The sequence below is a fragment of the Nocardioides sp. YIM 152315 genome, assembly GCF_029210375.1.
Lineage (GTDB): Bacteria > Actinomycetota > Actinomycetes > Propionibacteriales > Nocardioidaceae > Nocardioides.
On sequence record NZ_JARGER010000037.1, the window covers coordinates 515,038 to 571,893 of the forward strand.

Below are 56,856 nucleotides of genomic sequence, written 5' to 3' on the forward strand. Positions count from 1 at the left end.
CCTACCGAGAGGACATGGAGTGAGACTCGTCCCCACCGAGGAGGAGCGGGACCTGGCGGCGATGCTGCGCCAGCTGTTCGCCGACCACTGCCCGGTCGCCGTGGTGCGCGGCCTGCGCGAGCCCGGGGCGGACCGGTTCCCCAAGCGACTGTGGGACGAGCTGACCCGGGCCGGCGTGCTCGAGCTGCCGTTCGCGGAGCGGCACGACGGCGCCGGCGGCGGGCTGGTCGAGGTCGGTGTGCTGGCTCGCGAGGCCGGACGGGCGCTGTGTCCGTCGATCGTCCTCGGCACGCTCGGCCTCGGGCTCGCCGTCGACGCGCTCGGTGACGACGCGCTGCGCGACAGGCTGCTGCCGGGCGTCGGCCGTGGTGAGACCCGGGGCGTCGCGGCCGTCGCGAGCCCCTGGGACGCCGGAGACCTCGCCCCGACGCTGTCCGCGACGACGGAGGGCGCGGGCTGGCGGGTGAGCGGCGTGGTGAGGTACGTCGTCGACGCGGACCTCGCCGACCTCGTGCTCGCGACCGCGCTCACGCCCGAGGGTCGCACGGTCGGCGTGCTGCTGCGCCCCGGCGACACCGGGCGGGTCGAGCAGCTGCGCACCTCGGCCGGTGACCGTTACGCGCGGCTCCACGTCGACGCGACGATCCCGGCGGCCGACGTGCTGCCCGATCTCGACCCGGAGGCCGTGCGCCGCGTCGCGCTCACGCTCCGGGCGCTGGCCTGTGTCGAGCTGGTCGGCGTGACCGAGGCGATCCTCGACCGCACCGTGGAGTACGTCCGCGGACGCGAGCAGTTCGGCCGGCCGATCGCCTCCTTCCAGGCCGCCCAGCACCTCGTGGCGGACATCCACATCGGGTTGCAGGCGGCGCGGCTGACCGCGCTGAGCGCGGCGTACCGGCTCGGACGCGGCGAGGTCGCGACCCGCGAGACCGCGATCGCCGTGCTGCACACCGCGGAGGCGGCCCGGCGGGCCAGCCTCGACGCCCACCAGCTGCACGGCGGGATGGGCTACGTGCTCGAGACCGACCTGCACCTGTGGTCGGAGCGGGCCCGCGAGCTCGGCGTGCTCGGCGGCGGTCCGGACCAGGCGACCCGGTGGCTCGAACGGGAGGTCGTCGATGCCCCAGCATGAGCAGGGTCAGGTCCTCGCGGGGGTCCGCGTGCTCGACCTCTCCCGCTGGGTCGCGGGGGAGTTCGCGACCAAGCTCCTCGCCGACTTCGGCGCCGACGTCGTCAAGGTGGAGAAGCCGGGCGAGGGCAGCCTGACCCGCGCCTGGGGCCCCTTCCCCGACGATCGCCCCGACCCCGAGCGCAGTGCCCTCTTCCTCCACCTGAACACCAACAAGCGCTCGGTCGCGCTCGACCTCCACGACGAGGCCGACCGGGCGGTGCTGCTCGGGCTGGTGCGCAGCGCGGACGCGGTCGTGGAGTCCTTCCGTCCCGGGCACCTCGAGCGGCTCGGCCTCGGCCCCGAGGTGCTGCGCGAGGCGAACCCCCGCCTGGTCGTCACCCGGATCAGCGCCTTCGGGCAGACCGGCCCCTACCGCGACCGGGAGGCGACCGGCCTGGTGCTCCAGGCGGCCGGCGGCCCGATGAACGCCACCGGGCAGGCCGACCGCGAGCCGCTGCGCAAGCCGGGGCTGCTCGAGCACTACACGGTCGGGCGCAGCGCCGGCCAGGCCACGCTGGCCGCGGTGCACCGCGCGCGGCGTACCGGCCGGGGCGCCACGATCGACGTCTCCGGGCAGGAGGTGCTGCTGGCCGGGGCCGACCGGCGCGCGTCGTACCTGCTCTCGGCGGCCTACTCCGGCATGACCGCCCCCCGCGGCGCGCGCAGCCCGCACCGGCACGGCGCCACCTTCACCGGCCCCTTCCGCGCGGCCGACGGGTTCGTGATGGTCTACGTCACCAACCAGGCCTTCTGGAACCGCTTCGTCGACCTGGTCGCGGCCGACGACCCCGCCTTCCGGGAGCGGTTCCGCGACCGGCAGACCGTCAAGGACCAGGACCGCGAGGACTTCCTGGCGTACGTCGCGGGCTGGTTCGCGGCGCGCCCGAAGGTCGAGGCGATGGAGCTCGCCGAGGCGGCCCGGATCCCCGTCACCGCGTTCCTCTCGGTCTCCGAGGTGCTCGCCCACCCGCACTTCCGCGAGCGCGGGCTCTTCGTCGAGGCCGACCACCCGGCGGCCGGGCGCCTGGAGTACGTCGGCGCACCGTGGCGGATGGACCGCGGCTTCGCGCTGCGGAGCACGGCGCCGCTGCTCGACCAGCACGGCGCGGAGGTGCGTGTCGAGGCCGAGGCCTCGAGGCTCGGGCCCCGCGGCCCTCACACCTCGACCACCGCGGACGACCTCCCGCTCGCCGGCGTCCGGGTGATCGACCTGACCGTGGTCTGGTCCGGGCCGGGCGCGACCGCGCTGCTCGGTGACCTGGGCGCCGAGGTGATCCGGGTCGAGGGCAACGACCGACTCAGTCGTCAGGTGTCGTCGAAGGTCACCAAGGAGTCGATCGCCGCGACCGGCTACCACGGTGGCACCTACCCCGACAAGGATCCGGGGGCACGGCCCTACGACCGGTCGGCCGTCTTCAACTGGCACGCCCGCAACAAGCTGTCGGCCTGCATGAACCTCGACACCGCCGAGGGACACGCGGCACTCCTCGAGCTCGTGAAGGTCAGCGACGTGCTCGTGGAGAACAACTCCAACGGGGTGCTGGAGAAGCTCGGCATCGACCACGAGCGGTTGCTGGAGCTCAACCCCCGCCTGGTAGTCGCGCGGATGCCACCGCTCGGCATGGCCGGGCCGATCAGCGACTACCTGGGCTACGGTCCCAACTTCAACTCGCTGGTCGGCATCGCCGCGATGGACGGCTACGAGGGCGAGGAGCCCGACTCGGCCGGCGAGAACTACCACATGGACGAGGCGGCGCCCGCCGGCCTCGTCTTCGCCGTGCTGGCCGCGCTGTGGGACCGCGAGGCGACCGGGCGGGGTGGGCTCATCGAGTTCCCCCAGGCCGAGAACGTGATCGCCGAGATCGGCGAGTACGTCCTCGACCACCAGGTCAACGGCCGCGACCCGGCGGTCCTCGGCAACGCCGACCCCCACGTCGAGCAGGCCGTCCTCCCGGTGGGCGGCGACGACCGGTGGGTGGCGGTCTCGCTGCGCGACGACCGCGACCGCAAGGCGCTCGCCGGCGTCGTCGGGGAGCCGACCCTCGACGCGCTGCGTGCCTGGTGCGCCGACCGTGAGGCGGTCGCCGTCGTGGAGGCACTGCAGGACGTCGGCGTACCCGTCGGCGAGGTGATGTCGGAGCCGCGGTTGCTCGAGGACCCGCACCTGGTCGAGCGCGGGTGGTTCCGCGAGCGCCACCACCCAGCGATCGGCACGCACCTCTACCCGGGACACCCCTGGCGCACCGACGACTTCGAGCTGCGGCACGGCCGCCCCGTCCCCGGCTTCGGCGAGGACAACGAGCACGTCTACCTGAACGTGCTCGGCTACGACCGCGCCACCTACGACGACCTGGTCGAGCGCGGCCTGGTCACCGACCACCAGATCGCCTGAGGAGTGCTCGTGACCGCGACAACCCTGATCCCTCCCGAGGTGGCCGAGCGCGTCGGCACCGTCGCCGCGACCGCGTCCGGCGAGGTCAACCGGCGCGAGTGGCAGCGCTGGGCGGTCGCCGTGAAGGACCACAATCCGCTGTGGTTCGACGCCGACGCCGCCCGCGCCGCCGGCTACGACGACGTCGTCGCGCCGCCGCTCTACGTGCAGTACGCCGTGCTCGGCGTGACGCCGCTCGACGGGCTGCGCCCCGACGGCTCCTCGGGCGCCGTCTCGGGCAACCTCACCTTCCCCGACGCCCCGCGCCGGATGGCCGGCGGGGAGAGCACGACCTTCCACCTGCCCTGCTACCACCGCGACGAGATCACGATGGTCCGCACGATCGAGTCGATCGTCGACAAGCAGGGCCGCTCCGGCCCGTTCGTGCTCGTCACCTGGCGCACGACGTACACCAACCAGCGCGACGAGCTCGTGGCCGAGGCCAGCACGTCGATGATCGCCCGCCCGTGAGGAGCGCACCGGTGTCCCAGCAGCTCTACCTCGAGGACGTCTCGGTCGGCGACGCACTGCCGCCGCTGCCCGTGACCGTCGACGAGACGCAGATGTTCTTCTTCAGCGCCGCGACCTACAACGGTCACCGCATCCACTACGACAAGGACTGGGCGCGCGGGACCGAGGGGTACGACGACGTGCTGGTCCAGGGCCCGCTGCAGGCCGCGCTGCTGGCGCGCGCCGTCACCGACTGGATCGGGCCCGCCGGGCGGCTGGTCACCTACTCCGCGCAGAACCGGGCCGTCGCCTTCCCCGGGCAGGAGCTGGTCTTCGGCGGCACGGTCACCGGCGTGCGCGAGGACGGCGACCGGACCCTGGTCGACCTCGAGCTGGCCGCGACGCGCGGCGACGACACGCTGATGCCCGGCAGCGCCGTCGTCTCGCTCCCGAGCCGCAGCGGGGGTGCGTGATGGGGCTGCGGGGCGAGGCCGCGATCGTCGGCATCGCCGAGCTGCCGGCCGAGCGCAAGCAGACCCGCCCGGAGCTCTTCACGATCGACCAGTACGCCCAGCTGGCCCGGCAGGTGATCGACGACGCCGGCCTGCCGCCCGAGGTCGTCAACGGGCTGGTGACCCACGGCGTCGCCGAGTCCGAGATGTTCGCGCCGGCGACGCTGTCGGAGTACCTCGGCCTGCCCCTCGACTTCGCCGAGCGGGTCGACCTCGGCGGCGCCACGTCGGCGGGCATGGTGTGGCGGGCCGCCGTCGCGGTGGAGCTGGGGATCTGCGACGCGGTGCTGTGCGTCGTACCCGGGTCCCTGATGGTGCCCCGGTCGCAGCGGCAGCAGCCGGCGGCGACGCCGCCCTGGTACGGCGCCTCGAGCGGCCGGTACGGCTCTCCCCAGGCCGAGTTCGAGATCCCCTACGGCAACGTCGGCCAGAACGGGCCCTACGCCCAGATCGCGCAGCGGTACGCCGCCGAGTACGGCTACGACCCCCGCTCGACGGCGAAGATCGCCGTCGACCAGCGCACCAACGCCTGCGCCCACCCGGGTGCGGTCTTCCACGGCAAGCCGATCACCGTCGACGACGTGCTCGCGAGCCCGATGATCGCCGACCCGATCCGGATGCTCGACGTCGTGATGCGGGTGCAGGGCGGCGCGGCCGTGCTGGTCGCCAATGCCGACCTCGCGCGCCGCGGCCGGCACCGGCCGGTGTGGGTCAAGGGCTTCGGCGAGCACGTCGCGTTCAAGACCCCGACGTACGCCGCGGACCTGCTGCAGACGCCGATCGCGCGGGCCGCCGACCGGGCGTTCGACATGGCCGGCCTGCGTCGCGACGACGTGGACGTCGCGTCGATCTACGACTGCTACACGATCACCGTGCTGATGAGCCTCGAGGACGCCGGGTTCTGCCCGAAGGGCACCGGCATGCGGTGGGTCACCGAGCACGATCTGACCTTCCGCGGCGACTTCCCGGTCAACACCGCCGGGGGTCAGCTGTCCTTCGGCCAGGCCGGGACGGCCGGCGGCATGCACCACGTGGTCGACGGCGCGCGGCAGGTCATGGGTCGCTCCAGTGAGGCCCAGGTGCCCGACTGTCACACCGCCTTCGTCACCGGCAACGGCGGCATCATGAGCGAGCAGGTCGCGCTCCTGCTGCAGGGAGCGTGAGATGACCCCGACCAGCGGAGCCCGACCCCTTCCCGAGCCGACGCCCGTCTCGCAGCCCTTCTGGGCCGCCCTGCGCGAGCACCGGATCCGGATCCAGTACTCGCCGTCGTCCGACACGTGGGTCTTCTACCCGCGCACGCTGGCGCCCGGCACCCTGGCCGACGACCTCGAGTGGCGTGACATCTCGGGTGCCGGGACGCTCTACACCTTCACGGTGGCCGAGCGGCCGACCGCGCCGCCCTGGGCCGACTCCGTGCCCCAGCTGCTCGCGGTCGTCGAGTGGGACGAGGGCCCGCGCCTCAGCACCGAGCTCGTCGACGTCGACCCGGCCGACATCCGCATCGGCATGCGGCTCGCGCCCGTCTTCTGCGACGACCCCGACACCGGCACCACCCTGCTCCGCTACCGACCGGAGGACCGAGATGGCAGCGCCTGACCTCGTCGTACGCGGCGGAACGCTGGTCGACGGGTCGGGCGAGCCCGCCCGCACCGCCGACGTCGCGATCACCGACGGTCGCGTGACGGAGGTCGGCCGGGTCTCGGGACGCGGCAGGCAGGAGGTCGACGCCGACGGCGCCGTGGTGACGCCGGGCTTCGTCGACCTGCACACGCACTACGACGGCCAGGCCACGTGGGACAGCTACCTCCAGCCCTCGTCGTGGCACGGTGTCACGACGGTGGTGATGGGCAACTGCGGCGTCGGCTTCGCGCCCGCGATCCCGCGCGACCACGAGCGCCTGATCGCGCTGATGGAGGGCGTCGAGGACATCCCCGGCGTCGCGCTGACCGAGGGGCTCGCCTGGGACTGGGAGTCCTTCCCCGACTACCTCGACGCGCTCGAGCGCCGCTCACACGACCTCGACTTCGCCGCCCAGGTCCCGCACGCCGCGCTCCGGGTCCGGGCGATGGGCGAGCGGGCGGCCGCCCACGCCCAGGCGACCGACGAGGAGGTCGCGACGATGGGCCGCCTCGCCGCCGAGGCGGTGCGCGCCGGCGCGCTCGGGTTCACGACCTCCCGCACGCTCAACCACAAGACGCGGGCCGGCGAGCTGACGCCGTCGTACGCCGCCGGCATCGCGGAGCTGGCCGCGATCTCACGCGCCGTCGGCGAGACCGGCACCGGGGTGCTGCAGCTGGTCACCGACTGGGACGACGAGACGATCGACACCGACTTCGACCTGATCGCGACGATGGCGCGCGAGTCCGGGCGGCCGATGTCGTTCTCGCTGGCACAGAGCCCGGCGTACCCGGACCGCTTCCGCAAGGCCCTCGACTTCCTGGTGCGCGCCAACGACGACGGCCTGCGGCTGCGGGCGCAGGTCGCCGCGCGCGGTATCGGAATCCTGCTGGGACTCGACTGCACGCTCAACCCGTTCTCCGGCAACCCGGTCTGGCAGGAGCTGGCCGACCTCCCGATCGACGAGCAGGCGCGCGCCATGCGCGACCCGGAGACCCGCCGCCGGATCCTCGGGATCGGCGTCGTCAAGGCCGCGAACATCATCGGTGGGGCCTTCCTCGACGCCTTCGACCTGATGTTCGAGCTCGGCGACCCGCCGGACTACGAGCCCGACCCCGACCACACCATCGCCCGGCGCGCCGAGCGAGCGGGCGTCACACCCGTGGAGCTGGTCTACGACCTGATGACCGCCGGCGACGGCCGCGGCATGCTCTACCTGCCCTTCACCAACTACGTGAACGGTCGGCTCGACGGCGCGCGCGACATGCTCGCGCACGACTTCACGGTGCCCGGGCTCTCCGACGGCGGCGCCCACGTCGGCACCATCTGCGACGGCAGCTTCCCCACCACGCTGCTGCAGTTCTGGGCGCGCGACCGGGCCGAGGGCAGGCTGCCGCTCGAGTTCGTCGTCTCCCGGCAGGCGCGGGCGACGGCGGAGGCCGTCGGTCTGCACGACCGCGGGCTCCTGCGGCCCGGCTACAAGGGCGACCTCAACGTCATCGACCTCGAGCGGCTGCACCTGCACAAGCCCGAGATGCACCACGACCTGCCGGCGGGCGGGCGTCGCCTGCTGCAGCGGGCCGACGGCTACCTGCGCACCGTGGTGAGCGGGGTGGTCACCTACGTCGACGGGGTCGCCACCGGTGAGCTGCCCGGCAGGCTGGTCCGCGGGGCGCAACCGGAGCCAGCCGGGATCGTGTGACGTCGGTGACGCCGTCATCGACGCGGCGATCGGCAGGTCCCGCTGGACGGTAGCGCCATCGGGCCCGTCGACGTGCGCGGGCTACGTTCCGCGCGGATAGCAGTCAAGCCGGGGAGAGACATGAAGAGAAGCAGGACCAGCCGACTGGGCGCGCTGGCGACCGCCGTCGCCGTCGTGGCACTGAGCGCCGGTTGCGGGTCGGACGACCCCGCCGAGAAGACGACACCGGGAGCCAAGGAGCGCGACTACTCCGAGGGCATCCTCGGTGCCGCCGACGCCGGCGATCCGGTCGACGGGGGCACGCTGAGCTTCGGCGCCTACGCCGAGCCCAGCTCGCTCGACCCGGCCGTGACGATCACGGCCGGCTCGACCGGCGGCACGGAGATGGCCGCCATCTACGACCTGCTGATGCGATACGACGCCGGTGCCAAGAAGTACGTCCCGCAGCTGGCGGAGTCCCTGAAGCCGAACGACGACTTCTCCGAGTGGACCCTCAGGCTCCGCGACGGCGTGACCTTCAGCGACGGCACCGAGCTCGACTCGGCGGCGGTGAAGTGGAGCCAGGAGCGCTACGTCGCCAAGCCCGGCCCGGAGGCCGCGGTCTGGACCGCCACCGTCAAGGACATCGCCACACCCGATCCGCTGACGGTCGTCTACCGGCTGACCAGCCCGTGGTCGACGTTCCCGAGCGTGCTGAGCACCGGTCCGGGGCTGATCGTGGCGAAGTCCTCCGACGCGGGTGCGTCGTTCAAGCCGGTCGGCGCGGGAGCGTTCGTGCTCGACAAGTGGGCGCCGCAGGAGGAGCTGGTCCTCGAGGCGAGGGACGACTATTGGGACGGCCGTCCGCACCTCGACAAGATCCGCTCGGTGTTCCTCTCCGACCAGCAGACCAACCTGGACTCGCTGGAGAGCGGCTCGATCGACATGGTGTTCCTCCGCGACCCGGACAAGGTCGACGCGATGCTGGACGCCGGCACCGGCGGCTACCTGAACGTCCCCTCGGCCAGCAATGTGGCGCTGATCAACGCCACCGAGGGCGCCGCCGGCGCCGACCCGCGGGTGCGCCAGGCGATGGCCTACGCCGTCAACCCCGACCTGATCCGCGAGCGCGCCTTCGACGGGCACGGGCTTGCCGGATCGACGATCTTCCTCGACTACTCGCAGTGGCACGGTGAGGCCGAGGGGCTGCCGTACGACCCGGAGCAGGCCAAGAAGCTGGTCGAGGAGGCGAAGGCCGACGGCTTCGACGGCAAGGTCCACTACGTCGACGGCTCCGACCCTGCCTCGCGCGCGACCTCGCTGGCGGTCAAGGCCAGCCTCGAGGCGGTGGGCCTCAGCGTCGAGATCGACCTGAAGCGCTCGATCGCCGACCAGATCACCGCGATCGCCGTCAACCGCGATTACGACCTGGCCGCCTGGGGTCTGGGCTATCGCGAGGGTGACCCGTACTCACGGATGTTCTCCACGCTGAGCACGGAGGGCACCTCCACCTACGGCATGGCGACCAGCGCGGAGATGGACGACCTGCTCACCCAGTTGCGCGGCAGCTCCGAGCACGACGACCAGGTCGCGATCACCGACGACATCCAGGGCCTGTTCAACGAGCAGGTGCCGTTCCTCAACTGGGGCCCGATCGCCGAGCTCACCGCGTGGAACGACGACGTCCACGGGGTCTTGGGAGCGATGAACACGATGGTGCTCCTCGACGACGCCTGGGTGGACTGAGATCGTCCGTCCGATCCGTCGTGCTCGTCCGCCCGGGCGCCTCTTCAGGGGCCCGGGCGGACGCATGCCCGGCGGCTCGAGTGTGCGGCGACCGCCCCGTCGTGACCACATCGTTGCCTGGATCATGCTCGACAGGACTATTTCGAATAGATATGGTCCGGTGAGCAACCCGGGTTGTCCGGGGGAGTCAGCCAAGGAGATGAGATGAACCGACGCAGCGTCCGCGGCCTGCGGAGTGCGGTTGCCGTGATGGCGACGGTCGCCCTGGTGGCCGGATGCGGATCGTCGAGCGACGACGACGACGCCGACAAGCAGCCGGGTGCGCAGGAGCGCACCTACACCGAGGGCCTCCTGAACATCGACGACAGCGGCGAGCCCAAGGATGGTGGCACGTTGAGCTTCGCCGCGTTCTCCGAGCCCGCGGCGCTCGACCCGGCGGTCACCATCGCGGCGGGCTCGACCGGCGGGGTGGAGATGGCGGCCATCTACGACACGCTGATGCGGTACGAGTCGGCCGACAAGGACTTCGTCCCGCAGCTCGCCGAGAGCCTCGAGCCCAACGACGACTTCTCCGAATGGACCCTGACGCTGCGCGACGGCGTGAAGTTCAGCGACGGGAGCGCGCTGGACTCCGCGGCCGTAAAGTGGAGTCAGGAGCGCTACGTCGCCAACTCCGGACCGGAGACCGCCCTGTGGGCCGGCAACGTCACCGCCATCGAGACGCCGGATCCGCAGACGGTGGTCTACAAGCTCGTCGGCCCGTGGGTGCTGTTCCCCAGCATCCTGAGCACCGGGCCGGGCATGATCGTGGCGAAGGCCTCCGACGCGGGCGCCAAGTTCCAGCCCATCGGCGCCGGACCCTTCACGTTCGGCGCCTGGAAGCCGCAGGAGGAGCTGGTGCTGAAGGCGAACGAGGGCTACTGGGACGGTCGGCCGCACCTCGACGAGTTCCGCTCGGTCTTCCTCTCCGACCAGCAGGCGGCCATCGACTCCATGAAGAGCGGATCCCTCGGCATGGTGTTCGTGCGTGACGCCGACAAGGTCGACCCGCTGCTCGACGAGAAGACGCCCGGTTACATGAACATGGTCGCCGCCAGCAACATCGCGGTGATCAATGCCGAGGAGGGTCGTCCCGGCGCCGACGTCCGAGTGCGCAAGGCGATGGTGATGGGGATCAACCCAGATCTGATCCGCGAGCGTGCCGCCGATGGTCACGGTCTGGCCGGATCGACGATCTTCCAGGACTACTCGCGCTGGCACGGTGAGACCGAGGGTCTTCCGTACGACCCGGAGGAGGCCAAGAAGCTCCTTGAGGAGGCCAAGGCCGACGGCTACGACGGCAAGCTGGTCTACAAGGACCAGTCCGACCCGGTCTCGCGTGCGGTCGCGCTCGTCGTGAAGGCGAACCTCGAGCAGGTCGGCTTCGAGGTCGAGCTCGACCTCGATCGCACGGTCGCGGACACCATCACCGCGGTCGCCGTCAACCACGACTACGACGTGTCGGGCTGGGGACTCAGCTTCCGCGAGGGGGACCCGTTCTCGAAGATGTTCTCCACGACCGACAGCGAGAGCCCCGCGACGCTGGGGATGGCCACGACGCCGGAGATGGACAAGCTGCTCGATGAGTTCAAGGCGGCCTCGGGCGAGGCCGACCAGGTCGAGATCATGGACAAGATCCAGCAGCAGTCCAACGAGCAGGCGTCCTACCTCAACTGGGGTCCGGTCGCCGAGTACATCGCTTGGTCGCCCGACCTCCACGGCGTCGTCGGCGGGATGAACTCGATCGCTCTGCTGTCCAAGGCGTGGATCGACTGACCCCTCCCTCCCGGCGGAGGCGCGGTCGCGACAGCGGCCGCGCCTCCGTTTGCGCTTCATCAAGGGATGCGGGCGAAACCTCGCTTTCCTCGACGAGTTCGTCACGGGGAGCGCGGCTCGATCTACATCCCTTGATGGAGCCGCGGCACGGTGCGGCAGCTGTCCGCAGGCAGGAGGGTCAGACGACGCCGTGCTCGAAGGCGAAGGCCGCCGCCGCAGTGCGGGAACGGACGTCGAGCTTGGTGAAGATGTTGGAGAGATGGCGGGCGACGGTCTTCTCGCTGAGGACCAGGGCGGCGGCGATCTGGGCGTTGCTGCGACCGGAGGCGACCAGGCGGAGGACCTCGGCCTCGCGGGCCGTGAGGCCGGCGGGGAGCGCGGCGGGCGCGAGCAGGCGCGCGGCGTCGTCGGCGTCGGGGCCGGCGCCGATCTGACGGAACGACGTGCGCGCGGCCTCGAGCTCGCGGCGGGAAGACTCGGTGTCGCCGACCGCGGCCAGCGCTCGTCCGGTCAGGAGACGCGCGCGGCTCCGGTCGTACGCCGCCTCCGCGCGGGTCCACAGCTGCTGGGCCTTGCGCAGGTACGGGAGGGCGCCGGCGGCGTCGCCCGCGGCCAGCTCGACCGCACCGTGACCGTGGGCGGCCGCGGCCTCCAGCCACACGCACCCGAAGTGTCCGGCCAGTTTGTCCAGTTCCGCGGCGACGTCCCGGGCCCGGTCGAGCGCGCCGGCACCGAGCAGCACCTCGACGGCCGCCGGCAGCAGCCGGCACCGCTGCACGGGACCGTTCGTCTCGTCCAGCAGTCGCGCGACCGCGGCCAGTGCCGCGGCATCCTGCCCGCGCGCCAGCCACAGCAGCGCGAGACCGGGTTGCGGGTCGAAGCCGCTGTCGGCCGCCCGCTGGTAGGCGGCTTCCGCCTCGGCGTGCTCGCCCCGAAGCCGGAGCAGCTCACCGGCCTCGTACGCCGCCAGCCCGACGGCCGCCGGGGCGTGGACCTCCTCGTAGCGACGGGAAGCGAGCTCGAGCTCTTCGAGCGCGCGCTCCCACTCGCCGCGCACTCGCAGCAGCTGCCCGCGATGGACGGCGCACTGGCCGGTGAAGGCCAACAGGCCCGGCTGGGCGGTGCACCAGCGTTCGAGGGCGGCCGTCCACTCCGCCACCCGGCCGAAGTCGCTGATCTCCTGGCAGCCCTCGATCGCCGTGCAGTAGACGTGCCCTGCGACGACCGTGGAGGCCTCGCCCGCGATCACCCGGACCATCGACTCGTCGAGCAGCGCCAGACCATCGGCGACCCGGCCGGCGTAGAGCGCCAGTCGGCCCTGGGAGCACAGGCCCAGCGCGGTGAGGTCCGGTTCGTCGTGGCGTCGGCCGATGGCCGTCACCTGGTCGGCGCAGCTGCTGGCCGTGGCGAAGTCACCCGCCCCCAGGGCTCGGAACATCCGCAGGAACGCCACCCACCCGAGCTCTACGCCGTCGTCGAGGTCGGCGACCAGGCCCTCCGCTCGCGAGGTCCATCCGCCGGCCAGCGCGCTCTCCCCGTGGAGCGAGGCGGTCATCGTGATCCGGAACGCGCAGCGGACCGAGCGGGCGAGGTCTCCGTCCGCCTGGCTGCAGACGAAGGCCCGGTGCAACGCCGCGATCGTCGTTCCGTGGTGCCCGGTCAGCTCGGCGGCCACGGCGAAGTCCTCGAGATCCTCCGCCGACAGCGCGTCGAACTCCGCGGCCGACCACGCGGTGTACGCGGCACCCCAGTCGCCACGGGCGTAGTCGGTGCGCGCCTGCTCCAGGTCGGCGACAGCCACTACGGGACCTCCACCGTCGACCCTAGACGGGTCACGCGGCCGACGCGACCCGTGACGAGCGCCCGATCCGAGCCGCGATCCGATCGGCGACCAGGCCGGCGTCGCGGCCGACTCCCGCGAGCAGCATCGAGCTGAACGCGTACTGGAAGCTGAGCCCGCAGAAGAAGAGACCGTCGGCCTCGGGCACCACGCCGCGCATCTCCCGAGGCCACCCGTCCTCGCCGAGGATCGGCAGGTGGATCCAGCCGAAGGCCTGCCGGAAGCCGGTCGCCCACACCACGGTGGCGACCTCGCGCGGCGTGCCGTCGATGACCGGCAGCCCGTCGCGCACCTCCTCGACCCGCGAGGTGACCCGCTCCACGCCTCGGTCGGCGAGGTCCGAGCGCTTCACGCGCAGCATCGGCCCGCCGTGGTGCCGGACCTCACGCATCTCCTTGCGACCCATCGGCGTACGCCGCGTGAGGACGTGTCGCCACACGAAGATCAGCACCGGGAAGACCGCACGCATCGCCGGCGACTCCAGGCGCGGCGGGACCTGGCCGCAGTCACGCCCGGCCAGGATCGTCGGCCGGGACTCCGCGACCTCGAAGGCGATGTCGCAGCCGGAGTGGCTGGCGCCGACGACGAGGACCGGGCCGGCACGCAGCTGCCCGGAGCGGCGGTACTCGCTGGAGTGGAGCTGCAGGATCGACGGGTCGAGTTGCGCGGCGACCTCCGGGACATTCGGCGTACGCCCGAAGGTGCCCGTGGCGACCACGACGTTGTCGCAGGTCCAGGTGCCGCCGCCGGTGGTCACGCGGAAGCCCGCGCCGTCCGGGTCGAGGCTGGTCACCCGGGTCTCGAGCCGCACGGGCAGCTCGAAGGTCCGGGCGTACGTCTCGAGGTAGTCGCCGACGTCGTCCTTGCCGGGGAACGACCACTTCCGCGCGGGGAACCGCAGCCCCGGAAGGCTGTCGTACCTGGCCGGTGAGTAGAGCCGGAGCGAGTCCCACTGGCGGCGCCAGCCGTCGCCGACGCGCGAGCCGGCGTCGAGGATCACGAACGGCCGGTCGCGACGCTGCAGGTGGTAGCCGACCGCCAGCCCCGCCTGGCCGGCGCCGATGATGACGGTCTCGATGTGTGTGGTGTCCATGCCCCGCGACGCTAGGTCTGGGCGACGCCGCCACGCGTCGGTCGTGCGGCCCAACCTGCCGCGTGGCCCAGTGGGTGGTTCCACCCATGCGCCGCACCGGGCTCCGGCCCGCAACACCGAGCGCTGGGTGGGTACCGGAGACCCGTGACGACGAGTCAGATCGAGACCTTGGTGGTGCTGGGCGCGGACGGCGACCTGACGCGCAGGCTCCTGCTGCCGGGCCTGGCGTCCCTGCTCGGCAGCGACTGGAGCGAGCGCAGGTCCGTCCAGCTGCTCGGAGCCGGGCTGTCCGAGCTCGGCGACAAGCAGTGGCGACGGCGCGTGGACGACGCCTTCGCGCGCGGTGGCCACGGCGCGCGAGTCTCGCGGACGGCGCAGCGCAGCCGCTACCGCGCGTGCGACGTCACCTCGTCGGAAGAGCTGCGGTCGCTGCTGGCGGAGTGCGACGGTGCGCCGGCGCTGTTCTTCGCGCTGCCGCCGGCGATCACTGCTCGCGCCTGCCGGGCGCTACAGCTGGTCGAGCTGCCGGAGGACACCGTGCTGGCGATGGAGAAGCCGTTCGGCACCGACGGCGCGACAGCCCGTGAGCTCAACGAGCTCGTCTCGACGCTGGTGCCGGAGACCCAGGTGTTCCGGGTCGATCACTTCCTGGGGCGCAGCGACGTCCTCAACCTCCTCGGTGCACGGTTCGCGAACCGGCTCCTCGAGCCGGTGTGGAACAACCAGCACGTGGAGTCGATCGAGATCGTCTACGACGAGTCGCTCGGGCTCGAGGGACGCGCCGGCTACTACGACAAGGCCGGTGCTCTCGTCGACATGCTGCAGAGCCACCTGCTGCAGGTGATGGCCCTGCTGATGATGGACCCGATCAGCCGGGTGGACGAGCGAGAGCTGCGTGACGCGAAGGGCCAGGTGCTGCGCGCCACCCGGCTCCGAGGTACGCCGCGTGAGGCGTCGCGTCGCGCCCGCTACACGACCGGGGTCATCGGGAACCGCAAGCTGCCGGCGTACAGCCGCGAGCCGGGGGTCGACGCCTCGCGTCGAACCGAGACCCTGGCCGAGCTCACCGTCGAGGTGGACACGTGGCGCTGGACCGGTGTGCCCGTCACGTTGCGTTCCGGCAAGGCCCTCGGCCGACCGCGCAAGGAGGCCGTGGTCACGCTCAGGCCGACTCCGCACCTGCCCGACGGACTCCGCGGCAACGACACCCGCGACCAGATCGCGATCGGGTTCAAGCCGGCGCGGCTGGCCCTCCACCTCGACGTGTCGGGGCCCGGGGACCCGTTCGACCTCGAAGCAGCCTCCCCGGTCGTCGAGCTGGCCGAGGGGGACCTCCCGGCGTACGGCGAGGTGCTGGCCGGCCTCCTGGACAGCGACCCCCTCCTCGCGGTCCGGGGCGACAACGCCGAGGAGTGCTGGCGGATCGTGGGGCCGGTGGTGGATGCCTGGCGGGACGGCGAGGTGCCTCTGGACACGTACCCCGCCGGATCCGGCGGTCCGAGCTCCTGGAGATGAGCGCGGCGCCTCAGGTCGCCTCGACCGCGCCGAGGAGGCCCGCGTCCACGTGGGAGCGGTCCTCCGAACCGCGGAGGGCCGTCAGTCGAGGGTGATGTCGAGCGCCCGGAGGCGGGCCGGGTCGGCTGTGATGTCGATGGCGATGATCGCGTCGCCGGCGAAGGTGAACCGAATGGCCAGGCAGACCTGGCCGAGGGGGGCCATGAGGAGCGCCGGGCTCCGGTCGACGAGGGCCACGGTGGTGAAGCGGGCACGCGGAGCGGCCGACAGCGCGGTTCTGGCGACGGTGAGGGCACCTTGGAGGGTCAAGGGTCGGCCGGTCCCGGTCACGGCCGCATCGGCCCGTAGCTCGACCTGCGGGTCGAGCAGGGCCAGCAGCGCGTTGAAGTCCCCGGTGCGTGTCGCGGTCAGATAGGCGGAGACCGCGTCGCGATGTTGGGCGCGGTCGGGGACGGGCGACCCGCCGGCCCGCACCTTGGCTCGGGCTCGGCTGGCAAGCTGTCGGGCGGCGGCGGGGCTGCGGTCCATCATGGAGGCGATGTCGTCGAAGGCCACGTCGAACATGTCGTGGAGCACGAAGGCGATCCGCTCCGCCGGGCTGAGCCGATCGAGCACGATCAGGAGCGCGAGACCGACCGAGTCCGCCAGGTCGGCCTCCTGCTGGGGAAGGCGGTCCTCGTCGACCGCACCCAACCAGTCCGCGGTGAAGCTCTCCAGCGACTCCTCGCGTCGGACCCGACGTGATCGGAGCAGGTTGAGGCAGATCCGGCTGACCGCGGTCGTCAGCCAGCCGGGGAGGTTCTCGATGTTGGCTGCGCCGGCGCTGTCGAGCCGCAGCCATGCGTCCTGGACGGCGTCGTCGGCGTCCGCGCCGGACCCCAGCATCCGGTAGGCGAGCGCACGAAGCCGGGGCCGTTCGCGCTCGAACGCCTCGAGCGAGGAGATTTCTTCGACCACCGTGTCACATTCTCGGGCTCGGCCGGTTCGTAGGTGTGCGACAACCGCAAACCTACAAGAGGGAGATCGCAACATGGCATCCACCGTTCTGGTCACCGGCGGCACCGGGCTGCTCGGTTCGCACGTGGTTCCGCTCCTCCGCGACGCGGGCCACGAGGTGCGGGTCCTGAGCCGCCACGACCGAGAGCCCGGCGAGGGCGTGGAGTACGTCGCCGTCGACCTGACCACCGGCGACGGACTCGACGCGGCACTGGCCGGCGTCCGCACGGTGCTGCACCTCGCCGGAGGACCGAAGGGCGACGACGTCAGCACCCGCAACCTCGTCCAGGAGGCCCAGCGAACAGGTGCCGTCGAGCACGTGGTGCTGATCTCGGTCATCGGCGCCGACGCGCTGCCGATCGGCTACTTCGTCCGCAAGGCGGAGTCGGAGCGAATCGTGGAGGACTCCGGGATCCCGTACACCATCCTGCGGGCCGCTCAGTTCCACGACCTGACGCTCAAGACGGTGCGCGCCATGGCGAAGGCTCCGGTCCTGGTGGCACCGGGCGGCGTTCGCTGGCAACCGGTCGCCGCACCAGAGGTCGCAGCCCGGTTGGTGGAACTGGCCCTGGGCCGACCGGCGGGCCGCGTGGCCGACCTGGCCGGGCCGAAGGTCTACACCCTGGAGGAGCTCCAGCGAAGCTATCTCGACGCGGTCGGCAAGCGCCGTCTGCGCCTCCCGGTCCGGGTCCCGGGCAAGGTCGGGAAGGCATACCGCTCGGGCGCCAACCTCGCGACGGCGACGCCCACCGGCACCGTGAGCTGGGAGCGGTTCCTGGCCGCACGCCTCGCCGACGACGAGGCGCAGGTGGGGGCAGGCATCGCCGAGTAGCGCCCACCCGGCCCTACGTCCTCGCGACGTGCGACGTGCCTCCGACCGAAGGACGGTTCGCCGACATCGGCGAGCGAGACGCCTCAGGTCGCCTCGAGCGCGCCGAGGAGGCCGGCGCTGCCGAAGCGGACGACCAGGTCGACGAACTCCTCGTCGACTCCGGCGCCGGGGGTCCAGGGCGAACCGAAGCCGGGCTGGTCGGCGCGGGCCAGCACGCCCAGCATCGAGTAGACCGTCAGGTTGGCGAGGCGGGGCACGGCATCGGCCGGGACATCGGGCAGCACCCGTGCGAACGCGCCCCGGTAGAGGCCCGGCAGCTCGGCGTCGCTGCTGACGGCCTGCCGCCAGACCGGGTGGTCGGAGGTGGCGAGGACGTACATCAGCTTCAGCCAGCGCAGGCCGCCGACCGGGCTCCGGGCGAGCAGCTCGAGGTAGGGGTCGAGCAGCGCGCGGACCAGGTCGTTGGCAGTCGGTGTGCCCGGCGCCCCGACGACGTCGGCGAGGCGGGCGTGCACGCGCAGCATGGCCTCCTGACCGCGGCGTACCAGGACCGCGCGGAGCACGCCGTCGCGGTCGTCGAAGTGGTAGGCGACGGCCGTGGGCGCCACGTCGGCGTCGCGGGCGAGCTGCCTGATCGAGACGGCGCCGTGCCCGTGCTCCGCGAAGAGGCGCTCGGCCGTGTCGAGGACCAGGGTGCGAACGTCGACGTCCGAGCGCGGGCCGGTGCGTCTGGTGCCACTGTGTGCCGGCACGACCGTCAGGCCCCCGACGGGCGCTCGCCGTGGAGCGCCGTGACCAGTCGGGTGACCGCCTCGTGGCTGGGCGTGTAGCCCGGGAAGTACACGCAGACGCGGTCGCTGATCCCGGCGACCCGGTCCCGGATCAGGCGCGCGCACTCTTCCGGGGTGCCCCGGACGGCGACCTCGTCGTACAGCTCGTCCACGACCAGGTCCGACATCGCGTCGACGGCTCCCTCGCGCACGAGCCCGGCCAGCCGCGGCTGCAGGTGCTCGCGGCCGCTGACCTCGAGGACCGGGCGGTAGGCCGGGGTCGATGCGTAGAACGCGACCAGCGACCGGCAGCCGCGCATCGCGGCCGCGCGCTCGTCGATGGTGTCGCCCATCGCCGCGATCACCTGCGGGACGATCGCCACGTCGCCCTCGCTGCGCGACCCGCGCTCGAGGCCCTCCCGGAGGGCGGGCAGGGTGCGCTCGAGCATGTGCGCCCGCGTGTTGAACGGCATCACCAGCAGCCCGTCGGCCACCTCGCCGGCGGTGCGGGTCATGATCGGCCCGAGGGCGCCCATCATCACCGGCGGCGGCCCCCAGGGCAGCGGCTCGGGCCGGAACATCGGCGGCATGAAGTCGTGCCGCGTGTACTCGCCCCGGAACTGCGGCGTCCGCTCCTCGTGCCAGGCCGCGAGGATCTCGCGGGTCGCGGCGACCGACTCGCGCATCCGGGCGGCGGGGTGCGACCAGGTCGCGCCGTACCGCCGCTCGACGTGGGTGCGGACCTGCGAGCCGAGGCCGAGCGTGAAGCGGCCGCGCGAGAGCAGCTGGAGGTCGTGGGCGAGATGGGCGAGGTGGAGCGGGCTGCGGGGGAGCGCGACCGCGATGTTGCTCATGATCGGCAGTCCCGTCGCCGTGGTCGCCGCGGCCAGCGGGAGGAAGGCGTCGTGCCTGCCCTCGAAGGTGAAGACGCCGTCCACGCCGGTCGCGGCCAGCTGTGTCGCCTCGTCCGCCGCCCGGTCGGGGCTGCCTTCGAGCTGTAGGTCGATGCGCACGCGCGCCTCCTCGTCCGGGGTAGTTTGTGCAAATGCACAATAACGGGACGACGAGCGTGCGGTGCGAGATCCACGCCGACGGTGTCGCCGTGGTGACGCTCGAGGGCGCCGCGAAGCTGAACGCCTTCTCACGCGGGACGGCGGTCGAGCTGGGCGAGGCGCTGCGCCGCTGCGACGCGGACGACGACGTGCGCGTCGTGGTGCTGACCGGTGCCGGCCGCGCCTTCTGCGCCGGCGCCGACCTCTCGGAGCCGGCCGTCTTCGCGGGCGGCGACGACTTCGACGCGAGCCCGATCGACCCGGCCCCGTCGCGGCTCCGCACGCTCGTCATCGCCGCCGTCAACGGGCCCGCCATCGGGATCGGGATGAGCCTGGCGATGCAATGCGACCTGCGGTACGTCGCGGAGGACGCCCCCCTCGCGATCTCCCAGGTCCGCCGCGGCATGGTCGGCGACGTCGCCAGCCACGCCACCGTGCGCCGCGCAGTCGGGATGACCCATGCCGCCGAGCTGCTGCTGACCGGTCGCACGCTGACCGGCGCGGACGCGGCCCGGAGTGGACTGGCCAACCGTGCGGTGCCCGCGGACCAGGTGCTGCCGACCGCCCTGGAGGTCGCGCGCGACGTCGCCGCCGGCTGCAGTCCCGCCTCGATCGCGTTGAGCAAGGCGATCCTGTGGGGCGACGCGGACCTCTCGTCGGTCGGCCGCGCCGAGACCCGCGCCCATCGGCTCCTCATGGACCACCCCGACGCGCGCGAGGCCTCCGCGGCGTGGCGCGAGGGCCGTCCACCACGCTGGACGATGCGGGCCTCCGACCTGCCCGCGGACCTGTCCGTGGCGCTGTTCGGGGAGGACGAGCGATGACGCGCACGGCGTACGACGTGGTGCGCGACGGCGATCTGACCGGCCGCACCTGCGTCGTCACCGGCGCCACTGCGGGGCTCGGGCTGGAGTCCGCGCGAGCCCTCGCCGGCGCGGGTGCGAGCGTGGTGCTGGCCGGCAGGTCGGCCGACGCGCTGCGGAGGGCGCGGGCGTCGATCGAGGAGCGGGTGCCGGACGCTCGCCTGCGCGGACTGCGGCTCGACCTGGCCTCCCTGCGCAGCGTGCGCCGGGCCGCCGCCGAGCTGCGCGACGACCTCGATCGCGTCGACGTGCTGATGAACAACGCCGGCGTGATGTTCACGCCGTTCGGGCGCACCGAGGACGGCTTCGAGACCCAGGTCGGGGTCAATCATCTCGGCCACTTCGAGCTCACCCGGCGGCTGCTGCCGCTGCTGCGCGCGAGCGGATCGGCGCGCGTCGTGACGTTGAGCTCGGGCGGTCACCGTATGGGGGACGTCGACCTCGCCGACCTGAACTGGGAGCACCGTCCCTACGACAAGTTCGCGGCGTACGGCGCGGCCAAGACCGCCAACCTGCTCCACATGACCGCCCTGCACGCACGCCACCACGGCGACGGCATCCGCGCGGTGGCGGTGAACCCGGGACCGGTGGCGACGGATCTGTCACGACACATGGCCCGCGAGGACTTCTCCCGGCTGCGCCGCGTCGTCGCCGAGCGCTCGGCCGCGCGCGGACATGCCGACGCCGACGGGCGCCTGGAGTTCACGACCCCCGAGGTGGGCGCCGCGACCCAGGTCTGGGCGGCGGCTGCTCCGGAGCTGGACGCCGCCGGCGGCAGCTACCTCGAGGACTGCGCTCTCAGCGAGGACGTCGAGCCGTCCGCGGTCGACCCCACGCGGGCCGAGCTCCTGTGGGAGATCTCGGAGCGCTGCTGTGGAGACGGTCAGGCCAGCTCGAACCCCGCGTAGCCCTCGGCGGCGACCTGGTCGCAGTGGGCGCGGTAGGCGCCGACGCCGCCGATGTAGGGCAGGAAGACCCGGGGCTTGCCGGGGATGTTGGCGCCCATCAGCCAGCTGTCCGTCTGCGGGTAGAGCGTGTAGCTCGCGACCTCCTGGACGTGCGCGCTCCACTCCTTCTCGGCGACGTCGGTCGCCTCGGCGGTCGTGAGCCCGCGGTCCGCGAGGTGGACGATCAGGTCGGCGGTCCACTCGACGTGCTGCTCGATCGAGACGACCGCGTTCGAAAGGGCCGACGGGCTGCCGGGACCGCAGATCGTGTACAGGTTCGGGAAGCCCGCGACCGTCAGACCCAGATAGCTGCGCGCGCCCTGCTCCCAGTGCGCGGAGAGCCGCCGCCCGCCCCGGCCGACCGGGTCGAGCGCCAGCAGCGGTCCGGTCTGCGCGTCGTACCCGGTCGCCAGCACCAGCGCGTCGACGGGGTGCTCGCGGTCCGAGGTCACCACGGCGTCGCCGGTGATCCGCTCGATCGGCGTACGCCGCAGGTTGACGAGCTCGACGTCGTCGCGGTTGTAGGTCGCGTAGTAGCCGCTGTCCAGGCACGGCCGCTTGGTCCCGTAGGCGTAGCCGCGCGGGCAGAGGTCGTCGGCGACCTGCGGGTCGGCGACGATCTCGCGGATCCGCTCGCGGATGAAGTCGGCGGCGGTGTCGTTGGCCTCCTGGTTGCGCACCATGTCGTTGTAGGCCTGGAGGATCCCCGTGAGGGTGCCCTCCGCCCACCGTGCCTCATAGGTCGAGCGGCGCTCCTCCGCCGACACCTCGAGGGCGGAGCGGGTCGGCGGGTCGAGCAGGATGCCGTACGACGAGGTCCGCAGCTGCTCGGTGACCGCGTCGAACTCGTCGATGCGCCGCCGCGACTTCTCGGGATCGGGCGAGCCGTTGCGGGCCGGCAGGCTGAAGTTGGGAGTGCGCTGGAAGACCGTCAGGTGCTCGGCCTGCCGGGCGATGAGCGGGATCGCCTGGATGCCGGTGGACCCGGTGCCGATCACGCCGACCCGGCGGCCGGTGAAGTCGACCGCCTGGTGCGGCCAGGCGCCCGTGTGGTGGATCTCGCCCGCGAAGTCTCCGATGCCCTCGATGTCGGGCAGGGCACGCTGCGAGAGCAGCCCGACGCCGAGCACGAGGTGCCGTGCGGAGACGACCTCGCCTCCGTCGGTCTCGACGCGCCATCGGCCGGTCGTCTCGTCGAACGCCGCTCCCGTGACCCGGGTGTCGAAGGTGAAGTGCCGGCGCAGGTCGAAGCGGTCGGCGACGTGCTCGAGGTAGCGGAGGATCTCCGGCTGGGCGGCGTAGCGCTCCGACCACTGCCACTCCGCGGTCAGCTCGCGGTCGAAGGAGTAGGAGTAGTAGACGCTCTCGATGTCGCAGCGGGCGCCGGGGTAGCGGTTCCAGTACCACGTGCCGCCCACCCCGCCTCCGGCCTCGAACGCCCGGACGGACAGCCCGAGGTCGTGCAACCGGTGCACGGCGTACAGGCCGGAGAAGCCGGCGCCGACGACGGCGGCGTCGACGGTGGCCTCGACGGTGGTGGGAGGGCTGGCGGGTGGGCTGGTGGGGGACATCGCACTCCTTCTGGCGGTTCAGCCGCGCGCCGGCGGCTGGATCGACTTGGTCTCGAGGAACTCCTCCAGCCCCCAGCGGCCGTACTCCCGTCCGACGCCCGACTGCTTCACGCCGCCGAAGGGCGCGAGCCGGTTGGAGTTGAGGCCGTTGACGTGCACCGTGCCGGACCGGATCCGGCGGGCGACCCCCACCGCGCGCTCGTGGTCGGCGCCGAAGACGCCGGCGCTCAGGCCGTAGATCGTGCTGTTCGCGACCGCCACGGCGTCGTCCTCGTCGCGGTAGGTCTGGAGGGCGAGCACCGGCCCGAAGACCTCCTCCTGGCCGATGCGCATCTGCGGCGTCACGCGGCCGAAGACGACGGGCGCGAGATGGAAGCCGCGCTCGGGCCGCGGGGGCGCGGGATCGCCGTGCACGACCTCGGCGCCGTCGGCGACGGCGTTGCGCAGGTGGGCGGTGACCCGCTCCCACTGCACCTCGGACACCAGCGGCCCGAGGTTCTCGCCCGGCACGAAGGTGGCGGCCGCCTCCCGGACCACCCGCACGGCGTCGTCGTACCGATCCTCCGGCACGACCAGCCGGGTCCACGCGGCGCAGGTCTGGCCCGCGTTCAGCATCCCGAACGCGACGCTGGCGCGCGCCGCCGCCGCGAAGCCGTCGTCGTCGAGGTCGTCGAGCAGCACGCTCGGGGACTTGCCGCCGAGCTCGAGCGCCACCCGCTTCACGGTGGCGGCCGCCGTCGCGGCGATCTGCCGGCCCGCCGCGGTGGACCCGGTGAAGGAGACCATGTCGACGCCGGGGTGCGCGGCCAGCGCGGCGCCGACGACGCCGCCTCGACCCGCCAGGACGCTGAGCCAGCCCTCCGGGACACCGGCGCCGATGGCCGCCTCGGCGAGCAGGTACGCCGTGAGCGGGGTCGTCTCCGCCGGCTTGAGCACCACCGGGCAGCCGGCCGCGAGGGCGGACCCGACCTTCGCCAGCGCCTGGTGGAGCGGGTAGTTCCAGGGCGTGATGGCGGCGACGACGCCCACCGGCTCGGAGACCGCGATCGAGTCGCCGACCTGTTCCTCGAACTCGTGGGCGGCCGCGACCTCGATCGTCGTACGCAGGGTGGACAGCGCCATGCCGACCTGCACCTGACGGGCGAAGGCGTCCGGCGCCCCCATCTCGGCCGAGATCGTCTCCGCGAAGCGGTCGGTCTGCTGCGCGATCGCGTCGGCCAGGCGTCCGAGCACCGCGACCCGTTCGGCCAGCGGCCACGCGGGACCCTCGTCGAACGCGCGGCGGGCGGCGGCGACGGCGGCGTCGACGTCCTGCTCGTCGGCGTGCACGACCTCGGCCACCGCGTCTCCGGTGCGCGGGTCGACGAGCGTGATGCGCTCGGTGCCGTGCGGGGCCGTCCACCGGCCTCCGATGTCGATGAGCTCCCTGGACTCCATCTGTCGGTCTCTCGCCTTCCGTCGCCGGCCGTGCGATCTTGACGCGACCGGCCGTATGTTGTGGTCTGAACTATTCCTAATCGCTATATGCTGCCCGTGGCAAGGAACGAGAGGAGACCGGATGTCGACCACGACCGAGGTGGGGGTGCGGGTCCGAGCCGCGGTGCTCGCCTCCGCGCCGGGCGACCTGGCGGTCGAGGAGCTCGTCCTCGACCCCGTGCTCGAACCCCACGAGGTGCGCGTCCGGGTGCGCGCGTGCGGGCTGTGCCACAGCGACCTGCACATGCTGGACGGCACCCTGCCGACCGCGCTGCCCACGGTGCCCGGGCACGAGATCGCGGGCGTGGTCGAGGCGGTCGGCTCCGCGGTCGACGACCTGGTGGTCGGCGCCACGGTCGTGGCGTGCCTGTCCATGTACTGCGGCCGGTGCGCGGAGTGCCGCACCGGCCGGTCCTGGCTGTGCGTGCGTCGCAACGACCTCGGCCGCGCCGAGCGCCCGCGACCCCGGCTCAGCCGCCCCGACGGCGCCGAGGTCGGCCAGGTCGCCGGACTCGGTGGCCTCGTCGAGCGCACGGTGCTGCACCGGAACTCGGTGGTCGAGGTCCCCGCCGACCTCCCGCCCGACCGGGCCGCCCTGCTCGGCTGCGCGGTGGTGACCGGGGTGGGCTCGGTGCAGCGCGGCGCCAGGGTCCGTCCCGGGGAGACCGTCGTGGTGGTCGGCGTCGGTGGCGTGGGTCTCAACGTGGTCCAGGGCGCGCGCCTCGCCGGCGCCCGGCGGATCGTGGCCGTCGACGTCCGGCCCGCCAAGCTCGAGCTGGCGCGCACCTTCGGTGCGACCGACGTCGTCGACGCCGGCGCCGGTGACGCCGTCGCCGCCGTCCGCGACCTGCTCGGCGACGTCGACCACGTCTTCGACGTCGTCGGCCGCTCGGCGACGGTCGCGCAGGCGGTGCAGATGCTGCGGCCCGGCCGGACGGCGTGGCTGGTCGGCATCCCGCCGGTCGGCGAGGAGCTCCGGCTGCCCGGGCTGCACCTGCTCACCCAGGCGAAGGGCGTGCAGGGGCTGCTGATGGGGTCCAACCGGTTCACCGAGGACATCCCGGTGCTCGCCGAGCTCTACCGGCAGGGCCGGCTCGAGCTGGACGCGCTGGTCTCCGCCCGGCTGCCGCTGGAGCGGGCGGGCGAGGGCTTCGAGCTGATGCGTGAAGGGGGCGCGGCGCGTGCGGTCGTCTGCCTGGACTGAGTGCTGGACTGGGTGCTGGACCGAGCGCCGGACCGGGCCCTGGACCCGGCCGGTCCCGTTGGGCGGGATCGTCTCTGGAGTCGCTCCTGGCGACGGGGTTGGCTGCCACCCGAAGGAGGGGACGTCGTGGCTCTTCGTACGGTCCTGAAACGGCTGGGCGAGCTGGTGCTGGTGCTGCTCATCGTCAGCTTCGGCACGTTCATGCTGATCTCGCTGATGCCGGGTGACCCGGCGGTGTCGATCCTGGGTGAGGGACACAGCCCGGCCGAGTACGCCGCGGTCCGGGCGGACCTGGGCCTGAACGACCCGCTCTTCGAGCGCTACCTGCACTGGCTCGGCGAGGCCCTGTCGGGCAACCTGGGCACCTCGATCGTGCCGCCGTACGTCGACGTCGCGGACCGGATCATGGGGGCACTGCCGGTCAGCGTCGAGCTCGCCGTGCTCGGCATGGGCATGGCGCTGCTCTTCTCGCTGCCGCTCGCGATGATCTCGGCGCACCGGGCCGGCGGCCGCCTCGACCGCCTCATCAGCGCCGGCACCTTCGGCGTCCTCTCGGTGCCGAGCTTCCTCGCCGGACTGCTGATCATCATGGTCTTCGCCAACCAGCTCGGCTGGTTCCCGCGGGCCGAGTGGTCCCGTCTCAGCGAGGGACTGGGGCAGAACCTCTACCACGCGTTCCTGCCGGCGCTCACCATCGCGCTCGCCGAGACCGCGATGTTCACGCGGGTGCTCCGCAACGACCTGATCGGCACCCTCAACGAGGACTTCATCCTGGCCGCGAAGGCGAAGGGCATGGGCACCATGCACATCCTCTTCAGCGACGCGCTGCGCCCCTCGTCGTTCTCGCTGGTGACGCTGATGGGCATCAGCCTCGGTCGGCTGATCGGCTCGACGATCATCGTCGAGTACCTCTTCGCGCTGCCCGGCATGGGCAGCCTGATCATCGGCGCGGCCGACAACGGCGACTTCGTCATGGTGCAGGGCGCCGTGCTCGTCATCGCGGTCATCTACGTCGTCGTCAACGCGCTGATCGACATCTCCTACGGCTACCTCGACCCGCGCATCCGGAGGGCCCATGTCTGAGACCGTCGAGCGACCGGTCGTCACGGTCGCCACCGCCGACGTCGAGATGGCCGGTGTCCATCCCGACGTCGACGTCGTTGCCATGCGCCGCAAGCCCCGCGCCTGGCGGGGGGCGCTGCTCTTCGTGCTCGGCCTCGTCGTCGCCGGCGTGGCCGTCGCCGCGATCCGGGACAACGGCTGGGTGCAGCTGGTCGTGATCCTCGTCGGCCTCGGCATCTGGTACGCCGGCGCCGCCGAGCTCGGCAGGGTGCGGTTCGGCCCGGGCTTCGACCTGCTCTCCTGGCTGTGCGCGACCTGGCTGGTCGTGCTGGTGCTCGCCGCGATCTTCGCGCCGCTGCTGCCGTTCGGCGAGTCCGAGGACCTCACCAAGTCGATCCTGGCGCCCGCGAACGCGACGCCGGACCTGCTCAGCGACTACCCGCTCGGCACGAACAACTTCGGGCTCGACCTCCTGGCCCGCGTCGTCTACGGCGCCCGGGCGTCGCTGGTGGTCTCCATCGGGGCGGTCGTGCTCGGCATGGTCGTCGGCGGGGCGATCGGCGTGGTCGCCGGCTACTACCGGCGGGCGGTGGACGCGGTGATCGGCATCGGCACCAACTCGCTGCTCGCGGTGCCGCCACTGATCCTGCTCATCGCGCTGGCGACCGTGCTCGACCCGACCCTCTACAACATCGCCTTCGCCCTCTCCCTGCTCGCCCTGCCCAGCATGATCCGGATGGCGCGCGCGAACACGATGGCCTTCTCGCAACGCGAGTTCGTGCTGGCCTCCAAGTCGATGGGCGCCTCGAGCGCGCGGGTGATGCTGCGCGAGATCGTGCCGAACGTCGTGCTCCCGCTCGCGTCGTACGCGATGGTGATGGTCTCGGTGCTGATCGTCGCGGAGGCGTCGCTCAGCTTCCTCGGCCTCGGCGTCCAGGCGCCCAGCCCGTCGTGGGGCAACATGATCGCCGAAGGCGAGGGCGACGCCTTCAAGGAGCACCCCCACATCGTGCTGGTGCCCGGGACCGTGCTGTTCCTGACCGTGTTCTCGTTCAACCTGCTCGGCGAGAAGGCGCGCAAGCGCTTCGACTCCCGGGCCGCGAAGCTGTGACGGCCGAGGAGGCACCCCGATGACGAACGCACCAGCCCTGCTCGAGGAGCAGGCCGCAGCGTCGCCCTCCGGACCACTGCTGGTCGTCGACGAGCTGCGCACCACGATCCACACGCCGCGCGGGGACCTGCGCGCCGTCGACGGGGTCTCGCTCACCCTCGACCGCGGCGAGATGCTCGGCATCGTCGGAGAGTCCGGGTCCGGGAAGTCGGTCCTCGGCCGCACGATCATGGGGCTGCACACCACCGGACCGACGACGACCATCCAGGGCCGGGTGGCCTTCGACGGGCTGGACATCCAGCAGCTGGAGCCGGCGCGCCTGCGCGAGCTGTGGGGCGACCGGATCGGGATGGTCTTCCAGGACCCGATGACCGCACTCAACCCCGTGAAGAAGATCGGCGTCCACCTCACCGAGACGCTGCGCAAGCACCGCGGGCTCTCCCGGGCGGAGGCGCGCGACCGCGCGCTCGAGCTGCTCGCCCAGGTCGGCATCCCCGACCCCAGGCGGCGGATCGGGCAGTTCCCCCACGAGATGTCGGGAGGCATGCGGCAGCGCGTCGTGATCGCGATGGCGCTGGCCAACGAGCCGGACCTGCTGATCGCCGACGAGCCGACGACGGCCCTCGACGTGACCGTCCAGCGCCAGATCCTCGACCTGCTCGACCGGCTGCAGGACGAGCTCGGCATGGCGGTCATCCTGATCAGCCACAACCTCGGCGTGGTCGCGGGCCGCGCCGACCGGGTGGCGGTGATGTACGCCGGTCGGGTCGTCGAGACCGCCGAGGCGGCGTCGCTCTTCCGGGCGCCGCACCACCCGTACGCCGAGGCGCTGCTCGACGCGATCCCCCGCCTCGAGCTGCCGCCCCACCTGCGCCTGGACGCGATCGACGGCGCCCCGCCCAACATGCTCCGGCCACCGCCGGGCTGCCGGTTCGCGCCGCGGTGCCGCTACGCGCAGGACGACTGCGTCGCCACGATGCCAACGCTCGCCGCGACCCCCGGCGTACCGGATCACCGGTTCGCCTGCTTCCACCCCGTGCACCTCGACGCTCCCGAGCCGGCTGCACCGACCGCCGACACCGCAGGAGGACGATGATGGCCGGCACCGGGACCCTGCACCTGCGCGAGTCCGACCAGGTCCTGAGCGTCGAGGAGCTCGTCGTCGAGTTCCCCGCCAAGGGCGGCGGGACCGTGCACGCCGTGTCGGGCATCAGCTTCGACGTGGTCGACGGCGAGACCCTCGGCATCCTCGGCGAGTCCGGCTGCGGCAAGTCCAGCGCCGGGCGCGCGCTGATGCAGCTGCCGCCGCCCACCGCCGGCAGCGTCCGGCTGCAGGGAGCCGAGCTCACCGGGACGTCGCGCCGCGAGCTGCGGGGCCGCCGCGCCGGGATGCAGATGATCTTCCAGGACCCGGTCTCCTCGCTGAACCCCCGCCGCCGGGTCAAGGACCTCGTCGCCGAGGGCCCGCGCACGCGCGGGGAGAAGGTCGACGAGGCGCGGATCCGGGAGGTGCTCACCGCCGTCGGGCTTGATCCCGACGTCGTGTGGGACCGCCGGCCGCACGAGCTCTCCGGCGGTCAGTGCCAGCGGGTGTGCATCGCCCGCGCCCTGATGCTCGACCCGGAGCTGCTCATCTGCGACGAGCCCGTCTCCAGCCTCGACGTGTCGGTGCAGGCGCAGATCCTCAACCTGCTGGAGGAGACCAAGAGGCGCTACCGGCTCAGCATGGTCTTCATCGCGCACGACCTCGCGGTGGTCAAGAACATCAGCGACCGCATCATGGTGATGTACCTCGGCAAGGTCTGCGAGATCGTGCCGTCCGGCGCCCTCAAGGAGTCGGCCCGGCACCCCTACACGCGGCTGCTGCTCGAGTCGGTGCCGGAGGCCCATCTCCCCGGGGCCCGGGACGAGACGTCGATCTCCGCGACGTCCGCGGAGCTGCCGTCGCCGCTCGACCCGCCCTCCGGCTGCCGGTTCCGCACCCGCTGCCCGCTCGCCACCGACGTGTGCGCCAGTGAGGAGCCGCGGCTGCGCCCGGCCGGGGAAGGTCACTACGTGGCCTGTCACCACGCCGACCTCTGACCCGCCCTCTGGACCATCAGGAGACGACGTACGCCGTCATGGAGACCTTCGCTGAGATCGTGCGCTCCCGCGCCGACGACGACAAGACCGCACTGCGCTTCGAGGACTGGAGCTGGACCTGGGCCGAGGTGGTGCAGGAGAGCGCGGACCGGGCGGCTCTCCTCGCGGAGCTCGTGGCGCGGCCGGAGGGCCGCCAGGTCCACGTCGGCGTGCTCCTCGACAACGTGCCGGACTTCGTCTTCTGGGTCGGCGCCGGCGCCCTGGCCGGAGCGGTGGTCGTGGGCATCAACTCCAGCCGCAGCGGCGCCGAGCTCGCCGACGACATCAGGCACGCCGACATCGACCTGATCGTCACCGAGTCGCGTCTGGTGCACCTGGTCACCGGCCACGACCACGGAGTGCCGGCGGACCGGATCCTCGACGTCGACGACACGGCGTACGCCGACCTCCTGGGCCGGTTCCGCGGCGCGCCACTGCCGGCCGCGGTGCCCGCGCCGACGGACATCGCGATGCTCCTCTTCAGCTCGGGTTCGACCGGTCGGCCCAAGGCCGTGATCGTCGGCCAGGGTCGGCTCGCGCGGCTGACGTCGGCGATCGTGGAACGCGTCGAGATCGACCGCGACTCGGTGACCTACCTGTGCATGCCGCTCTTCCACGGCAACGCCGTGATGATGAACCTCGCCCCGGCGATGCACGCCGGCGCGACGATCGGGATGGCGCGCCGCTTCTCGGTGAGCCGCTTCTCCGACGACCTCCACCGCTTCGGCGCGACCTACGTCAACTACGTCGGCCGCGCGCTGTCCTACGTCCTCAACGGGCCGACCGATCCGCGCGACCACGCGAGCACGCTGCGGCTCGCCTACGGCACCGAGGCGTCCGAGGCGGACATCGCCCGCTTCGCCGAGCGGTTCGGCTGCCGGGTGCAGGAGGGGTACGGCCTCAGCGAGGGCGTGTTCCGCATCAACCGCACGCCGGAAACGCCCGCCGCCGCGCTCGGGCGCCCCGCGGGCGGTGTCGACGTCCGGGTGCTCGACGAGGCGACCGGCCGGGAGTGCCCGCGTGCCCGCTTCGACGCGACCGGCCGGCTGGTCGACCCGGCCGCGATCGGACAGTTGGTGGCCGTCGGCCTCGCCCACACCTTCGAGGGCTACTACAAGAACCCGGACGCGATGGCCGAGCGGGTCCGCGGCGCCGACTTCTGGTCCGGCGACCTCGCCTACCGTGACGAGGACGGCTGGTTCTACTTCGCCGGCCGCTCCGCCGACTGGCTGCGCGTCGACAGCGAGAACTTCGCGGCCGCCCAGGTCGAGCGCGTGCTCCAGCGATTCCCCGGGGTCGAGGCGGCGCCGGTGTACGCCGTGCCCGACCCCGTCACCGGGGACCGGGTGATGTGCGCGGTCGAGCTGGCGCCGGACGCGGCCTTCGACGCGGACGCGTTCGGGCGCTTCCTCGACCGACAGCCCGACTTCGGCGCCAAGTGGTGGCCGGCGTTCGTGCGCCTGGTCGACCGGGTGCCGCTCACCGGCAGCAACAAGGTCAACAAGGCGCCGCTGCGGCAGGCCGGCTGGGCCGTCGCCGATCCGGTCTTCGTCCGGGTCGGCCGCACCGCGGCGTACGCGCCGCTGGACGCCGCGGGCCGGGCCGGGCTCGAGGACCAGTTCCGCGAGCACGGCCGCGAACGCCTGCTGCCCGCGATGCCCCAGGACGCGCCCGTCGCCTGAGCACACGGCGGTCGAGGAGGTCGGTCGAACCGACCCACGGTGGTCGAGGAGGTTGCGCTGGCAACCGTCTCGAAACCACCGGTGGTGTGGGCGGGTGCGGTGGTTTCGAGACAGGCGCCAGCGCGCCTTCCTCAACCACCGGGGCGGCGGCCGTCAGGCGCGGTGCTGGCGGAGGTCGGCGCTGGATCGCCGCGCGCGAGTGGTGCGCTTGGCGGTCGAGCTGCGCCGCTGCTTGGCGCGCACGGCGTCGAGCTCGGAGAGCATCGTGTCGGCGCGGTCGCGCTCGTCGGCGTAGTAGCGCTCCGCCCACCGCAGCACCATCTCCGGGTAGGCCCAGCCCGGCTCGTGCGAGGCGCCCTCGGCGTCGGCGACGGCGCGCACGCGCATCTTCTCGGACTGCTCGCGGTGCTCGACCAGCATCGCACGCAGCTGGTCGGGGTCGCTGGCGTGGCCGAGCCACATGCGCAGCATCACGCCGTGCTTGAGCACCGGCATCTCGACCGGCGCCTCGCTCGCCCACCGGGCGACGGCCTGCTCGCCCTCCGGGGTGATCGTGTAGAGCCGCTTGCCGCGTACGTCGTCCTTGTTGACGACGCGTGAGGTCGCGTAGCCGATCTCCTCGAGCTTGCGGAGCTCGCCGTAGATCTGGCTGTACGACGGCGCCCAGTAGAAGAACCGCAGGCTCCAGTCCGCCCACTTCTTCAGGTCGTAGCCCGACAGCTCCTCCCCGAAGGAGAGCAGGCCGAGCACCGCCCAGCTCGTGGGACGCAGGTGCGGCAGGGGTTCCTCGCTTGCCATGGCGCGGAGCCTACCCCCGAAGACGCGTGGTCATGTTCCCGGCCGGAACATGACGAGTCGGCATGTCGGCGGCACGGCCGCGACGCGTGCACCCCTGCGGTTGCCGTCCCAGACTATTTCGGTTAGTAATACTCCTAAGCAGACGAAAGGCGGAGCGATGAGCGACGAGGCGCACGCGGCGGTGGCCGGCGAGGTCCAGGCGATGCTGACGGTCCTCGACGGCGGCTTCCCGAAGGTGCACGAGATGAGCGGGCCGGAGGCGCGCGCCCTGGTCGCCGCCCGGGCGCAACCCGTCGACAACCTGGACGACGCGGACGCCGACGACCGCGAGGTGCCGGGCCCGGGCGGCCCGATCCGGGCCCGCGTCTACCGGCCGCGCGACGCCCGGCCCGGGCCGCGCCCGGGCATCGTGTTCCTGCACGGTGGCGGCTTCGTGCTGTGCAGCATCGAGAGCCATGACGGGTTCTGCCGCCGGGTGGCTCGCCACACCGGAGCGGTCGTCGTGTCGGTCGACTACCGGCTCGCGCCCGAGCACCGGGCGCCCGCGGCCGCGGAGGACGCGTACGCCGCGCTGGTGTGGACCGCCGAGCACGCGGCCGAGCTCGGCGTCGATGCCGACCGGATCCTGACCGCGGGCGACAGCGCGGGCGGCAACCTCGCCGCCGTGACCAGCCTGATGGCGCGCGACCGGGGCGGTCCGACCGTTGCGGGGCAGGTGCTGATCTATCCCGTGATCGAGCCCGACTTCGAGTCCAAGGGCTACCGCGACTACGGCGTCGGCCACTTCAACACCCGCGCGGCGATGGAGTGGTACTGGAAGCTCTACCTCGGCGAGGCCGACGTGCCCGCCGACGCGCCGTACCCGCCCGAGCAGGTGGCGCCACTGCGCGCGCCCGACCTCGCCGGGCTCCCGCCGGCGATCGTCGTCACCGCCGGACGGGACCCGCTGCACAGCGAGGGCCGCAAGTACGTCGACGCGCTCCGGGCCGCCGGGGTCGACGTCCGCCACCGGCACTATCCCGAGCTCTTCCACGGCTTCGTCACGATCGGGCCGTTCGGGCCGGCCGCCGCCGCCCGGGACCTGCTGTGGTCCGACATCGCAGCCCTTCTCGGGCGCAGCACGCAAAGGAGCAGCGCATGAACACCCCACCCCTGGCCCCCGGCGCCGCCGACGGCGTCGTGGACGTCGACGTCGTCGTGATCGGCGCCGGCTTCGCCGGTCTCTACGCCGTGCACCGCGCGGTGCAGCGCGGCCACCGGACCCTCGGCGTCGAGGCCGGAGCCGGGGTGGGCGGCACCTGGTACTGGAACCGCTACCCGGGCGCGCGGTGCGACGTGGAGAGCATCGACTACAGCTACTCCTTCGACCCAGACCTCGAGCAGGAGTGGACCTGGTCGGAGCGGTACGCCACCCAGCCGGAGATCCTCTCCTACCTCGAGCACGCGGCCGACCGCTACGACCTGCGCCGGCACTACCGGTTCGGTGAGCGGGTCGTCGCGGCCGAGTTCGACGACGTCGCCTCCCGGTGGACGGTGCGCACCGACGCCGGCACCGTCGCCCGGTGCCAGTGGCTCTTCTGCGCCACAGGCAGCCTGTCGGCGCCCAACCGGCCCGACATCCCCGGCCTCGACGACTTCGCGGGCGACGTGGTGATGACCGCGGCGTGGCCCGAGGAGGGCTACGACGTGACCGACAAGCGGGTCGGCGTCATCGGCACCGGCTCCTCGGGCATCCAGTCGATCCCGGTCCTCGCCCGCGACGCCGCTCGGCTCACCGTCTTCCAGCGCACCCCCAACTACTCGGTGCCGGCCTTCAACCGGCCGCTGACCGAGGAGGAGCAGAAGGAGGCACGGCGCACGTACCGTGAGCGCCGGGCCCTGTCCTTCGCCGGCGGCGCGGGCACGCCGCACCAGCCCTATCCGCGCCCGATCTGGGAGGTCGACGAGGAGGAGCGCCGCCAGGCGTTCGAGGCGCGCTGGCGGGAGGGCGGCGTGCTCTTCGCGAAGACCTTCGTCGACCAGACGATCGACGAGCGGATCAACGACCTGGCGCGCGAGTTCGTCGAGGAGAAGGTGCGCGCGATCGTGCGTGACCCCCAGGTGGCCGACGACCTGCTGCCCGACGACCACCCGATCGGCACCAAGCGGATCTGCACCGACAGCGACTACTTCGAGACCTTCAACCGCGACAACGTCGAGCTGGTCAACCTGCGGCGCGACCCGATCCAGACCATCACCGGCTGGGGCGTGAAGACCGAGGACTCGTCCTACGAGCTCGACGTGCTGGTGCTGGCGACCGGCTTCGACGCGATGACGGGCGCGATGACACGCATGGACATCCAGGGACCGCGCGGCGGCACCATGGAGCAGGCGTGGGCCTCGGGGCCGATCACCTTCCTGGGTGTCGCGGTCCCGGGGTTCCCCAACCTGTTCACGATCACCGGGCCGGGCAGCCCGTCGGTGCTGGCCAACATGGTGCTCGCGGCCGAGCAGCAGGTCGACTGGCTCCTCGACCTCGTCGACCACTGCCGCGCCGAGGGCCACGCCACGGTCGAGGCGCGCGCCGATGCCGCCCGCGCCTGGACCGACCACGTCGACGAGGTGGCCAACGGCACGCTCTTCGTGCGCGCGGACTCGTGGTACCGCGGCGCGAACATCGACGGCAAGGCGCGGGTGTTCATGCCGTACATCGGCGGCTTCCACACCTACATCGCCCGCTGCGAGGAGTCGAAGGACCTCGGGTACGCCGGGTTCGTGATGGGCTCGTGAACACCCCGATGAGCGCGCCGCTGGTCGACCTCAGCGGCAAGGTCGCGATCGTCACCGGCGCGGCCCGCGGCCAGGGCGCGGTGGAGGTGGCGCTCTTCGCCCGGCTCGGGGCCACGGTCGTCGCCACCGACGTGCTCGACGACGAGCTCGCCGCGCTGGCCGCGGAGGTGGGTACCGGCGTCGGCGTGCACCACCACGACGTGGCCGCCCGGAACGACTGGGACCGGGTGGTCGAGGCGACCCTCGCCGAGCACGGGCGCCTCGACGTCCTCGTCAACAACGCCGGCGTCTACCGCACCGGAGAGCTGGTCTCCTGGCCCGAGGACGACCTGCGGGCCCTGCTCGACATCAACCTGCTCGGCCCGGTGCTCGGCATGCAGGCCGCGGCACCGGCGATGGCCGAGGGCGGATCGATCGTCAACGTCGCCTCCATCTCTGGTCTGCGCGGCCACGCGGGTGCGCTGCCGTACGCCGCCTCGAAGTGGGGGCTGCGGGGCGCGAGCCGATCGGCGGCGCGCGAGCTCGCCCCGCGCGGCATCCGGGTCAACTGCGTCTGTCCGGGCTCGGTCGACACCCCGATGATCGCGTCGAGCACGATGGACCTCAGCCACCTCCCGATCCCGCGTCGCGGCACGTCGGAGGAGGTCGCCGGTCTCGTGGCCTTCCTGGCGAGCGACGCCGGTGGCTACTGCACGGGCTCGGACTTCGTGGTCGACGGAGGTGCCACCGCCTGAGCACGCTGACGGTGACGGGCGCCCCGCCGGTGCAGCTGAGCGGGACCACCCGTCATCTCGACGGCTGGTGCTGCTTCACTCGGGCTATGCGACCGGAGCCCGAGGTCCGGACCCTGGCGGAGCTGTGCCTCCGGCGAGCCCGGACCCACGCGGCCCACCCCGCCGTCGCCGACGGCCGAGGGACGCTGACCTATGCCGAGCTCGCGGAGCGCGCGGGCGCCGTGGCCGCGACGCTGGCGTCGCGCGGCGTCCGCCCGGGCGACCGGGTGGCGCTCCAGGGCCGCAACTCGACGCAGTGGGTGGCCGCCGCGTTCGGAGTGCTGCTCGCCGGCGCTGCTCTGGTGCCGGTCGGGCACGGCGCCGCGGAGGTCGAGCGCGCGAGCGTCCTCGAGGCTCTGCGACCGGTCGTGCTGCTGCACGACGACGACCTCCCGCCGGCGGCCGGCGTCACCAGCGTCGCCCTCGGTGAGCTCCCCGAGCACGGCCCCGCGGCCCCCGTGGCCGCCGACCTGGCCGCGAGCGCTACGGCCCTGGTGCTCTCCAGCTCCGGCACCACCGGCGCGGTGAAGTCGGTGCCGATGCGCCACGACCAGCTGCTGCGGATGTACGCCGAGGTCGGGGCCCGGATGCAGATCCGCGACAGCGACCGGCTGCTCGTCGCCGTACCGCTCGCGCACTCCTTCGGCTTCAACGGCCTGCTGCTCGTCTCGATGATCGCCGGCGCGATGGTGCGCGTGCTGCCGACCTACGACCGCTCCGTCGTCCCCGACGTGGTGCGCGCCGAGCGTCTGACGGTGCTCGCCGGGCCACCCACGATCTACCACGACCTCGAGCACGCCGGTGCGCTCGCGAAGGCGCGGCTCGCGATCGCCGGCGGTCAGACCGTCGCCATCGGCGAGCTGGTGCACGTCACCCGGGGCCTGGGCATCCGCGAGATCGTGGTCGGCTACGGGATGACCGAGACCTGCGGCACCGTCGCGCTCGCGAGCGTCGACGTGCGGGCGCCCGGCGAGGAGGTCGCGATGACGCCGCTCGGCGGCGTTGACGTCGCGGTCCGAGACGACCTCGGCCACCCCCTGACGGGCGAGCCGGGCCGGCTCTTCGTGCGCGGCTACAACGTCGCGCCGCCGTACGACGCGGAGGCCGGCCTGGTCTCGGACGGATGGCTGGACACCGGTGATCTCGCCGTCCTCGGCGCCGACGGCCGGCTCACGGTGGTCGGCCGGCGCAGCGACATGGTGATCGTGTCGGGCTTCAACGTGCACCCGCGGGACGTGGAGACCGTCCTGGCCGCGCACCCGGGGGTGGCGCAGGTCGCGGTGACCGGCGTGCCCGACCGGCGCCGCGGCCAGCGGCTGGTGGCGTTCGTCGTGCAGCGGCGGGCCGAGACCGTGGACCTGGGCGCCCTCGACGACTTCGCGCGGCAGCGGCTCTCGGCCTACAAGGTGCCGTCGGACTACCACCTGCTGGACGAGCTGCCGGTCACCAGCAACGGCAAGCTCGCCCGGCGGGAGCTCCGCAGCCTCGCGGCGCGCCGGACGGCGTCCCGGTGACGACGACCCGCAACCGCCTGGTGCTCCCCGGTCTGCTCCTGGTCGCGATGGTGACCGGCGTGATCGGCAGCCTGGGCGCGCCGATCATCCCCGAGATCGCCCGGGAGGAGGACGTGCCGCTGCGCACCGCCCAGTGGTCGCTGACGGCGGGGCTGCTGGTCAGCGCGGTCGCGACCCCGGTCGTCGGGCGGCTCGGCGCCGGCCGGCGGCGCAAGCCCACGATCCTCGTCGTGCTCGGCGTCGTCGCCGTCGGCACGCTGCTCGCCGCGCTGCCGCTCGGCATCGGAGCCCTCATCGCCGGGCGGGCCCTGCAGGGCACCGGCTTCGCGCTGACGCCGCTCGCGTTCGCGGTCGCGCGGGACGCGCTCCCCGTCGAGCGGCAGCGCAGCGCGATCGCCGCGATCTCGGTGGCGAGCATCGTCTCGGCCGGCCTGGGCTTCCCGGTCACGGCCGTGACCGCCGAGCTGGCCGGGCTCAAGGGCGCGTTCTGGCTCGGCTTCGTCCTCACCCTCGTCGCGCTCGGCGTAGCGCTGCTCACCGTGCCGCCGTCGGCGGAGCCGGTCGTCACCCGGATCGACTGGCCCGGCGCCGCGCTGCTGGGCGCCGGGACGTTCCTGCTGCTGCTCGCGATCAGCCAGGCCGACCACTGGGGCTACCTCGCGCCCGTGACCGTCGCCGCCGTGCTCGGCGGCTTCGCATTGCTCGGCTGCTGCGCGTGGTGGCTGCGCCGCGCGACGTACCCGCTCGTCGACCTCTCCCTCGCCGCGCACCCGGGCGTCGCCGGCGCCCACGTCGCCGCGCTGGTGGCCGGCTGCGCGATGTACATGGTGTTCGCGCTCGTGATGGTGCTGCTCCAGACCCCGGACGGCGCCGGCTTCGGGCTGGGCCTGTCGGTCGCCGTCGCCGGCTCGATGATGGTGCCGTACGCCGTGGCCAGCGTGGTCGGCAACCAGCTCGCGCTGCGCTTCGGGCCCGCGATCGGCGCCGACCTGCTGCTCCCGTTCGGCTGCCTGGTGTACGCCGTGGCGAACCTGGTCTTCCTGCTGGCCCCCGCGTCCCTCGGCATGGTGCTCGTGCTGATGGTCGTCTCCGGCCTGGGGAGCGGGCTCACCTTCAACTCGATCCCGTGGCTGATGTTGCGCTTCGTGCCGGCCGCGGAGACAGGGAGTGCGATGAGCTTCAACCTGGTGATGCGGTTCCTCGGCTTCTCGCTCGGCAGCGCGCTGTCGCTGGCGGCGCTCCAGGGCTTCGCCGACGACGACGGCCACCCGACGGAGCTGGGCTATCGGATGGGCGCGGCGTGGGGCGTGGCGATCTCGCTGGTCGCCGCACTCGCCTGCGGGCTGCTGGCGCGGGCCGCGACCCGGCGCGCGCGGGCGGCGGTCCCGGCGGCTCCCGTCGCCGCCGTCGGCTCGGAGTTCCCGGCATGAACAGCGGCATGGGCGACCGCACGAGCACCGGACGCCCCGTCGCGCTGGTGACCGGCGCCAGCCGCGGCATCGGTCGCGAGGTCGCGCTGGGCCTGGCCGCCGCCGGGCTCGACGTGGCCTTCACCGGGCGCACCCGCGTCGAGGGGGAGGGGTCGGTCCCGCCGCGCACGCAGCGCGAGGGCGACCGACGGATCGCGGTGCCGGGCAGCCTGGCGACGACCGACGCCGCGGTGCGCGACCACGGGGTGCGCTCGCTGCCGCTGCCGATGGACCTGCTCGACCTCGACAGCGTCCGGGCCGCGGCCGATGCCGTCCTCGCGGAGTGGGGACGCGTCGACGTGGTGGTCAACAACGCGATCGCGCACCTGCCGCACGCCCGGTTCCTCGAGCTCGACCCCGCGACCCTGCGCGAGAGCCTCGAGGCCAACCACGTCAGCCAGGTCGTGCTGCTCCAGCGGCTGTTGCCGGCGATGGTGGACGCCGGCGGCGGCGTCGTGGTCGACCTGGTCTCCGGGTCGGTGGTCAACGAACCGCCGGCTCCGCCCGGAGAGGGCGGCTGGGGTCTGGCCTACTCGTCGGCGAAGGCGGCGTTCGGCCGGGTCGCCGGTGCGGTCAACGCGGAGTTCCGCTCGCGCGGGGTGCGGGCCTACAACCTCGATCCCGGCTTCGTCGTCACCGAGGCCGCCGCCGCCCGTGGCGGCACCGGCGCGATCGCGGACCGCGGCTTCGCCACCACCCCGCTCGACGCCGCCGCGCGTGCGGTGGTCCACCTCGTGGGCTGCCCCGAGCCCGACACGCACCTCGGCCGCACGATCCGCGCGACCGAGTGGCTCGCCGACCCACCTGCGTGCGGAGAGGACGGTGCCTGAGATGGACGGACCGGTGCACGAGCTGCTGGACAAGCAGGCGATCCGCGAGGTGGTGCTGCGCTACTGCCGCGGCATCGACCGGCTGGACCTCGACCTGGTGCGGTCGGCCTACCACCCCGACGGGATCGACCACCACACCGGATTCGACGGGACCGTGGACGAGTTCGTCGCCTGGGTCGGCCCCGCCCTCCGGCGCTTCGACGGCACGATGCACCTGGTCGGCAATCACCTCGCGGAGGTCGTGGGCGACCGGGCGGTCGCCGAGACCTACGGCACGGCCGTCCACTGGGGCCCTCCGGCCGACGACCCGCGCCGCAACTTCACCAGCGGCTTCCGCTACGTCGATCACCTCGAGCGTCGGGCCGGGACCTGGGGCATCGTCGAGCGGTTCGCCGTACGCGAGTGGACCCACGACGACAGCGCCGTACGCCGTGAGCGCGAGGCGCCCGGCCCCAGCTGCAGCCGCGACGGGGACGACGTCGTGCAGACGTTGCTGGCCCGGCTGCGCGCGGGCGAGCTCGACTCCCGATAGTCGGGAGCCCGCGCGGCGCCCGCCGTCGCCGCGTGACAGCGTGCCGATCGTGCCCATCGGTGTCGCGGCCGCCCCCCTGGCCTTCTTCTCCTTCCCCGAGGTCGTCGACCCGGAGCGGCACCGCGACTACAACGCCTGGCACCAGCTCGATCACCTGCCCGAGAACCGCGCGTTGCCCGGCGTGGTGCACGGCGAGCGCTGGGTGCGCACGCCCGCCTGCCGGGCCGCGTCGGTCGGTCCGGCCGACCCGACGCTCGACGCGACGCAGTACGTCGCCATGTACTGGTTCGCCCCCGCGCCGGGCGGCTCGGCCGACGCGCACGTCGAGGAGTGGCGGGCGCTGGGGGAGTCGACGCGGCAGGAGGGTCGGCGGCCGGAACTCGACTGGACGGTGCGCCGATTCACCGACTTCTTCCGTCCGGAGACGGGCGTGGTCGCGCCGGAGGCGCTGGTCAGCGTCGGCGCGCTGCCCTTCCGGCCGCACCGCGGCGTGGTGATCGACGTGGGGCGGGTCGTCGACCCCGGCGTACCCGCGCCGCCGCCCGAGCTGGCGCCGGGTGTGGCCGGGGCGTGGACCTTCACCGGCGGGCGGGACCGGGACGCGCCGCCCCACGGTCGACTGCGCATCACGCTGCACTACTGCGAGAGCGACCCGCTGGAGGTCGTCGAGGCGATGGGCGCGCCGGCGGCGCCCGGGGTGGAGCCCCTGCTCCGCACGCCGCTGCTGCCGGTCGTGCCGTGGGAGTGGGACTGGTTCGAGAGCGAGGAGACCGATGGACCTGCGTGAGACCCCGGCGCAGCTGGAGCTGCGCCGCGAGCTGCGTGCCTACTTCGCCGGCCTGATGTCGGCCGAGGAGCGCCGCGAGGTGGGAGAGGCGGGCGCCGGCGGACCGCGCTTCCGCGAGGTGGTGTCGATGCTCGGTCGCGACGGCTGGCTCGGCGTCGGCTGGCCCACCGAGTACGGCGGCCAGGGTCGCTCGGTCGAGGAGCAGTACGTCTTCTTCGACGAGGTGCAGCGTGCCGGCCTGCCGTTCCCGTTCGTCACCGTGAACACCGTCGGACCGACGCTGATGCGCTACGGCACCGACGAGCAGAAGCGCGCCTACCTGCCGGGCATCCTGTCCGGCGACATCGTGTTCGCGATCGGCTACACCGAGCCCGAGGCCGGCACCGACCTCGCCTCGCTGACGACCCGCGCGGTCCGCGACGGCGACGAGTTCGTCGTCGACGGGCAGAAGATCTTCACCACCGGCGGCAACACCGCCGACTACGTGTGGCTGGCCGTGCGCACCGACCCGGAGGCGCCGAAGCACCGCGGCATCTCCATCCTCGTCGTCCCCTGCGACGACCCGGGCTTCAGTTGGAGCCCCATCGAGGCGGTCGGCGGGATGACCGTCACCGCGACGTACTACAGCGGCATCCGGGTGCCGGCCGCGAGCGTCGTCGGCGAGGTCGACCGTGGTTGGCAGCTGATCACGGCCCAGCTCAACCACGAGCGCATCGGGCTGGCCGCGCTCGGCGGCCGGATGATCCAGCTCTGGGAGCAGGTGCTCGACTGGGCGAAGGAGACCGGCGTGATCGAGCGACCGTGGGTGCGCCAGGAGATGGCGCGCACGCACGCGAAGCTCGAGGCGATGCGGCTGCTCAACTGGAAGATGACCCAGGCGGTGGCCGAGGACACCCTCGGTGGCGGCACGGCGGGCGCCGTGAAGACCTACGGCACCGAGACCCACGTCGACGTCCAGCGCACGCTCACCCAGGTGCTCGGCGCCGCAGGCCGGATCCGGCCCGGGTCGACCGCCGCCGTGCTCGGCGGACAGGTCGAGCAGCTCTCCCGGCAGGGGATCGTCAACACCTTCGGCGGTGGCGTCAACGACGTCCTCCGCGACATGGTCGCCACCCTCGAGCTGGGGCTCCCCCGCGCGCGCCGGGCCTGACCGGACCCGAGCTGACAGGAGAGACATGGACTTCCACCTCGACGAGGACCTGACCGCCGTCCGCGACCTCGCCCGCGAGATCCTCACCGACCGGGCCACGCCCGACCGGGCCCGGGAGGTCGAGCGCAGCGGCACGCGCACCGACGCGCGGCTCTGGACCGACCTGGCCCGCGCCGGGCTGCTCGGCATCGGCCTCCCCGAGAAGCACGACGGCGCCGGGCTCGGCCTCGCCGGGCTCGTCGTCGTGCTCGTCGAGCAGGGCCGCCGGGTGGCACCGGTGCCGCTGTGGTCGGCGGGCGTCGCGGCCGCGGCCGTGGCCGAGCACGGCAGCGACGACCAGCGCGGCCGGCTGCTGCCCGGGCTCGCTGACGGGTCGGCGCGCCTGACGCTGGCGCTGGAGGAGTACGCCGGCGAGCCCGACGCCCCCGAGTGCGCCGCGCGGCCGGACGGCGCCGGCTGGACCCTGCACGGCGTCAAGGCGGTGGTGCCCACGCCGACCGGCGTCGACGGGGTGCTGGTGTCCGCCGCGACCCCGGACGGGACCGGGCTCTTCCTGGTCGACCCCGCCGCGCCCGGCGTCGCCTGGCAGACCTCCGCGGTCACCACCCACGACCTGGCCGGCGAGCTCCGGCTCGACGGCGCGGTCGCCGAGCGGGTGGGCGGACCCGAGTCGTTGGCCCCGGTGCTCGCGACCGCGGCGGTCGCGGTCGCGGCCGTGCAGCTCGGCGTCGCGCGCGGGGCGATCGAGATCGCCGCGGCGTACGTGTCGGCGCGGGAGCAGTTCGGCCGGCCGCTGGGCACCTTCCAGGCGCTCCAGCACCAGCTCGCGGACTGCTGGATCGACGCCGAGGCGATGGAGGTGACGCTCTGGCAGGCCGTCTCCGACCTCGCCGACGGCAGCCCAGCGGCGCCTCGCTCCGCGCTGGTCGCGAAGTGGTGGTGCGGCCAGGCCGGACTCGACGTCGTGCACCGCGTGCAGCACGTGCACGGCGGGATCGGCGTCGACGTCGACTACCCGGTCCACCGCTACTTCCTGTGGGGCAAGCAGCTCTCCTCGACGCTCGGCGGCGCGGGCGCCGCCCTGGCCGACCTCGGCGACCTGCTCGCCGTGACCGAGGTGCGCTCGTGAGCCGCGACGCGGGCTCCTGGGCGGGCACGCGGCTCGGCGAGCGTCGCGTCTCCTACGACGAGCGCGACGCGATCCTCTACGCGCTGGCCGTCGGCGCTCCGGCCGACGACCTCTCCCTGGTCTTCGAGGAGCGGCTGCGGGTGCTGCCGACCTTCGCGCTCACGCTGGCGCAGTGGGCGCCCGACGCCCTCGGCAGCCGGGGCGCCTTCGACACCGGCACGGCGGTGCACGGCAGCCAGCGCCTCGAGGTCCGCGCGCCGCTGCCGCGCGCCGGCGAGCTCGACCTGGTGGCCCGGGTCGGCAACGTCTGGGACAAGGGATCGGCCGCGATCTTCGAGGTCGAGGTGGAGAGCGAGCAGTTCCTGGCGACGTGGTCGATCTTCGCGCCCGGCTGCGGCGGCTTCGGCGGCGAGCGCGGACCCGCTCGACCCGAGCCCGCGCCCGCGCCCGCTGTCGAGCCGGAGCGGCTCGCCGTACCCACCGCGTCGACGCAGGCCGCGCTCTACCGCCTGCTCGGCGACCGCCACCACATGCACGTCGACCCCGAGGCGGCGCGGGCTGCCGGCCAGCCGCGGCCCTTCCTGCACGGGCTCTGCTCGCTCGCCGCCGTCACGCTCGGCGTCGCCCGCACCGTCGGCGCCCACCCGGCCGACCTGCGCGAGCTCGAGGCCCGCTTCGCGGCCCCGGTCTTCCCCGGCGACGTCCTCGACGTCACCCACGAGGCCGCCCCCGGCGGCGGCCGCGCCTTCACCGCCACCGTCGGCGACCGCCAGGTCCTCACCGGCGGCCGGGTCGTCTTCGGCTGAGCCGGGTCCGACCTCCTCTCCCCGGGGTTCTCGGGCAATCCTTGCGGTTCTCGGGTGTTGCATTGCCCCAGAACCGCCGGAACACCCGGTGCACCGGGTATTCCGGCACCCGGCGCTCCCACCCCCGGACCCCACGGTTTCGGCCAGCGGGAGCAGGCGATCCGGCCGTCGTGCGCGGCACTAGCGTCGCGCCGACCACGTACGCCGAGGAGGCTCCATGACGTTCGCCCTGACCGGGTTCGAGGGCAAGGTCGCGGTCGTGACCGGCGCCGGCCGGATGCGATCGATCGGCCGGGCGGTCGCCGTCGGGCTGGCCCGGGCCGGCTGCGACGTGGTGGTCACCGGCACGGGCCGCGACCCGGAGACGTACCCCGAGGACGAGCGGGCCGCCGGCTGGGCCGACATCGAGTCGGTCGCCGCGGAGATCGAGGCACGGGGAGGGAGGGCGCTCCCGCTGGTGGCGGACGTCGCGACCGAGGAGGGCGTGGCCGCGACCTTCGACCGGGTCCTCGACCGCTTCGGTCGGGTCGACGTGCTCGTCAACAACGCGGCCGCGAGCCGCGGCGGCGACCGGGTGCCCGCCGTCGACCTCGGCACCGAGGCGTGGGACCGGGTGATCGCGGTCAACCTGCGCGGCGCGTTCCTGATGAGCCGGGCCTTCGCCCGGCACTGCGTCGACCAGGGCCGGTCCGGCGCGATCGTCAACGTCTCCTCGATCGGCGGCAAGCTGGGCGGACCGGGCACCGCGGCGTACTCCGCGTCGAAGGCCGGCCTGCAGTCCCTCACGTCCTCGATGGCGAAGGAGCTCGGCTGCCACGGCGTCCGGGTCAACGCGATCTGCCCGGGCGTCATCGCGACCTCGCGGCTCGACGACTGGTCCGACGACCAGTGGGATGCCTACGTGCGCGCTCAGGTGCCGATGCAGCGCGTCGGCAGCCCCGGGGAGATCGCCGACGTGGCGGTCTTCCTGGCCAGCGACCAGGCGTCGTTCGTGACCGGCCAGTCGTGGAACGTCGACGGTGGACAGCTGACGATCCGATGACACCGCAGCACGCAGCGCTGGTGGTCGTGGAGCATCCGCGACCGCGGGTCCGCCGCCTGGTGCTCAACCGGCCCGAGAAGCGGAACGCGCTGCACGGCCCCCTCCGGTCCGCCCTGCTCGCCGCCCTCGCCGAGGCGGACGCCGACCCCGAGGTCGGCGTGGTCGTCGTGTCCGGAGCCGGCCCGGACTTCTGCGCCGGCTACGACCTCGACCCGCGCGGCGACGAGGTGAAGTACGCCGCGGCCGGCAGCGGCCCCGGGCGCTTCCAGCGCGAGGTCGTCGAGGGCTGGCTCTCGATCGCGGACCTGTCCGTGCCGGTCATCGCCCAGGTGCACGGCCACTGCCTCGCCGGCGGCTCCGAGCTGGCCGCGAGCTGCGACCTCGTGTACGTCGCCGCGGACGCGCGGGTCGGATATCCCGCCGTGCGGTTCGGGGTCCCGGACCTGCAGTACCACGCGTGGCTGCTCGGGCTGCGGCGCGCGATGGAGCAGGTGCTGACCGGCGACGTGATGATCGGCGACGAGGCGGTCGCCGCCGGCTTCGCCAACCGTGCGTTCGCCGGCGACCGCCTCGCGGACGAGACGCTGCGGGTGGCCGAGCGGATCGCCACCGTGCCCGACGAGATCACCGCGCTCAACAAGCGGACCGTGCACCGCGCGATGGGCGCGATGGGCATGCACTCGTCCGTGCGCTCCGGCACCGACTCCAGCGCCCTCGCGGCACGCACCGACGCGTTCACCGCCTTCATGTCCGCGGCCGAGGGTGGCGGCGTCCGCACCGCGCTGGACCGCCGCGACACGCCGTTCGGCGACGGTCGCACCCGCGCCGAGCCCGATCGGGAGGACCAGCCATGACCACGTCGACGATCCCGCCGACCAGCACGTTGCGCGGCCGCCGGGCCCTGGTGACTGGCTCGAGCCGCGGCATCGGCGCCGCGCTCGCCGAGCGGCTCGCCGCCGAGGGCGCCGACGTCGTCATCACCGGCCGCACCCGTCGCGACCACGACTCCCGGCTCGAGGGCTCGCTCGAGTCGGTGGCCTCGCGCCTCGCGGCGTACGGCGGCCGGGTCGGGCTGGTCGTCGCCGACCTCACCGACGAGGAGTCGCGCGCCGGCGTCGTACCGGAGGCGGAGCGGCAGCTGGGCGGGCCGCTCGACATCCTCGTCAACAATGCTGCCGCGGCGATCTACCAGCCGCTCGCGGACTTCCCGCTGCGCCGGCGCCGCCTCGTCTTCGAGGCCAACGTGCACGCCCCGCTCGACCTCGCGCAGGCGGTCCTGCCCGGCATGGTCGGGCGCGGGGAGGGCTGGATCGTCAACGTGTCGAGCGCGACCGCGAAGCTGCGGCCCGGTCCGCCGTTCCGGCTGGTGCCGCCCGGGACGGCGATGGCGGTCTACGGCAGCTCCAAGGCCGCGCTCAACCGCCTGACCAACGCGCTGGGCGCGGAGCTCCACGGCACCGGCGTGCGCGTCAACACCGTCGAGCCGCGCTTCGGGGTGCTCACCGAGGGGGCCGACGCGCTGGTCGGCGACAAGATCGACACCTCGGTCATGGAGTCGATGGAGGAGATGGTCGAGGGCACGCTGGCGCTGTGTCGCTGTCCGGCCGACGTCACCGGCGAGGTGACCGTCAGCCTCGACCTGATCGAGCGCTGGGCTCTCGACGTGCGCGGGCTGGACGGTCGGCAGCGCGCGTGAAGCCGTCGAAGAACAGTGCGGCCATGACGTCGGCGAACTCCTCCGTGTCGTGATGGCGCCGGGTCGGCCAGTGCATGGTCGCCCAGAGGCTGTCGCGCACGGTCCGGTAGAAGACCTCGGCGGGTACGTCGTCGCGGAACGTCCCGTCGGCGACGCCGTCCGCGATCGCGCCGAGCCAGAAGCCGCGGACCGTGCGGGAGGCGTCGTCGACCGGCTCGAGCAGCCCGTGCTCGCGCAGGTACTGCCGGTCGTGCTGGTACATGGCGGTGGCGTGGGGGTGGGCGTCGATGACCCGCAGCGTCTCGCGGATCAGCCCGCGCACCCGGTCGGCGGGCGTCGGGGCCGCGTCGACCGCGGCCTGGAAGCGCTGCTGCACGTCGGCCATGAACCGGCCGAGGATCTCCCCGACGATCACGTCCTTGGAGCTGAAGTGGTGGTAGAGGCTGCCCGAGTGCACGGACGCGGCGACGCCGATGTCGCGCACCGTCGTGGCGGCGATCCCCTTCGTCGCGAACAGCTCGGCGGACAGGGCGAGGATCTCCTCGCGCTTCTGCGCGCCTCGTCGCATGGGTGCCTGCTTCCGGTCAGTGGGAGCGGCGCGGTCGGCGCTCCTTCGGCCGGGCTAGTTTCACCGAAACCGAGCGCTTGCTCAAGTCAGCTGGAAGAGGAGTCCCGGTGGTCGAACCCGATCTCTCCGCGTACGTCGGCCTGGAGGCCGAGCCGCCGCGCGTCGCGCGCTACGCGGTCAACGAGGCCATGATCCGCAACTGGGTCGAGGCCCACGACGACCACAACCCGGTCTACGTCGACGACGAGGCCGCCCGCGCCACCGGCCGGCCGGGCATCGTCGCGCCGCCGGCGATGGTCTCGACCTGGGTGATGGCCGGGTTGCGCCGCTACCGCGAGATCCAGCACCGCCGCGCCACCGGCGAGACCGAGGACTTCGCCTACGCGCGGATGCTGCGCGAGCTCGACGACGCCGGCTACACCTCGGTCGTCGCCACCAACGTCGAGCAGACCTACCACCGCGAGCTGGTGCCCGGCGACCACGTCACCTGCCACTTCACGATCGAGTCCGTCTCCGAGCCGAAGCAGACCGGCCTCGGTCGCGGACTCTTCCTCACCCTGCTCAAGCGGTACGTCGACCAGCACGGTGAGGCCCTCGTCGACGAGCGGTTCCGCCTGCTGCGGTTCAACCCCGGAGGCGCCGCATGAACACCCCACGAAACTGCGGGCTTCCCCCGCTTCGCTCCTCCATCCCACACTTCCGCGGGGGCGCCGCATGAACGAGCGTCGTACGGCGGTCCCGCCGCTGATCGTCACCCAGGACAACTCCTTCTTCTTCGAGGGCGCGGCCGCGGGGCGGCTGCTGATCCAGCGCTGCGCCGACTGCGGCACGCTGCGCCACCCGCCCGGCCCGACCTGTCCGCAGTGCCGGTCGTTCGAGTGGGACACCGTCGAGTCGAGCCGACGCGGCACGCTCCACTCCTGGACGATCTCCCACCACCCGCAGGACCCGGCGTTCGAGTACCCGCTCGCCGTCGGCCTCCTCGACCTCGAGGAGGGCACCCGGCTGGTCGCCGACATCGCCGGGGTGCCCCACGACGAGCTGCACATCGGCATGCCGCTCGAGGTCGGGTTCGCCGAGCACGCGCACGGCGCCGTGCTCCCGCAGCTGCGCGCGCCGGGCGCTTCCCGGACCGAGGAGGGAGAGTCATGAGCATCCCCACCCACGACGTCGGCACGACGCTGCCCGAGCTCGCCCTCGAGCTCGACCGCACCACGATCGTCGCGGCCGCCATCGCCTCGCAGGACTTCGAGGACGTGCACCACGACCCGGGCAAGGCCGCCGAGCGCGGCACGCCGGACATCTTCATGAGCATCAACAGCAGCAACGGGTTCGTCGACCGCTACGTCACCGACTGGACCGGGCCGCGGGGGCGCATCGCCTCGGTCTCGCTGCGGCTCGGCGTGCCGGCGTTCCCGGGCGACACCCTGCGCCTGAACGGCGAGGTGCTCGCGGTCGACGGCGACCGCACCACGATCAAGGTGGTCGGGAGCAACGACCGCGGACCGCACGTCACGGCCGAGGTGGTCGTCGTGCCGACCGGGGGTGTGCGATGAGCGGCTTCTCCGGCGCCGCGGCGATCGCCGGCATCGGCGCGACCGAGTTCTCCAAGGAGTCCGGGCGCAGCGAGTGGCGGCTGGCCTGCGAGAGCGTGCTGGCTGCGCTCGACGACGCGCAGATCGGCGTCGAGGAGGTCGACGGCTTCGCGCTCTTCACGATGGAGACCAACCCCGAGATCGCGGTCGCGCGGGCGCTGGGCATCCCCGAGCTGACGTTCTTCAGCCGCATCCCCCACGGCGGCGGCGGCGCCTGCGCGCCCGTGCAGCAGGCCGCGCTCGCGGTGTCCTCCGGCGTCGCCGACGTCGTGGTGGTCTACCGCGCCTTCAACGAGCGCTCGGGCCACCGGTTCGGCTCCGGTCCGCCGCCGTTCGCCTACGTGCACAACACCGACCAGGAGTACCGCAACTGGATCAACCCCTACGGGCTGATGACGCCGGCCCAGCAGGAGGCGTTCCTGGCCCGCACCTACATGCACAAGTACGGCGCGACCAGCGAGGACTTCGGCCGGGTCTCCGTGCTGTCGCGCAAGCACGCCGCGCGCAACCCGAAGGCCTGGTTCCACGAGCGGCCGATCACGCTGGAGGACCACCAGGCCTCGCGGATGATCGCCGACCCGATCCGGCTGCTCGACTGCTGCCAGGAGAGCGACGGCGGGCAGGCGCTGGTGATCGTGAGCACCGAGCGCGCCCGCGACCTCCCGCACCCGCCGGCCGTGATCACGGCCGCAGCCCAGGGCGTCGGCCCGCAGCAGATCTCGATGAGCAGCTACTACCGCGACGACATCGACGCGATGCCCGAGGTCGAGCTGGTCGCGCGCCAGATGTGGGCGCAGGCCGGCCTCGGGCCCGACCAGATCGACGCCGCGGTCGTCTACGACGCGTTCACGCCCATGGTGCTGCTCCAGCTGGAGGAGTACGGCTTCTGCGGCCGGGGCGAGGCCAAGGACTTCATCGCCGACGGCCACCTCGAGGTCGACGGCCGGCTGCCGGTCAACACCCACGGCGGCCAGCTCGGCGAGGGCTACCTGCACGGCGTCAACGGGATCGCCGAGGGAGTGCGGCTGGTCCGCGGCACCTCGGTCAACCAGCCCGACAAGGCCGTGGACAACGTGCTCGTCACCGCCGGCTCGCCGGTGCCCCACAGCGCGATCGTGCTGAGCGCCGACCGCTGACCACTCGCACCCTCGACGAGGGAGACGGAGGAACCATGACCGACCGCATCACCTATGCCCGGGCCACGCACGGCGAGGAGGAGATCCAGGCCGTCCTCGACGTGCTCCGCAGCGGCCACCAGGGCCTGCGCATCGGCAAGCACGTCGCCTCGATGGAGGAGCGGGTCGCCGCGCTCACCGGCAAGCAGCACGGCGTGATGTGCAACTCGGGCTCCTCGGCGCTCTACCTCGCGGTCGAGCTGCTCGGGCTCCCCGAGGGCAGCGAGGTCATCACCTCGCCGCTCACCTTCTCCACCGACGTCGCGCCGCTGGTGCGCGCCGGGCTGGTGCCGGTCTTCGTCGACGTCGAGCCGGCGACCTTCAACGCCGACGCGGCGAAGATCGAGGAGCTGGTCACCGAGAGGACGGGGGCGATCCTGCTGCCCAACCTCGCGGGCAACGCGCCGGACTGGGACGCCGTACGCGCGGTCGCCGACCGGCACGGGCTCAAGGTCATCGAGGACACCTGCGACGCCCTGGGCGCCACCCTGCGCGGGACGCCGACCGGGGCGCGTGCCGACTACAGCTGCACCAGCTTCGCGATGGCCCACATCATCACCTGCGCCGGCACCGGCGGGATGGTGATGATGGACGACGAGGCCGACCGCGAGAAGGCGCTGCTGCTGCGACGGTGGGGCCGGCGCTCGGAGCCGAACCTCTTCGGCAGCAACGGCGTCGGCCGGGTCTTCCGCGAGCAGCTCGACGGGGTCGACTACGACAACGACTTCATCTTCGACGTGCTCTCGTGGAACTTCGAGCCCTCCGAGCTCGGCGCCGCCTACGGGCTCAAGCAGCTGGACAAGCTGGCGACCAACTACCGGCGTCGCAAGTCGACATTCGAGGCGTACACCGCCGCGTTCGGCGCCCACCCCGAGCTCTTCACGACGCCGGTCGAGCAGCCCGGTCTCGACACGGCCTGGCTGTGCTACCCGGTGCTCGTCAATGCCGACGCGCCGTTCTCCCGAAGCGACCTGCAGGAGTCGATCGAGGCCGACGGCATCGACACCCGCACCGTGTGGAGCGGCAACGTCACCCGACACCCGATGATGGACGGCGTCACCCACCGGGTGCCGGACGACGGCCTGCCGTACGCCGACGCCGTCTTCGAGCGGGGCATGAGCCTGGGCATGAGCCACGGCCTCTCCGACGCGGACGTCGAGCGCGTCACCGACGCGGTGCACCGCTTCGCCGCCCGGTGGGCCTGATGGCCGCACTCGCGGACACGACGCCGGTCCTGCTCGACGCGGCTCGCACGCCGTTCGGCCGGCGCGAGGGCTGGCTGGCGCCCGTGCACGCGGCCGAGCTGCTCGGCCGCGCCCAGACCGGCGTGCTCGACCGGCTCGGGCTGGACCCGCAGCGGGTCGACCAGGTCGTCGGCGGCTGCGTGACGCCCGTGGGCGAGCAGTACGGCCACGTGACCCGGACCGCCTGGCTGCACGCCGGGCTGCCGCCCGAGACGGGTGCGACCACGATCGACGCGCAGTGCGGCACCGCCGCCCAGGCGACCCTGCTGCTCGCCGGCCAGATCGCCATGGGCGCCGTCGACGTCGGCGTCGCCTGCGGCGTCGAGCTGATGTCGCGGGTGCCGCTGACCCCCAAGTCCGGCACCGGGCTGGGTACGCCGCGCCCCGCGAGCTGGGCGCTCGACACCCCGGACCAGTACACCGCCGCCGACCGCATCGCCGCGCACCGTGGCCTGACCCGCGCCGACCTCGACGCCTTCGGGCTGCGTTCGCAGCAGCGCGCGCGGGCCGCCTGGGACGCGGGGCTCCTCGCCGACCAGGTGCTGCCGGTGGCCGTCGCGGCGGACGACGGCACGACGACCGTCGTCGACCGTGACCAGGGCTTGCGCGAGACCAGCCTCGAGGCCCTCGCCGGACTGCGGCCGACCCGCGAGGGCGGGCTGCACACCGCCGGCACCTCCTCGCAGGTCAGCGACGGCGCCAGCGCCGCGGTGCTCGCGTCAGCCGCGGCGGCCCGCGACCTCGGCCTTACCCCGCGCGCGCGGATCCTCGCGCACTGCGTCGTCGGCGGCGACCTGGAGCTGATGCTGGACGGTCCGGTGCGCGGCGGCCGGATCCTGCTGGACCGTCTCGGGATGAGCGTGGCCGACATCGACGTCTTCGAGGTCAACGAGGCGTTCGCGTCGGTGCCGCTCTCCTTCGCCCGCGTGCACGGGGTCGACGAGGACCGGCTCAACCCGACGGGCGGCGCCATCGCGGTCGGCCACCCGGCCGGCGCGACCGGCATCCGGCTGATCGCGACCGCGCTCGGCGAGCTGGCGCGGCGGGACGCCTCGGTGGCGATGGTGGCGATCTGCGCGTCGGCCTCGACCACGTGCCTGGTGTTGGAGCGACTGGCATGAACACCCCACGAAACTGCGGGCTTCCCCCGCTGCGCTCCTCCAACCCACACTTCCGCGGGGACCCCGCATGAGCACCTCGGCCGGCCTCGCGACGACCGAGGTCCAGCGCGACCTCGCCGAGGTCGCGCGGCGTAGCACCTCCTGGGAGCAGGTGGTCGAGCTCGGCCTGCACGCCGTGCACCTGCCCGAGGAGCTCGGCGGTGGCGGTGGCCTCGCCGAGCTGGCCGTGGTGGTCGAGGAGCTCGGCCGCTCGCTCGCTCCCGTCCCGCTCCTGCCGACGGTCGTCGCCAGCGCCGTCGTGGCCGGCAGTGCCGCCGGGTCTGCTCGGTCCGAGGCGCTCACGGCGTACGCCGACGGTGCGACCGGGGTCGTCGTCGGCGGCGCCGGGCTCCTCGCGCGCTCAAATGGCGCGGGCTGGCGGGTCGACGGTCTCAGCGCCCCGACCTCCGGCCTCCCGGGCGCCGATGTGGTGCTCGTCCACGCGCCCACCGCCGACGGCGGCGAGGTGTGGTGGCATCTGCGCCCCGGGCCCACCGCCGTCGTCCAGGACCGCCACGCGGTCGACCTGACCCGGTCCTGCGGGGTCCTCGTCCTCGACGGACACGTGGTCGAGCCGGACGACGTGCTGACTCCGCCAGCGCCGCCGACCCGCGACCTCCTGACCAACGCTCTCCACGCCGCCGAGGCCGTCGGGCTCGGCCGGTGGCTGCTCGACACCGCGGTCGAGCACGTGCGGACGCGCCACCAGTTCGGCCGGCCGATCGGCTCCTTCCAGGCGATCCACCACAAGGTGGCGCTGATGCTCGTGCGCCTCGAGACCGCCACCGCGGCCGCCTGGGACGCCGCACGAGCCGCCGGCAGCACGCCCGAGCAGCAGGCGCTGGCCGCCGCCCAGGCCGCGCTGGCCGGGCCGCCGGCCGCGGTCGACCTGGCGGTGGAGTGCGTGAGCCTGCTCGGCGCGATCGGCTTCACCTGGGAGCACGACGCCCACCGCTACTGGCGGCGGGCCCTCGCGCTGGCGACCGCGGTCGGGCCGGAGTCCACCTGGGCGCGCCGGCTCGGCGAGCTGTCCCGGCTCCATGCCCGCGACTTCGCGCTCGTCCCCGGCGACGCCCTGCCCGACCTGCGCGCCGAGATCGCGCCCGCCCTCGACGCGGCGGCCGGCCTGGCCGCGGACGAGGGCGTGATGACCGGGTGGGGCCCGGTCCGCGGCGGCCCGCGTCGCGCCGCGCTCGCGGAGGCGCGGCTCGTCGCGCCGCACTACCCGGCCCCCTGGGGCCGCGACGCCGGGCCGCAGGAGCAGGCGGTGATCGCGCAGGAGCTCGCCCGGCGCGGCATCCCGCAGCCCACCACCGTCATCGGAGAGTGGGTGCTGCCGACCCTCCTCGAGCACGGCACCGACGGGCAGCGTGAGCGCTTCGTGTGGCCGACGCTGCGCGGCGAGATCGTCTGGTGCCAGCTCTTCAGCGAGCCCGGGGCGGGCTCCGACCTCGCCGGCCTGTCCACCAGGGCCCGCCGCGTCGAGGGTGGGTGGATGCTGACCGGCCAGAAGGTGTGGAACTCCTACGCCCACGAGGCGGACTGGGGCGTCTGCCTGGCGCGGACCGATCCCGCCGCGCCCCGCCACGCCGGCATCTCCTACTTCCTCGTCGACATGCGCGGCGCCGGGGTCGACGTCCGGCAGATCCGGCAGGTCACCGGGCAGGCGGAGTTCAACGAGGTCTTCCTCGACGACGTGTTCGTGCCCGACGACTGCGTGGTCGGACAGCCCGGCGACGGCTGGCGCCTGGCCACCACGACCCTCGCCAACGAGCGGCTCAACATGGGCGCGGCGCTCGGCCACGGCGGCGCGACCCTGCTGCGCCGCGCGATCGACGACGGCACGTGCGCCGCGACGCCGGAGGAGGCGCTGCGCGTGCTGGGAGAGAGCACCTCACGCGAGATGGCGCTGTCCGCGCTGGTCCTGCGCGGCGCGCTCGCCCGGCTCGACGGCCAGGACCCGGGGCCGACCGTCAGCGTCCAGAAGGTCTGGAACGCGATCGCCCAGCGCGACGGGTCGCGCGCCCTCGTCGGCGTGCTCGGCCCGCAGGGCGCGATCGACGACCCGGCCACGCCGTACGCCCTCGACCACCTGGGCCTGCCGGCGGTGCTCTTCGGCGGCGGCACCATCGAGATCCAGCTCAACGTCATCGCCCGCCGGGTCCTCGGGCTGCCCGGCGAGCCGCGGAAGCCAGCGCCCACCCCCGTCGCCAAGGAGCCGACCCGTGCACCCTGACCTCTCGCCGCGCTCGAAGGCGCTGCGCGCCGAGCTGCGCGCCTACTTCGACCGCACCATCGACGACGCCGACCGGCGCGCCCTCGTCGACCAGACCGAGGGCGGCCCGGTCTTCGACCGGATCCTGCGGCGGATGGGCGCCGACGGCTGGCTCGGGCTCGGGTGGCCGGAGGAGTACGGCGGCCGCGGCGACGACCCCGAGGCGCTCTACGTGTTCTACGACGAGGTGATCCGCGCGAACGCCCCGCTCTCGCTGGTCACGCTCAACACCGTCGCGCCCGCCCTGATGAAGCACGGCACCCGGGCGCAGAAGGACTTCTTCCTGCCGCCGATCCTCGCCGGCGAGCTGATCTTCGCGATCGGCTACACCGAGCCCGGCGCCGGCACCGACCTCGCCTCCCTCAGCACGCGCGCCGTCGTCGAGGGCGACGAGCTGGTCATCAACGGCCAGAAGATCTTCACCAGCGCGGGCGTCTACGCCGACTGGGTGTGGCTCGCCGTGCGCACCGACCCCGACGCGCCGCGGCACCGGGGCATCTCGGTGGTGCTGGTGCCGACCAGCGCGCCGGGCTTCTCCGTGACCGAGATCCACACCGTCGGCGGCATCAGCACCTCGGCGACGTACTACGACGACGTCCGGGTGCCGTTGACCAACGTCGTCGGCGACCTCAACCAGGGCTGGAGCCTGATCACCGATCAGCTCAACCACGAGCGCGTGGCGCTCGCCGCGCGCGGCGGCATCGCCAACGAGCTCTACGACCAGGTGCTCGAGTGGGCGCAGCACGAGACGTACGGCGACGGCGTGGTTTACGACCTCCCCTGGGTGCGCAGCACGCTGGCCGACGTCTACGCGCTGCTCAGCGCGACCTCGCTGGTCAACCTCCGCCTGGTCGCCGACGTCGCCGGCAACACCCTCGGCGGCGGCGACTCCGCGGCCGCGAAGGTGCGGGGCACCGAGGCGGTCGTGGAGGCCTACGGACGGCTGCAGGAGGTGCTCGGCGCCACCGGCGTCCTACGACCCGGCAGCGTCGGCGCCGCGCTCGAGGGTCGCGTCGAGACGCTCGGGCGGCGTGCGCAGAACAACACGTTCGGCGGCGGCACCAACGAGGTGATGCGCGAGATCGTGGCGGCCAAGTGCCTCGGCATGACCGTCGGGGCGCGGCGTATCGAGAAGAAGGAGACGGCATGAGCACCCCACGAACTCGCGGGCTTCCCCCGCTCCGCTCCGCCAGCCCGCGATTCCGCGAGGACCCCGCATGACCGCCGTGGGGGAGCGCACCGAGGGCCTGGACTTCGCGCTCGACCCCGACCTGGTGGAGCTGCGGACGCTGGCCGAGCGGATCCTCGCCGACCGCGCCGACGTGGACCGCGTCCGTCAGGTGGAGGAGTCCGCGGGCGGCTTCGACGCCGATCTCTGGTCGCGCCTGGCCGACGCCGGGCTGTTGGCGGCCGCGCTGGCCGACGAGGTCGGTGGCGCCGGGCTCGGGATGCTCGGCCTCGTCACCCTGCTCGAGCAGCAGGGCCGCCGGGTCGCGCCGATCCCGTTGGCCGACGTGCTCGCGGGCGCCGCCGTGCCGATCGCCCGGTGGGGGAGCGCCGCGCAGCGGGAGCACTGGCTGCCCGGACTGCTGTCGGGCTCACTCGTCGTGACGGCTGCCTTCGACGAGACGGCCGGCACGCTGACCGCGCAGCCGGTCGCCGACGGCTGGGTGGTGAGCGGTCGGCTGGCCGCGGTCGCCGCCGCCCCGGTCGCGGACGCCGTCGTGGCGCCGGCCCGCACGCCGGACGGCAGCACGGTGGTGCTCGTCGTCCCGCTCGACGCCGACGGCGTGACCCGCCAGGTCGTGGCCGCGACCGACCGCCGCAGCTGTGGCGCGGTCAGCTTCGCGCGGGCCGGTGCGGCGGCCCTGGGCGCCGACGTCGCCGACGGCGTCGACGTCGCCGCGTGGGTCCGGCGCCGGCTGCGGGTGGCGTCGGCCGCGGTGCAGCTCGGCGTCTGCGAGGAGGCGCTCGCCACGACCG

The 56,856-nt window shown here is 73.3% G+C and carries 51 protein-coding genes (1 of these 51 only partly in view); 42 read left to right on the forward strand and 9 right to left on the reverse strand.

Annotated features, from left to right (window positions below):
- Nucleotides 1-19: 19 nt before the first annotated feature.
- The 9 genes from PZ894_RS14045 to PZ894_RS14085 all read left to right on the forward strand — a co-directional run bounded on the left by PZ894_RS14045 (nucleotide 20) and on the right by PZ894_RS14085 (nucleotide 11,426).
- Nucleotides 20-1,132, forward strand: coding sequence for an acyl-CoA dehydrogenase family protein (locus PZ894_RS14045; RefSeq protein ID WP_275745676.1), 1,113 nt, complete (start codon nucleotides 20-22; stop codon nucleotides 1,130-1,132).
- Nucleotides 1,119-3,563, forward strand: a complete 2,445-nt coding sequence (locus PZ894_RS14050) for a CoA transferase (RefSeq protein ID WP_275745678.1) — start codon at nucleotides 1,119-1,121, stop codon at nucleotides 3,561-3,563. The genes PZ894_RS14045 and PZ894_RS14050 overlap by 14 nt, the downstream gene beginning before the upstream one ends.
- Nucleotides 3,564-3,572: 9 nt before the next feature.
- The gene (locus PZ894_RS14055) at nucleotides 3,573-4,073 is read left to right on the forward strand and encodes a MaoC family dehydratase N-terminal domain-containing protein (RefSeq protein WP_275745680.1); all 501 of its coding nucleotides are present in this window, start codon (nucleotides 3,573-3,575) and stop codon (nucleotides 4,071-4,073) included.
- 11 nt (nucleotides 4,074-4,084) lie between these two features.
- Nucleotides 4,085-4,525, forward strand: a complete 441-nt coding sequence (locus PZ894_RS14060; protein ID WP_275745682.1) for a MaoC/PaaZ C-terminal domain-containing protein — start codon at nucleotides 4,085-4,087, stop codon at nucleotides 4,523-4,525.
- Nucleotides 4,525-5,727 carry a thiolase family protein gene (locus PZ894_RS14065; RefSeq protein ID WP_275745684.1) on the forward strand — a complete coding sequence of 401 codons (1,203 nt, stop codon included), beginning with the start codon at nucleotides 4,525-4,527 and terminating at the stop codon, nucleotides 5,725-5,727. Before PZ894_RS14060 ends, PZ894_RS14065 begins: the two co-directional genes overlap by 1 nt.
- Nucleotide 5,728: 1 nt before the next feature.
- The gene (locus PZ894_RS14070; RefSeq protein WP_275745686.1) at nucleotides 5,729-6,163 is read left to right on the forward strand and encodes an OB-fold domain-containing protein; all 435 of its coding nucleotides are present in this window, start codon (nucleotides 5,729-5,731) and stop codon (nucleotides 6,161-6,163) included.
- Nucleotides 6,150-7,886: an amidohydrolase family protein gene (locus tag PZ894_RS14075; protein WP_275745687.1), complete on the forward strand. Its 1,737-nt coding sequence runs from the start codon at nucleotides 6,150-6,152 to the stop codon at nucleotides 7,884-7,886. Before PZ894_RS14070 ends, PZ894_RS14075 begins: the two co-directional genes overlap by 14 nt.
- A gap of 120 nt (nucleotides 7,887-8,006) precedes the next feature.
- Nucleotides 8,007-9,611, forward strand: a complete 1,605-nt coding sequence (locus PZ894_RS14080; RefSeq protein ID WP_275745689.1) for an ABC transporter substrate-binding protein — start codon at nucleotides 8,007-8,009, stop codon at nucleotides 9,609-9,611.
- A 204-nt stretch (nucleotides 9,612-9,815) separates the two neighbouring features.
- Entirely contained in the window at nucleotides 9,816-11,426 is a 1,611-nt protein-coding gene (locus PZ894_RS14085; RefSeq protein WP_275745691.1) for an ABC transporter substrate-binding protein, read from the forward strand.
- A gap of 178 nt (nucleotides 11,427-11,604) precedes the next feature.
- Here the strand turns inward: PZ894_RS14085 and PZ894_RS14090 are convergent, their stop codons facing one another.
- Nucleotides 11,605-13,227 carry a LuxR C-terminal-related transcriptional regulator gene (locus PZ894_RS14090; protein WP_275745693.1) on the reverse strand — a complete coding sequence of 541 codons (1,623 nt, stop codon included), beginning with the start codon at nucleotides 13,225-13,227 and terminating at the stop codon, nucleotides 11,605-11,607.
- 31 nt (nucleotides 13,228-13,258) lie between these two features.
- Nucleotides 13,259-14,359 (reverse strand): NAD(P)/FAD-dependent oxidoreductase, encoded by a 1,101-nt coding sequence (locus tag PZ894_RS14095; RefSeq protein ID WP_275745695.1) that lies wholly within the window; start codon nucleotides 14,357-14,359, stop codon nucleotides 13,259-13,261.
- Between the two features lie 144 nt (nucleotides 14,360-14,503).
- Here PZ894_RS14095 and PZ894_RS14100 point away from each other — a divergent pair, with 144 nt between their 5' ends.
- Nucleotides 14,504-15,874, forward strand: coding sequence for a glucose-6-phosphate dehydrogenase (locus tag PZ894_RS14100; RefSeq protein ID WP_275745697.1), 1,371 nt, complete (start codon nucleotides 14,504-14,506; stop codon nucleotides 15,872-15,874).
- 81 nt (nucleotides 15,875-15,955) lie between these two features.
- Here the strand turns inward: PZ894_RS14100 and PZ894_RS14105 are convergent, their stop codons facing one another.
- Entirely contained in the window at nucleotides 15,956-16,831 is an 876-nt protein-coding gene (locus PZ894_RS14105) for a sigma-70 family RNA polymerase sigma factor (RefSeq protein WP_275745698.1), read from the reverse strand.
- A 73-nt stretch (nucleotides 16,832-16,904) separates the two neighbouring features.
- Here PZ894_RS14105 and PZ894_RS14110 point away from each other — a divergent pair, with 73 nt between their 5' ends.
- Nucleotides 16,905-17,702: an NAD(P)H-binding protein gene (locus PZ894_RS14110; RefSeq protein ID WP_275745700.1), complete on the forward strand. Its 798-nt coding sequence runs from the start codon at nucleotides 16,905-16,907 to the stop codon at nucleotides 17,700-17,702.
- 83 nt (nucleotides 17,703-17,785) lie between these two features.
- On the opposite strand, the gene PZ894_RS14115 is transcribed toward PZ894_RS14110, so the two are convergent.
- Nucleotides 17,786-18,454 (reverse strand): TetR/AcrR family transcriptional regulator, encoded by a 669-nt coding sequence (locus PZ894_RS14115; protein ID WP_275745702.1) that lies wholly within the window; start codon nucleotides 18,452-18,454, stop codon nucleotides 17,786-17,788.
- Nucleotides 18,455-18,459: 5 nt separating this feature from the next.
- Entirely contained in the window at nucleotides 18,460-19,485 is a 1,026-nt protein-coding gene (locus PZ894_RS14120; protein WP_275745703.1) for a TIGR03617 family F420-dependent LLM class oxidoreductase, read from the reverse strand.
- A 32-nt stretch (nucleotides 19,486-19,517) separates the two neighbouring features.
- Between PZ894_RS14120 and PZ894_RS14125 the strand changes: the two genes are divergently transcribed.
- The gene (locus tag PZ894_RS14125) at nucleotides 19,518-20,348 is read left to right on the forward strand and encodes an enoyl-CoA hydratase-related protein (protein ID WP_275745704.1); all 831 of its coding nucleotides are present in this window, start codon (nucleotides 19,518-19,520) and stop codon (nucleotides 20,346-20,348) included.
- Entirely contained in the window at nucleotides 20,345-21,295 is a 951-nt protein-coding gene (locus PZ894_RS14130; RefSeq protein ID WP_275745705.1) for an SDR family NAD(P)-dependent oxidoreductase, read from the forward strand. Before PZ894_RS14125 ends, PZ894_RS14130 begins: the two co-directional genes overlap by 4 nt.
- Here PZ894_RS14130 and PZ894_RS14135 read toward each other — a convergent pair.
- Entirely contained in the window at nucleotides 21,271-22,905 is a 1,635-nt protein-coding gene (locus PZ894_RS14135) for an NAD(P)/FAD-dependent oxidoreductase (RefSeq protein WP_275745707.1), read from the reverse strand. The genes PZ894_RS14130 and PZ894_RS14135 overlap by 25 nt on opposite strands.
- A gap of 18 nt (nucleotides 22,906-22,923) precedes the next feature.
- Nucleotides 22,924-24,342: an aldehyde dehydrogenase family protein gene (locus PZ894_RS14140; RefSeq protein ID WP_275745708.1), complete on the reverse strand. Its 1,419-nt coding sequence runs from the start codon at nucleotides 24,340-24,342 to the stop codon at nucleotides 22,924-22,926.
- A gap of 121 nt (nucleotides 24,343-24,463) precedes the next feature.
- Between PZ894_RS14140 and PZ894_RS14145 the strand changes: the two genes are divergently transcribed.
- The 6 genes from PZ894_RS14145 (at nucleotide 24,464) to PZ894_RS14170 (ending at nucleotide 31,561) form a co-directional block, all read left to right on the forward strand.
- Nucleotides 24,464-25,585: a zinc-binding dehydrogenase gene (locus tag PZ894_RS14145; protein WP_275745710.1), complete on the forward strand. Its 1,122-nt coding sequence runs from the start codon at nucleotides 24,464-24,466 to the stop codon at nucleotides 25,583-25,585.
- 126 nt (nucleotides 25,586-25,711) lie between these two features.
- Nucleotides 25,712-26,668, forward strand: a complete 957-nt coding sequence (locus PZ894_RS14150; protein ID WP_275745712.1) for an ABC transporter permease — start codon at nucleotides 25,712-25,714, stop codon at nucleotides 26,666-26,668.
- Nucleotides 26,661-27,758: an ABC transporter permease gene (locus PZ894_RS14155; RefSeq protein ID WP_275745714.1), complete on the forward strand. Its 1,098-nt coding sequence runs from the start codon at nucleotides 26,661-26,663 to the stop codon at nucleotides 27,756-27,758. Before PZ894_RS14150 ends, PZ894_RS14155 begins: the two co-directional genes overlap by 8 nt.
- Before the next feature lie 19 nt (nucleotides 27,759-27,777).
- Nucleotides 27,778-28,854, forward strand: a complete 1,077-nt coding sequence (locus PZ894_RS14160) for an ABC transporter ATP-binding protein (RefSeq protein WP_275745716.1) — start codon at nucleotides 27,778-27,780, stop codon at nucleotides 28,852-28,854.
- Nucleotides 28,851-29,840, forward strand: coding sequence for an oligopeptide/dipeptide ABC transporter ATP-binding protein (locus tag PZ894_RS14165; protein WP_275745718.1), 990 nt, complete (start codon nucleotides 28,851-28,853; stop codon nucleotides 29,838-29,840). The genes PZ894_RS14160 and PZ894_RS14165 overlap by 4 nt, the downstream gene beginning before the upstream one ends.
- 38 nt (nucleotides 29,841-29,878) lie before the next feature.
- Nucleotides 29,879-31,561: an AMP-binding protein gene (locus tag PZ894_RS14170; protein WP_275745720.1), complete on the forward strand. Its 1,683-nt coding sequence runs from the start codon at nucleotides 29,879-29,881 to the stop codon at nucleotides 31,559-31,561.
- 153 nt (nucleotides 31,562-31,714) lie between these two features.
- Here PZ894_RS14170 and PZ894_RS14175 read toward each other — a convergent pair whose 3' ends face one another.
- A complete protein-coding gene (locus tag PZ894_RS14175) occupies nucleotides 31,715-32,359 on the reverse strand; it encodes a PadR family transcriptional regulator (RefSeq protein WP_275745722.1) in 645 nt (214 codons plus the stop codon).
- Nucleotides 32,360-32,516: 157 nt separating this feature from the next.
- On the opposite strand from PZ894_RS14175, the gene PZ894_RS14180 reads away from it, so the two are divergent.
- The 14 genes from PZ894_RS14180 to PZ894_RS14245 all read left to right on the forward strand — a co-directional run bounded on the left by PZ894_RS14180 (nucleotide 32,517) and on the right by PZ894_RS14245 (nucleotide 46,856).
- Nucleotides 32,517-33,500, forward strand: a complete 984-nt coding sequence (locus PZ894_RS14180) for an alpha/beta hydrolase (protein WP_275745724.1) — start codon at nucleotides 32,517-32,519, stop codon at nucleotides 33,498-33,500.
- Entirely contained in the window at nucleotides 33,497-35,128 is a 1,632-nt protein-coding gene (locus PZ894_RS14185) for an NAD(P)/FAD-dependent oxidoreductase (protein WP_275745726.1), read from the forward strand. Before PZ894_RS14180 ends, PZ894_RS14185 begins: the two co-directional genes overlap by 4 nt.
- Nucleotides 35,125-35,862, forward strand: a complete 738-nt coding sequence (locus tag PZ894_RS14190; protein WP_275745727.1) for an SDR family oxidoreductase — start codon at nucleotides 35,125-35,127, stop codon at nucleotides 35,860-35,862. The genes PZ894_RS14185 and PZ894_RS14190 overlap by 4 nt, the downstream gene beginning before the upstream one ends.
- Nucleotides 35,863-35,948: 86 nt before the next feature.
- Nucleotides 35,949-37,415 (forward strand): AMP-binding protein, encoded by a 1,467-nt coding sequence (locus PZ894_RS14195; RefSeq protein ID WP_275745728.1) that lies wholly within the window; start codon nucleotides 35,949-35,951, stop codon nucleotides 37,413-37,415.
- Nucleotides 37,412-38,845, forward strand: a complete 1,434-nt coding sequence (locus tag PZ894_RS14200; RefSeq protein ID WP_275745729.1) for an MFS transporter — start codon at nucleotides 37,412-37,414, stop codon at nucleotides 38,843-38,845. The genes PZ894_RS14195 and PZ894_RS14200 overlap by 4 nt, the downstream gene beginning before the upstream one ends.
- On the forward strand, nucleotides 38,842-39,714 hold the full coding sequence (locus tag PZ894_RS14205) for an SDR family oxidoreductase (protein ID WP_275745731.1): 873 nt from the start codon (nucleotides 38,842-38,844) through the stop codon (nucleotides 39,712-39,714). Before PZ894_RS14200 ends, PZ894_RS14205 begins: the two co-directional genes overlap by 4 nt.
- A gap of 1 nt (nucleotide 39,715) precedes the next feature.
- Nucleotides 39,716-40,246, forward strand: coding sequence for a nuclear transport factor 2 family protein (locus PZ894_RS14210; RefSeq protein ID WP_275745733.1), 531 nt, complete (start codon nucleotides 39,716-39,718; stop codon nucleotides 40,244-40,246).
- Nucleotides 40,247-40,295: 49 nt separating this feature from the next.
- Nucleotides 40,296-41,033 carry a hypothetical protein gene (locus PZ894_RS14215; protein ID WP_275745735.1) on the forward strand — a complete coding sequence of 246 codons (738 nt, stop codon included), beginning with the start codon at nucleotides 40,296-40,298 and terminating at the stop codon, nucleotides 41,031-41,033.
- Nucleotides 41,020-42,183 carry an acyl-CoA dehydrogenase family protein gene (locus PZ894_RS14220; RefSeq protein WP_275745737.1) on the forward strand — a complete coding sequence of 388 codons (1,164 nt, stop codon included), beginning with the start codon at nucleotides 41,020-41,022 and terminating at the stop codon, nucleotides 42,181-42,183. Before PZ894_RS14215 ends, PZ894_RS14220 begins: the two co-directional genes overlap by 14 nt.
- A gap of 25 nt (nucleotides 42,184-42,208) precedes the next feature.
- The gene (locus PZ894_RS14225) at nucleotides 42,209-43,312 is read left to right on the forward strand and encodes an acyl-CoA dehydrogenase family protein (RefSeq protein ID WP_275745739.1); all 1,104 of its coding nucleotides are present in this window, start codon (nucleotides 42,209-42,211) and stop codon (nucleotides 43,310-43,312) included.
- On the forward strand, nucleotides 43,309-44,118 hold the full coding sequence (locus PZ894_RS14230; protein ID WP_275745741.1) for a MaoC/PaaZ C-terminal domain-containing protein: 810 nt from the start codon (nucleotides 43,309-43,311) through the stop codon (nucleotides 44,116-44,118). The genes PZ894_RS14225 and PZ894_RS14230 overlap by 4 nt, the downstream gene beginning before the upstream one ends.
- Before the next feature lie 217 nt (nucleotides 44,119-44,335).
- Nucleotides 44,336-45,160, forward strand: coding sequence for a 3-oxoacyl-ACP reductase family protein (locus tag PZ894_RS14235; protein WP_275745742.1), 825 nt, complete (start codon nucleotides 44,336-44,338; stop codon nucleotides 45,158-45,160).
- On the forward strand, nucleotides 45,157-46,014 hold the full coding sequence (locus PZ894_RS14240) for an enoyl-CoA hydratase-related protein (protein ID WP_275745744.1): 858 nt from the start codon (nucleotides 45,157-45,159) through the stop codon (nucleotides 46,012-46,014). The genes PZ894_RS14235 and PZ894_RS14240 overlap by 4 nt, the downstream gene beginning before the upstream one ends.
- Nucleotides 46,011-46,856: an SDR family NAD(P)-dependent oxidoreductase gene (locus PZ894_RS14245; RefSeq protein WP_275745745.1), complete on the forward strand. Its 846-nt coding sequence runs from the start codon at nucleotides 46,011-46,013 to the stop codon at nucleotides 46,854-46,856. The genes PZ894_RS14240 and PZ894_RS14245 overlap by 4 nt, the downstream gene beginning before the upstream one ends.
- Here the strand turns inward: PZ894_RS14245 and PZ894_RS14250 are convergent.
- Complete coding sequence (locus PZ894_RS14250; protein ID WP_275745746.1) at nucleotides 46,789-47,424, reverse strand: TetR/AcrR family transcriptional regulator; 636 nt, start codon at nucleotides 47,422-47,424, stop codon at nucleotides 46,789-46,791. The two genes, PZ894_RS14245 and PZ894_RS14250, sit on opposite strands and share 68 nt — an antisense overlap.
- A gap of 107 nt (nucleotides 47,425-47,531) precedes the next feature.
- Here PZ894_RS14250 and PZ894_RS14255 point away from each other — a divergent pair, with 107 nt between their 5' ends.
- The 9 genes from PZ894_RS14255 to PZ894_RS14295 all read left to right on the forward strand — a co-directional run.
- Complete coding sequence (locus PZ894_RS14255) at nucleotides 47,532-48,071, forward strand: MaoC family dehydratase N-terminal domain-containing protein (protein ID WP_275745747.1); 540 nt, start codon at nucleotides 47,532-47,534, stop codon at nucleotides 48,069-48,071.
- A gap of 67 nt (nucleotides 48,072-48,138) precedes the next feature.
- Complete coding sequence (locus tag PZ894_RS14260) at nucleotides 48,139-48,576, forward strand: Zn-ribbon domain-containing OB-fold protein (protein ID WP_275745750.1); 438 nt, start codon at nucleotides 48,139-48,141, stop codon at nucleotides 48,574-48,576.
- Complete coding sequence (locus tag PZ894_RS14265; RefSeq protein WP_275745751.1) at nucleotides 48,573-48,980, forward strand: MaoC/PaaZ C-terminal domain-containing protein; 408 nt, start codon at nucleotides 48,573-48,575, stop codon at nucleotides 48,978-48,980. Before PZ894_RS14260 ends, PZ894_RS14265 begins: the two co-directional genes overlap by 4 nt.
- Complete coding sequence (locus PZ894_RS14270) at nucleotides 48,977-50,155, forward strand: lipid-transfer protein (RefSeq protein WP_275745753.1); 1,179 nt, start codon at nucleotides 48,977-48,979, stop codon at nucleotides 50,153-50,155. The genes PZ894_RS14265 and PZ894_RS14270 overlap by 4 nt, the downstream gene beginning before the upstream one ends.
- Nucleotides 50,156-50,190: 35 nt before the next feature.
- The gene (locus tag PZ894_RS14275; protein WP_275745755.1) at nucleotides 50,191-51,399 is read left to right on the forward strand and encodes a DegT/DnrJ/EryC1/StrS family aminotransferase; all 1,209 of its coding nucleotides are present in this window, start codon (nucleotides 50,191-50,193) and stop codon (nucleotides 51,397-51,399) included.
- On the forward strand, nucleotides 51,399-52,559 hold the full coding sequence (locus PZ894_RS14280; protein WP_275745756.1) for a steroid 3-ketoacyl-CoA thiolase: 1,161 nt from the start codon (nucleotides 51,399-51,401) through the stop codon (nucleotides 52,557-52,559). Before PZ894_RS14275 ends, PZ894_RS14280 begins: the two co-directional genes overlap by 1 nt.
- A gap of 67 nt (nucleotides 52,560-52,626) precedes the next feature.
- Nucleotides 52,627-54,834 carry an acyl-CoA dehydrogenase gene (locus tag PZ894_RS14285; RefSeq protein WP_275745759.1) on the forward strand — a complete coding sequence of 736 codons (2,208 nt, stop codon included), beginning with the start codon at nucleotides 52,627-52,629 and terminating at the stop codon, nucleotides 54,832-54,834.
- Nucleotides 54,824-56,023 carry an acyl-CoA dehydrogenase family protein gene (locus tag PZ894_RS14290; RefSeq protein WP_275745761.1) on the forward strand — a complete coding sequence of 400 codons (1,200 nt, stop codon included), beginning with the start codon at nucleotides 54,824-54,826 and terminating at the stop codon, nucleotides 56,021-56,023. The genes PZ894_RS14285 and PZ894_RS14290 overlap by 11 nt, the downstream gene beginning before the upstream one ends.
- A gap of 67 nt (nucleotides 56,024-56,090) precedes the next feature.
- Nucleotides 56,091-56,856 carry the 5' portion of an acyl-CoA dehydrogenase family protein gene (locus PZ894_RS14295; RefSeq protein ID WP_275745762.1) on the forward strand. Its footprint extends 392 nt past the window's final position, so 766 of the gene's 1,158 nt are visible here — the first part of the coding sequence; its start codon is at nucleotides 56,091-56,093; its stop codon lies beyond the right edge, outside the window.

Coding starts and splice junctions, on each gene's coding strand:
- PZ894_RS14050 (WP_275745678.1), top strand. CDS start 1,119: ATGCCCCAGCATGAGCAGGGTCAGGTCCTCGCGGGGGTCCGCGTGCTC.
- PZ894_RS14065 (WP_275745684.1), top strand. CDS start 4,525: ATGGGGCTGCGGGGCGAGGCCGCGATCGTCGGCATCGCCGAGCTGCCG.
- PZ894_RS14070 (WP_275745686.1), top strand. CDS start 5,729: ATGACCCCGACCAGCGGAGCCCGACCCCTTCCCGAGCCGACGCCCGTC.
- PZ894_RS14075 (WP_275745687.1), top strand. CDS start 6,150: ATGGCAGCGCCTGACCTCGTCGTACGCGGCGGAACGCTGGTCGACGGG.
- PZ894_RS14080 (WP_275745689.1), top strand. CDS start 8,007: ATGAAGAGAAGCAGGACCAGCCGACTGGGCGCGCTGGCGACCGCCGTC.
- PZ894_RS14085 (WP_275745691.1), top strand. CDS start 9,816: ATGAACCGACGCAGCGTCCGCGGCCTGCGGAGTGCGGTTGCCGTGATG.
- PZ894_RS14095 (WP_275745695.1), bottom strand. CDS start 14,359: ATGGACACCACACACATCGAGACCGTCATCATCGGCGCCGGCCAGGCG.
- PZ894_RS14110 (WP_275745700.1), top strand. CDS start 16,905: ATGGCATCCACCGTTCTGGTCACCGGCGGCACCGGGCTGCTCGGTTCG.
- PZ894_RS14125 (WP_275745704.1), top strand. CDS start 19,518: ATGCACAATAACGGGACGACGAGCGTGCGGTGCGAGATCCACGCCGAC.
- PZ894_RS14130 (WP_275745705.1), top strand. CDS start 20,345: ATGACGCGCACGGCGTACGACGTGGTGCGCGACGGCGATCTGACCGGC.
- PZ894_RS14135 (WP_275745707.1), bottom strand. CDS start 22,905: ATGTCCCCCACCAGCCCACCCGCCAGCCCTCCCACCACCGTCGAGGCC.
- PZ894_RS14140 (WP_275745708.1), bottom strand. CDS start 24,342: ATGGAGTCCAGGGAGCTCATCGACATCGGAGGCCGGTGGACGGCCCCG.
- PZ894_RS14145 (WP_275745710.1), top strand. CDS start 24,464: ATGTCGACCACGACCGAGGTGGGGGTGCGGGTCCGAGCCGCGGTGCTC.
- PZ894_RS14155 (WP_275745714.1), top strand. CDS start 26,661: ATGTCTGAGACCGTCGAGCGACCGGTCGTCACGGTCGCCACCGCCGAC.
- PZ894_RS14160 (WP_275745716.1), top strand. CDS start 27,778: ATGACGAACGCACCAGCCCTGCTCGAGGAGCAGGCCGCAGCGTCGCCC.
- PZ894_RS14165 (WP_275745718.1), top strand. CDS start 28,851: ATGATGGCCGGCACCGGGACCCTGCACCTGCGCGAGTCCGACCAGGTC.
- PZ894_RS14170 (WP_275745720.1), top strand. CDS start 29,879: ATGGAGACCTTCGCTGAGATCGTGCGCTCCCGCGCCGACGACGACAAG.
- PZ894_RS14175 (WP_275745722.1), bottom strand. CDS start 32,359: ATGGCAAGCGAGGAACCCCTGCCGCACCTGCGTCCCACGAGCTGGGCG.
- PZ894_RS14180 (WP_275745724.1), top strand. CDS start 32,517: ATGAGCGACGAGGCGCACGCGGCGGTGGCCGGCGAGGTCCAGGCGATG.
- PZ894_RS14185 (WP_275745726.1), top strand. CDS start 33,497: ATGAACACCCCACCCCTGGCCCCCGGCGCCGCCGACGGCGTCGTGGAC.
- PZ894_RS14195 (WP_275745728.1), top strand. CDS start 35,949: ATGCGACCGGAGCCCGAGGTCCGGACCCTGGCGGAGCTGTGCCTCCGG.
- PZ894_RS14205 (WP_275745731.1), top strand. CDS start 38,842: ATGAACAGCGGCATGGGCGACCGCACGAGCACCGGACGCCCCGTCGCG.
- PZ894_RS14210 (WP_275745733.1), top strand. CDS start 39,716: ATGGACGGACCGGTGCACGAGCTGCTGGACAAGCAGGCGATCCGCGAG.
- PZ894_RS14220 (WP_275745737.1), top strand. CDS start 41,020: ATGGACCTGCGTGAGACCCCGGCGCAGCTGGAGCTGCGCCGCGAGCTG.
- PZ894_RS14225 (WP_275745739.1), top strand. CDS start 42,209: ATGGACTTCCACCTCGACGAGGACCTGACCGCCGTCCGCGACCTCGCC.
- PZ894_RS14235 (WP_275745742.1), top strand. CDS start 44,336: ATGACGTTCGCCCTGACCGGGTTCGAGGGCAAGGTCGCGGTCGTGACC.
- PZ894_RS14240 (WP_275745744.1), top strand. CDS start 45,157: ATGACACCGCAGCACGCAGCGCTGGTGGTCGTGGAGCATCCGCGACCG.
- PZ894_RS14245 (WP_275745745.1), top strand. CDS start 46,011: ATGACCACGTCGACGATCCCGCCGACCAGCACGTTGCGCGGCCGCCGG.
- PZ894_RS14250 (WP_275745746.1), bottom strand. CDS start 47,424: ATGCGACGAGGCGCGCAGAAGCGCGAGGAGATCCTCGCCCTGTCCGCC.
- PZ894_RS14260 (WP_275745750.1), top strand. CDS start 48,139: ATGAACGAGCGTCGTACGGCGGTCCCGCCGCTGATCGTCACCCAGGAC.
- PZ894_RS14265 (WP_275745751.1), top strand. CDS start 48,573: ATGAGCATCCCCACCCACGACGTCGGCACGACGCTGCCCGAGCTCGCC.
- PZ894_RS14270 (WP_275745753.1), top strand. CDS start 48,977: ATGAGCGGCTTCTCCGGCGCCGCGGCGATCGCCGGCATCGGCGCGACC.
- PZ894_RS14275 (WP_275745755.1), top strand. CDS start 50,191: ATGACCGACCGCATCACCTATGCCCGGGCCACGCACGGCGAGGAGGAG.
- PZ894_RS14280 (WP_275745756.1), top strand. CDS start 51,399: ATGGCCGCACTCGCGGACACGACGCCGGTCCTGCTCGACGCGGCTCGC.
- PZ894_RS14285 (WP_275745759.1), top strand. CDS start 52,627: ATGAGCACCTCGGCCGGCCTCGCGACGACCGAGGTCCAGCGCGACCTC.